At 65.1% G+C, this 56490-nt stretch carries 47 protein-coding genes and 1 pseudogene (2 of these 48 running past the window's edge); 24 read left to right on the top strand and 24 right to left on the bottom strand.

Annotated features, from left to right (window positions below):
- The 3 genes from ACSQ3P_RS06090 to ACSQ3P_RS06080 form a co-directional block, all read right to left on the bottom strand.
- Positions 1 to 1549, bottom strand: the 5' portion of a protein-coding gene (locus ACSQ3P_RS06090; protein ID WP_436164684.1) for an ABC transporter substrate-binding protein. It extends 92 nt beyond the left edge of the window; the window shows 1549 of its 1641 coding nt (coding positions 1-1549); it begins with the start codon at positions 1547 to 1549; its stop codon lies beyond the left edge, outside the window.
- Positions 1516 to 3120 (bottom strand): phosphoric/sulfuric ester hydrolase PehA, encoded by a 1605-nt coding sequence (gene pehA, locus ACSQ3P_RS06085; RefSeq protein WP_436164683.1) that lies wholly within the window; start codon positions 3118 to 3120, stop codon positions 1516 to 1518. The genes ACSQ3P_RS06090 and pehA overlap by 34 nt, the downstream gene beginning before the upstream one ends.
- Positions 3121 to 3762: 642 nt before the next feature.
- Positions 3763 to 4041 (bottom strand): acyl carrier protein, encoded by a 279-nt coding sequence (locus ACSQ3P_RS06080; protein ID WP_436164682.1) that lies wholly within the window; start codon positions 4039 to 4041, stop codon positions 3763 to 3765.
- A gap of 459 nt (positions 4042 to 4500) precedes the next feature.
- Between ACSQ3P_RS06080 and ACSQ3P_RS06075 the strand changes: the two are divergent.
- Positions 4501 to 4587 (top strand): annotated as a pseudogene (locus tag ACSQ3P_RS06075) (exodeoxyribonuclease III); the annotation flags it as partial.
- A gap of 84 nt (positions 4588 to 4671) precedes the next feature.
- Here the strand turns inward: ACSQ3P_RS06075 and msrA are convergent.
- Positions 4672 to 5190, bottom strand: coding sequence for a peptide-methionine (S)-S-oxide reductase MsrA (gene msrA / locus ACSQ3P_RS06070; RefSeq protein WP_436164681.1), 519 nt, complete (start codon positions 5188 to 5190; stop codon positions 4672 to 4674).
- A gap of 81 nt (positions 5191 to 5271) precedes the next feature.
- Between msrA and ACSQ3P_RS06065 the strand changes: the two genes are divergently transcribed.
- Positions 5272 to 5913, top strand: coding sequence for an alpha/beta hydrolase family protein (locus ACSQ3P_RS06065; protein WP_436164680.1), 642 nt, complete (start codon positions 5272 to 5274; stop codon positions 5911 to 5913).
- A 196-nt stretch (positions 5914 to 6109) separates the two neighbouring features.
- Here ACSQ3P_RS06065 and ACSQ3P_RS06060 read toward each other — a convergent pair whose 3' ends face one another.
- Positions 6110 to 9835, bottom strand: a complete 3726-nt coding sequence (locus ACSQ3P_RS06060) for a vitamin B12-dependent ribonucleotide reductase (RefSeq protein WP_436164679.1) — start codon at positions 9833 to 9835, stop codon at positions 6110 to 6112.
- 931 nt (positions 9836 to 10766) lie between these two features.
- Here ACSQ3P_RS06060 and ACSQ3P_RS06055 point away from each other — a divergent pair.
- Entirely contained in the window at positions 10767 to 11270 is a 504-nt protein-coding gene (locus ACSQ3P_RS06055; protein WP_436164678.1) for a hypothetical protein, read from the top strand.
- 70 nt (positions 11271 to 11340) lie between these two features.
- Positions 11341 to 11751, top strand: a complete 411-nt coding sequence (locus ACSQ3P_RS06050) for an NADH:ubiquinone oxidoreductase subunit NDUFA12 (protein WP_069691493.1) — start codon at positions 11341 to 11343, stop codon at positions 11749 to 11751.
- Between the two features lie 22 nt (positions 11752 to 11773).
- Here ACSQ3P_RS06050 and ACSQ3P_RS06045 read toward each other — a convergent pair whose 3' ends face one another.
- A complete protein-coding gene (locus tag ACSQ3P_RS06045; RefSeq protein ID WP_436164677.1) occupies positions 11774 to 12442 on the bottom strand; it encodes an isochorismatase family protein in 669 nt (222 codons plus the stop codon).
- 68 nt (positions 12443 to 12510) lie between these two features.
- Positions 12511 to 13854, bottom strand: a complete 1344-nt coding sequence (locus ACSQ3P_RS06040) for an Nramp family divalent metal transporter (protein ID WP_436164676.1) — start codon at positions 13852 to 13854, stop codon at positions 12511 to 12513.
- Positions 13855 to 14069: 215 nt separating this feature from the next.
- Here ACSQ3P_RS06040 and ACSQ3P_RS06035 point away from each other — a divergent pair, with 215 nt between their 5' ends.
- Entirely contained in the window at positions 14070 to 14690 is a 621-nt protein-coding gene (locus tag ACSQ3P_RS06035) for a DUF2155 domain-containing protein (RefSeq protein WP_436164675.1), read from the top strand.
- Positions 14691 to 14753: 63 nt separating this feature from the next.
- On the opposite strand, the gene aat is transcribed toward ACSQ3P_RS06035, so the two are convergent.
- The 5 genes from aat to ACSQ3P_RS06010 all read right to left on the bottom strand — a co-directional run bounded on the left by aat (position 14754) and on the right by ACSQ3P_RS06010 (position 19046).
- On the bottom strand, positions 14754 to 15434 hold the full coding sequence (gene aat / locus ACSQ3P_RS06030; protein WP_436164674.1) for a leucyl/phenylalanyl-tRNA--protein transferase: 681 nt from the start codon (positions 15432 to 15434) through the stop codon (positions 14754 to 14756).
- A 282-nt stretch (positions 15435 to 15716) separates the two neighbouring features.
- Complete coding sequence (accC, locus tag ACSQ3P_RS06025) at positions 15717 to 17078, bottom strand: acetyl-CoA carboxylase biotin carboxylase subunit (RefSeq protein WP_436164673.1); 1362 nt, start codon at positions 17076 to 17078, stop codon at positions 15717 to 15719.
- Between the two features lie 44 nt (positions 17079 to 17122).
- The gene (accB, locus tag ACSQ3P_RS06020) at positions 17123 to 17584 is read right to left on the bottom strand and encodes an acetyl-CoA carboxylase biotin carboxyl carrier protein (protein WP_436164672.1); all 462 of its coding nucleotides are present in this window, start codon (positions 17582 to 17584) and stop codon (positions 17123 to 17125) included.
- A 78-nt stretch (positions 17585 to 17662) separates the two neighbouring features.
- Positions 17663 to 18121 carry a type II 3-dehydroquinate dehydratase gene (aroQ, locus tag ACSQ3P_RS06015; RefSeq protein ID WP_069691500.1) on the bottom strand — a complete coding sequence of 153 codons (459 nt, stop codon included), beginning with the start codon at positions 18119 to 18121 and terminating at the stop codon, positions 17663 to 17665.
- A gap of 103 nt (positions 18122 to 18224) precedes the next feature.
- Entirely contained in the window at positions 18225 to 19046 is an 822-nt protein-coding gene (locus ACSQ3P_RS06010) for a DsbA family protein (RefSeq protein WP_436164671.1), read from the bottom strand.
- 159 nt (positions 19047 to 19205) lie between these two features.
- Between ACSQ3P_RS06010 and ACSQ3P_RS06005 the strand changes: the two genes are divergently transcribed.
- Both ACSQ3P_RS06005 and ACSQ3P_RS06000 read left to right on the top strand, forming a co-directional pair.
- Positions 19206 to 20396, top strand: a complete 1191-nt coding sequence (locus ACSQ3P_RS06005; RefSeq protein ID WP_436164670.1) for a pyridoxal phosphate-dependent aminotransferase — start codon at positions 19206 to 19208, stop codon at positions 20394 to 20396.
- Between the two features lie 89 nt (positions 20397 to 20485).
- Positions 20486 to 22777, top strand: a complete 2292-nt coding sequence (locus tag ACSQ3P_RS06000; RefSeq protein WP_436164669.1) for a mechanosensitive ion channel family protein — start codon at positions 20486 to 20488, stop codon at positions 22775 to 22777.
- 81 nt (positions 22778 to 22858) lie between these two features.
- Here ACSQ3P_RS06000 and ACSQ3P_RS05995 read toward each other — a convergent pair whose 3' ends face one another.
- Both ACSQ3P_RS05995 and ACSQ3P_RS05990 read right to left on the bottom strand, forming a co-directional pair.
- Positions 22859 to 23290, bottom strand: a complete 432-nt coding sequence (locus tag ACSQ3P_RS05995; protein WP_436164668.1) for a hypothetical protein — start codon at positions 23288 to 23290, stop codon at positions 22859 to 22861.
- Positions 23291 to 23351: 61 nt separating this feature from the next.
- Positions 23352 to 26150 (bottom strand): Rne/Rng family ribonuclease, encoded by a 2799-nt coding sequence (locus ACSQ3P_RS05990; RefSeq protein ID WP_436164667.1) that lies wholly within the window; start codon positions 26148 to 26150, stop codon positions 23352 to 23354.
- Between the two features lie 739 nt (positions 26151 to 26889).
- Here ACSQ3P_RS05990 and ACSQ3P_RS05985 point away from each other — a divergent pair.
- The 3 genes from ACSQ3P_RS05985 (at position 26890) to prfB (ending at position 32023) form a co-directional block, all read left to right on the top strand.
- Positions 26890 to 28110: an N-acetylmuramoyl-L-alanine amidase gene (locus ACSQ3P_RS05985; RefSeq protein ID WP_436164666.1), complete on the top strand. Its 1221-nt coding sequence runs from the start codon at positions 26890 to 26892 to the stop codon at positions 28108 to 28110.
- Between the two features lie 168 nt (positions 28111 to 28278).
- Positions 28279 to 30726, top strand: coding sequence for a penicillin-binding protein 1A (locus tag ACSQ3P_RS05980; protein ID WP_436164665.1), 2448 nt, complete (start codon positions 28279 to 28281; stop codon positions 30724 to 30726).
- 168 nt (positions 30727 to 30894) lie between these two features.
- A protein-coding gene (gene prfB, locus ACSQ3P_RS05975) for a peptide chain release factor 2 (protein WP_436164664.1) occupies positions 30895 to 32023 on the top strand; the annotation gives its coding sequence in 2 pieces (ribosomal slippage) (positions 30895 to 30963 and positions 30965 to 32023; 1128 coding nt in all).
- A gap of 157 nt (positions 32024 to 32180) precedes the next feature.
- Here the strand turns inward: prfB and ACSQ3P_RS05970 are convergent.
- Positions 32181 to 33527 (bottom strand): peptidoglycan DD-metalloendopeptidase family protein, encoded by a 1347-nt coding sequence (locus tag ACSQ3P_RS05970; protein ID WP_436164663.1) that lies wholly within the window; start codon positions 33525 to 33527, stop codon positions 32181 to 32183.
- Positions 33528 to 33631: 104 nt separating this feature from the next.
- The gene (locus tag ACSQ3P_RS05965; protein WP_436164662.1) at positions 33632 to 34096 is read right to left on the bottom strand and encodes a peroxiredoxin; all 465 of its coding nucleotides are present in this window, start codon (positions 34094 to 34096) and stop codon (positions 33632 to 33634) included.
- Between the two features lie 220 nt (positions 34097 to 34316).
- Between ACSQ3P_RS05965 and ACSQ3P_RS05960 the strand changes: the two genes are divergently transcribed.
- The gene (locus ACSQ3P_RS05960; RefSeq protein WP_436164661.1) at positions 34317 to 37781 is read left to right on the top strand and encodes a hypothetical protein; all 3465 of its coding nucleotides are present in this window, start codon (positions 34317 to 34319) and stop codon (positions 37779 to 37781) included.
- Positions 37782 to 37881: 100 nt separating this feature from the next.
- Here the strand turns inward: ACSQ3P_RS05960 and tyrS are convergent, their stop codons facing one another.
- Complete coding sequence (gene tyrS, locus ACSQ3P_RS05955; protein ID WP_436164660.1) at positions 37882 to 39126, bottom strand: tyrosine--tRNA ligase; 1245 nt, start codon at positions 39124 to 39126, stop codon at positions 37882 to 37884.
- Positions 39127 to 39332: 206 nt separating this feature from the next.
- On the bottom strand, positions 39333 to 40013 hold the full coding sequence (locus tag ACSQ3P_RS05950) for an alpha/beta hydrolase (protein ID WP_069691513.1): 681 nt from the start codon (positions 40011 to 40013) through the stop codon (positions 39333 to 39335).
- Positions 40014 to 40313: 300 nt separating this feature from the next.
- Between ACSQ3P_RS05950 and ACSQ3P_RS05945 the strand changes: the two genes are divergently transcribed.
- The 10 genes from ACSQ3P_RS05945 to ACSQ3P_RS05900 all read left to right on the top strand — a co-directional run bounded on the left by ACSQ3P_RS05945 (position 40314) and on the right by ACSQ3P_RS05900 (position 49379).
- Positions 40314 to 41519 carry a cysteine desulfurase family protein gene (locus ACSQ3P_RS05945; protein WP_436164659.1) on the top strand — a complete coding sequence of 402 codons (1206 nt, stop codon included), beginning with the start codon at positions 40314 to 40316 and terminating at the stop codon, positions 41517 to 41519.
- A gap of 57 nt (positions 41520 to 41576) precedes the next feature.
- Positions 41577 to 43049: a Fe-S cluster assembly protein SufB gene (sufB, locus tag ACSQ3P_RS05940; RefSeq protein WP_436164658.1), complete on the top strand. Its 1473-nt coding sequence runs from the start codon at positions 41577 to 41579 to the stop codon at positions 43047 to 43049.
- A 111-nt stretch (positions 43050 to 43160) separates the two neighbouring features.
- Complete coding sequence (gene sufC, locus ACSQ3P_RS05935; protein ID WP_310153677.1) at positions 43161 to 43913, top strand: Fe-S cluster assembly ATPase SufC; 753 nt, start codon at positions 43161 to 43163, stop codon at positions 43911 to 43913.
- Positions 43913 to 45262, top strand: coding sequence for a SufB/SufD family protein (locus ACSQ3P_RS05930; RefSeq protein WP_436164657.1), 1350 nt, complete (start codon positions 43913 to 43915; stop codon positions 45260 to 45262). The genes sufC and ACSQ3P_RS05930 overlap by 1 nt, the downstream gene beginning before the upstream one ends.
- Positions 45262 to 45465, top strand: coding sequence for a tautomerase family protein (locus ACSQ3P_RS05925; RefSeq protein ID WP_436164656.1), 204 nt, complete (start codon positions 45262 to 45264; stop codon positions 45463 to 45465). Before ACSQ3P_RS05930 ends, ACSQ3P_RS05925 begins: the two co-directional genes overlap by 1 nt.
- A gap of 1 nt (position 45466) precedes the next feature.
- Positions 45467 to 46705, top strand: a complete 1239-nt coding sequence (locus ACSQ3P_RS05920; RefSeq protein WP_436164655.1) for a cysteine desulfurase — start codon at positions 45467 to 45469, stop codon at positions 46703 to 46705.
- A gap of 28 nt (positions 46706 to 46733) precedes the next feature.
- Positions 46734 to 47114: an SUF system Fe-S cluster assembly protein gene (locus tag ACSQ3P_RS05915; RefSeq protein WP_436164654.1), complete on the top strand. Its 381-nt coding sequence runs from the start codon at positions 46734 to 46736 to the stop codon at positions 47112 to 47114.
- A gap of 25 nt (positions 47115 to 47139) precedes the next feature.
- Positions 47140 to 48027, top strand: a complete 888-nt coding sequence (locus ACSQ3P_RS05910; RefSeq protein ID WP_436164653.1) for a protein-L-isoaspartate O-methyltransferase family protein — start codon at positions 47140 to 47142, stop codon at positions 48025 to 48027.
- A 45-nt stretch (positions 48028 to 48072) separates the two neighbouring features.
- Positions 48073 to 48402 carry a hypothetical protein gene (locus tag ACSQ3P_RS05905; protein ID WP_436164652.1) on the top strand — a complete coding sequence of 110 codons (330 nt, stop codon included), beginning with the start codon at positions 48073 to 48075 and terminating at the stop codon, positions 48400 to 48402.
- 89 nt (positions 48403 to 48491) lie between these two features.
- Positions 48492 to 49379: a PhzF family phenazine biosynthesis protein gene (locus tag ACSQ3P_RS05900; protein ID WP_436164651.1), complete on the top strand. Its 888-nt coding sequence runs from the start codon at positions 48492 to 48494 to the stop codon at positions 49377 to 49379.
- Between the two features lie 43 nt (positions 49380 to 49422).
- Here the strand turns inward: ACSQ3P_RS05900 and ACSQ3P_RS05895 are convergent, their stop codons facing one another.
- The gene (locus ACSQ3P_RS05895) at positions 49423 to 49785 is read right to left on the bottom strand and encodes an MmcQ/YjbR family DNA-binding protein (RefSeq protein WP_436164650.1); all 363 of its coding nucleotides are present in this window, start codon (positions 49783 to 49785) and stop codon (positions 49423 to 49425) included.
- Positions 49786 to 49804: 19 nt separating this feature from the next.
- Entirely contained in the window at positions 49805 to 50878 is a 1074-nt protein-coding gene (locus ACSQ3P_RS05890; protein WP_436164649.1) for a malate/lactate/ureidoglycolate dehydrogenase, read from the bottom strand.
- Between the two features lie 184 nt (positions 50879 to 51062).
- On the opposite strand from ACSQ3P_RS05890, the gene ACSQ3P_RS05885 reads away from it, so the two are divergent.
- A complete protein-coding gene (locus tag ACSQ3P_RS05885) occupies positions 51063 to 51458 on the top strand; it encodes a HesB/IscA family protein (RefSeq protein ID WP_436164648.1) in 396 nt (131 codons plus the stop codon).
- Between the two features lie 10 nt (positions 51459 to 51468).
- The gene (locus tag ACSQ3P_RS05880) at positions 51469 to 51828 is read left to right on the top strand and encodes a TfoX/Sxy family protein (protein WP_436164647.1); all 360 of its coding nucleotides are present in this window, start codon (positions 51469 to 51471) and stop codon (positions 51826 to 51828) included.
- On the opposite strand, the gene ACSQ3P_RS05875 is transcribed toward ACSQ3P_RS05880, so the two are convergent.
- Entirely contained in the window at positions 51788 to 52846 is a 1059-nt protein-coding gene (locus ACSQ3P_RS05875) for a GGDEF domain-containing protein (RefSeq protein ID WP_436164646.1), read from the bottom strand. The two genes, ACSQ3P_RS05880 and ACSQ3P_RS05875, sit on opposite strands and share 41 nt — an antisense overlap.
- Positions 52847 to 53042: 196 nt before the next feature.
- A complete protein-coding gene (locus tag ACSQ3P_RS05870; RefSeq protein WP_436164645.1) occupies positions 53043 to 54608 on the bottom strand; it encodes a DEAD/DEAH box helicase in 1566 nt (521 codons plus the stop codon).
- A 225-nt stretch (positions 54609 to 54833) separates the two neighbouring features.
- Here ACSQ3P_RS05870 and ACSQ3P_RS05865 point away from each other — a divergent pair, with 225 nt between their 5' ends.
- On the top strand, positions 54834 to 55532 hold the full coding sequence (locus ACSQ3P_RS05865; protein WP_436164644.1) for an alpha/beta fold hydrolase: 699 nt from the start codon (positions 54834 to 54836) through the stop codon (positions 55530 to 55532).
- A gap of 106 nt (positions 55533 to 55638) precedes the next feature.
- Here the strand turns inward: ACSQ3P_RS05865 and ACSQ3P_RS05860 are convergent, their stop codons facing one another.
- Positions 55639 to 55899 carry a hypothetical protein gene (locus ACSQ3P_RS05860; RefSeq protein ID WP_436164643.1) on the bottom strand — a complete coding sequence of 87 codons (261 nt, stop codon included), beginning with the start codon at positions 55897 to 55899 and terminating at the stop codon, positions 55639 to 55641.
- 241 nt (positions 55900 to 56140) lie between these two features.
- A protein-coding gene (locus ACSQ3P_RS05855) for a LysR family transcriptional regulator (protein ID WP_436164642.1) crosses the window boundary here: on the bottom strand, positions 56141 to 56490 show its final stretch. 589 nt of this gene lie beyond the right edge of the window; only the last 350 of its 939 coding nucleotides appear in the window; the start codon falls outside the window, past its right edge; it ends in the stop codon at positions 56141 to 56143.

Genomic DNA, 56490 nt, shown 5'->3' with positions numbered 1-56490 from the left:
TCGCGTTCTGGTGCAGCACCGTATAGGCGGGATCCTCGCGCTCGGCGATTTCCAGCATGCGGCGGAAGGCGGCCTTGCGGCGGGCCCGGTCGGTCGATGTTTCCAGCTCGACCGAGAGCTTGTTCAGCTCGTCATTGGTCCATTCGCCGACCTGCTGCTGCTGGCCGTTGGGACCGTGCTGGCTGACGAGCGACGAGACGGGATCGTTGAAGGGCGCCGAGTTCGACCAGTCGCGCACGGCGCGCGTCGGGGTGCGCTCGAGGATCTGCTGCCAGTTTTCCTTGACCTGGATCTCGACGTTGAGCCCTGCCTCCTTCCACATCTCGACCAGGATCTGCGCGGTGGCGGTCTGGTTGGTGTAGTAGTTGTTGAGCAGCCGGTAGGGGATCGGATCGCCCTTGTAGCCCGACTGCTTCACCAGATCCTTGGCGACCTTGAGGTCGAAGGCCGGCACCGACCAGTCGGCGATGAACATGTCACCGTAATAGGGCCACTGTAGACCCTTCGGGATCGAGGTCCGGCCGGCCCAGAGCGAGTCGACGATGGCCTGCCGATCGATGGAATGCGTCATCGCGCGGCGCACCAGCGGGTTGACGAGTTGCGGATGGTTCTTGTCGAACACCGTCAGGCGGTGGTTCAGGATCGTGCCGCCCTGGACCTCGAAGGCCGGGTTCTTCTCGATCTGCGCAATCTGATCGGGCGGGATGTCGCAGGCGAACTGATACTGGCCCGACAGCAGCCCGTTGATGCGCGAGGCCGTCTCCGGCACCTCGACGAAGCGGATCGACTTCAGCGGCGGGCGGCCGCCCCAGTATTCATCATGGGCTTCGAGCAGCAGCGACACGTCGGGGCGATATTCGGCGACGCGGTAGGGGCCGGTGGTGACCGGCTTTGAGGCCCAGTCGCTATAGGTCTTGGCTTCCTCGAAGGCGCGGCGGTTCATGATCTCGCTGCCGAAACGCGAGATGCGGCCTTCCAGCGTTACGTCAGGCGTGCCGTTGACGAAGCGCACGGTGTATTTATCGACGACCTCGATGCCGAGCAGGGCCGGCCAGGCGCGGCGCGCCACGGCCGGGACTTCGGCAGGCAGTTCCTTGGAGGCGCGACCGCCGCCGACGGTGAAATCGGCCGAGATCGTCTTGCCGGCGCTCGGCTTGGTGTCGCCGAACATGCGCTCCTTGCCGAAGGAGAAGACGACGTCCTCGGCTGTCAGTTCATCGCCATTGTGGAACTTGACGCCCTGACGAAGCTTGAGCTCGACGGTCCTGTCGTCGATGCGCTTCCATTCGGTCGCGAGGCCGGGCACCGGCTCGAGATTGCCGGTCCAGTTCTTGCCGATCAGACTTTCCCAGATCGAGGAGAAGAAAATCCGCTCGCCGACATTGGACTGCTCGCGCAGCACGTCGAGCAGGTTTGTGTTCGAGATCTTCTGGACCGCGACGGTGATCGAGGGCCGGTTGTCGGCCTGCGCGATCGCGAAGCGCGACGGCAGGATGAGGGCTGAACCGCCGAGCGCTATTGCGCTGCGGCGCGTGAGGGAGCCGACCATGACTGGTCTCCTGTTTCGGTTGCGTTGGGGGCGCGCTCCTCGAGCCCGCGCGGGCTGGAGCGGAAATGGGTCAGCGTCCGGTCGGCATGGGTCAGCCGCCAGGACAGCGCCTTCTGGGCGTAGTCGCGCACGAGCGCCGCATAGCCTGCGTCTTCCGCCAGATTGACGAACTGGTTGGGGTCGCGCGCCAAGTCGAAGAACAGCGGCGGCAGCGCGGCGAAGTGGACGTATTTATAGTTCTCGTCCTGCACGACGCAGAGGCTGGACTCATCCATGCCGAGTCCGAGTACTTTCTCAGGCTGCGAGTAATGCACGTCGCGGAAATCGTATTCGTAATGCAGTTCGGTGCGCCAGTCGGGTGGGCGGACACCCTGGGTGAAGGGCATCACCGAGCGACCATCGCAGGCGCGGGGCGCCTCGCCGCCGAGCCAATCAAGGATCGTCGGCATCACATCGACGCTCTCGGTGAATGCCTCCTCGACCGTGCCGCGACGGCCTTCGGCTGCGGCTGGATCCTTGACGACGAGCGGAATGCGGAAGCTCTCGTCATGGAAGCCGATTTTGCCAAGCAGGTGATGGTCGCCGAGCTGCTCGCCATGATCTGAGGTGAAGACGACCAGCGTGTCGTCCCACTGTCCGGTCTCGTCGAGATAGGCGAAGACCTGACCGAGGCAGTCGTCGATCTCGCTTATCAGGCCGCAATAGGTTGCGCGCATCTGCCGGATCTCGGCCTCGTCGAGCGTGGCGCCCGAGCCTTCCGCGCCATGGAAGAACGAGCCGCGCCCGATCGCATCGACATAATATTTGACCAGCGGGTGCTGGGCGCCCTCGGCCTCGGGCGACTCGGCCCGGATCGGCGCGGGCATGTCCTGCGCCCGGTACATGTCGTGATAGGGCGCCGGCGCAACGAAGGGCGGGTGCGGCCGGTAATAGCCGAGATGCAGGAAGAACGGTTTGCCGGCGCGGCCCTTGAGATAGGTCAGTGCGCGCTCGGTGAAGAAGGACGAGTCGGAGAGTTCCTTGGGAATGCGCGCGGGTCGTTCGGTTGCACCCGGAACAGCGTCTTCGCCTTCGGGCAGCCAGATATCCTCGCGATTGGGCGGCAGCTCGAAACCGTTCTGGGCTACCCAGCCGAAATAGCCGTCCATGTTCGGCTCGAAAGCGCCCACGGAACGGAAGCCGTCCATCAGGTCGCCGAGCACGAGGAAGCGCGGATCCTGCTTCGCGGTCGAACGCGGATCGGGCGTCGTCGTGGTGTAGCCGATCAAGGCTGGATCGTAACCAATCTCGCGCAGGGCCTTGCCCAGGTTGAAATGGCGCTGGTCGAGCGGCACCGTGTTCTGCACGGCGCGATGATTCATCAGATAGAGGCCGGTCAGCAGGCTCGCGCGCGCCGGGCCGCAGGGCACGCAGGCCGTGACGTGGTTGGCGAAGGTGACGCCCTCGGCGCAAAGCCGGTCGAGATTGGGCGTCCGAAGAAATGGCGCCTGCCCACGCGCCCGCAGCAGATGCGGCACGAAATCGGCGCGCCATTGATCGACGACGATGAGCAGAACGTTGCGACGTTTCATTCAAGGCTCCTCCAATCCCATCTCGCTATGGGCTGCGGATGACGGTTGGATGAACCATCGGGCCGGTCGCCCTGTCACTCGACAGAGTGCGCCAGTCTCATTCGGCGCCTTCCGAGGCCGAGCGCCTGCAAAGGATGCGGATCGCGCTCGCGCCCGGCGTGCCCGAGCAGGTCAAGGCCGAATTCACGGCTCGCGCCAGGATCTGCCTGCTCGAAGGCTATGGTTCGACCGAGACCGCCCGGCAAGCCGGGCGTCGCGTATCACTATCGCGGCAACGCTATGCACAGGCAGGTGCATGCCACGCGATCGCGCAAGCTCATGAAGGGAGGTGTACTTCGCTCGAAACTGATCGACCGTCTGGCGCCCGACAGAAGCATACGGGCATCGGTTAAGTGGATTGACGGCGCGCTCTGTCGGCAGAATGCCATTCCGTACCAGGGCACGGACGACCTCGTCGGAGACGCTACGCGGTCAGCTTAGCGAGGAGGCACATGATCGATGGATCCATACCGGCGTCATCTCGAACGATGCCGTCAGCGCTCGAAGACGACAAAAATTCATCCGAGCATTGCGGTGAGGCATATTCGGAGGGAGAGCATTTTGTGAGCCGGCTTTGCGGGGGAATGCTGCCAAATCGGCCTTTTACTCGGCGGGTTTGGCCTTGGCATTGACCCGGACGATGATCAGATCAACAAGCTGACGAACTGTTTTGCAGGCTTGCATGTCGTTGTCGGGCATGTCGCAATCGAACTCCCGCTCGATCGCGTTCCCGATCAAGGTCAAATCATCGATCGACAGGCCTAGATCATTTTCCACGCTTGCTGCCGGGTCGAGCTTTTCCTGATGGACCAAGCCTTCGGCGGCAATGATCTCCAACAATCTCTCGATGAGCATGGCTTCGCTGCTTGTAAGATCAGACATGCCTTCTCCCGTCAGGCTTGCTTACGCCAGGATGTCACGTCGTCGACTGCCTTTTGAGAGGTCGCCCTGATGCTCCATCGGAAGCATCACAATTCCCACCCATCTAAATTTGCGATGCAGACGACTGGAAACACGCCACGGCGGGCTCGGTTCCACCGGCTGCCGACGCAGGGGCCAGACGTTCGCGGAAGAAGCCGTACAGGGCGTCGTCCACGCGACCAGCCAGAGGGATCGCGGGTTCCTTGAAATCTGGCGCCGTGAGCTGACGAAGAAACCGAGCGTCATCGTCAGCTGCGTCCGGATCGCCGCAAGAACGCATGGGTTCCAATCTCCGACAGGGTTTGGGAGGCCACGGTCAATCGCCGCAGGCGCGCAGCGCGCTCCAGGGAGCGCGCCCGAGAGACGCGGAAGCGTCGTGCCTCATCGCGGGATCGCGCAGGCTGAAAGCATTGGCCGCCCATGAAGATCGCGACTTTCGACGTCCATGGGATCAACGGCCTTCTCCCGGTGTTGCTGCGCTGGTTGGCAGAAGCCGAGCCAGACATCGGCCGCCGATCGACGGGCTGAACCATGTTCCAGAGCTAGTGCGAATGGCCGTGGCAAGCCGGACCGCGGCGATCCGCAGAGGCCTCATCCGGCGCGGCTGATGTCCTGGTGCATCGGCAGCTTCCAGTTCGGCCTCGGGAAATGGCAGGTGTAGCCGGCGGGATAGCGCTCCAGGTAGTCCTGATGCTCCGGTTCGGCCTCCCAGAAATCGCCGACCGGGGTCACTTCGGTCACGACCTTGCCGGGCCAAATCCCCGACGCGTTGACGTCGGCGATGGTCTCCTCGGCGACACGCTTCTGCTCGTCGCTCACATAAAAGATCGCCGAGCGGTAGCTCGCGCCGATATCGTTGCCCTGACGGTCGCGCGTCGTCGGGTCGTGAATCTGGAAAAAGAATTCGAGCAGGTCGCGGTAGCTCGTCCGGGCCGGGTCGAACACGATCTCGATCGCCTCCGCATGGTTGCCATGATTGCGGTACGTGGCATTGGGCACCTCGCCACCCGAATAGCCGACACGGGTGGAGATCACGCCGGGTCTGCGGCGGATCAGATCCTGCATGCCCCAGAAGCAACCGCCGGCAAGCACTGCGCGTTCCGTTGTCATGGCTCTGAACCTCCTGATTATAGGTTGGCCCGAATATAGGCATTGTCGAACAAGATATCAGGCAGGGAGCGCAGGAGGCGGATGGCGGTGAGGTTTCTCTTCGACGGTCCCGAACAGGCGAAACGAACGGTCCTGCTCGCGCACGGCGCTGGCGGGCCGATGGATTCGCCCTCGCTGACAGCGACGGCGAAGGCCTTGGCGGGATCGGGCCTTCGTGTGGCTCGCTTTGAGTTCAACTATATGGCGGGCCGACGAATGGTGTCGGGCCGCAAGCCCCCGCCGCGAGCGGAAAAGCTCAATCCAGAATACCTCGCCGCTATTGACGCGCTTGATGCAAAAAGTCCGCTCATCATCGGCGGCAAGTCGATGGGCGGCCGGGTCGCCAGCATGGTCGCAGACGGCCTCTTCGCCTCCGGCCGAGCCCACGGCCTGCTGTGCCTTGGTTATCCCTTTCATCCGCCGGCCAAGCCCGAGCAGTTGCGCACGGCGCACCTCGTCGACCTGAAAATCCCGACGCTGATTGTGCAGGGCACGCGCGACCAATTCGGCATGCGGGACGAGGTGTCCGCCTACACGCTGTCACCGGCCATCGAGATTTTGTGGCTTGAGGACGGCGACCACGATCTGAAGCCGCGGAAATCCGTTTCCGGCTTTTCTGCCACCGACCATCTGAAGACCATGGCTGAGGCGGTTTCGGCCTGGGCCGAGCGGATCACGAGCTAGGACGGGGCGATGAAAATCGCCACCTTCAACGTCAACGGGACCAACGGATGCCTCGCGGTGCACCTGATTCTTGATTTGCTGGAAACGAAGCGCCGCCCGGCTTGGTTGCCGGGCGGCGCAGGTCGGATTGCGGAACTTTTTCTACAATCGCGGCAACACTATGCCTCGATTTTCACGATCCTGCATGCGTGCGGTCTCACGAGCAACCCGTCGTCGAGCCGCAGGTGTTGCACTTCAAACACGTCCCATTTCGCACCAGCGTGAAGTTGCCGCATTCGCCGCAGCTGTCCCCGACATAGCCCTTCATGATCGCCTCAGCGCGGCGCTCGGATGCGCTGGGCTGGGCGGCGGGGGCCGAGAAGCCGAGCTTGGCCATGTCGGCCTCGCCGTAAGCTTCAGGCTCCTCCTTGAGCGCCGTCGGGCTCGTGGTGATCAGCGCGGTCACTGTGGCGCCGCCGCGCGCCACCGTCTCGGTGCCGGTAGCGAGGCCGCCGCCGCCCTGGATGGCGTGGAAGTTCATCGGCTTGCCGCGCCGAAAGCCGGTCGAGGCCAGCGGGCTCGTGGTGATAGGCGTGGCCGTGTCAGGCGCCTTGTCCTGCCCGACGCCGCCGCCGATCACGTCATGGCCGATCTCGCTCGGGTCGATATGGGCGAGGTCGTGTCGGCCGAGATAGGAGATCGCGAGCTCCCGGAAGACATAGTCGAGGATCGAGGTCGCGTTCTTGATCGACTGGTTTCCCTGCACGAAGCCCGAGGGCTCGAAGCGGGTGAAGGTGAACGCCTCGACATACTCCTCCAGCGGCACGCCGTATTGCAGGCCCAGTGACACCGCGATGGCGAAATTGTTCATCATCGCGCGGAAGGCGGCGCCCTCCTTGTGCATGTCGATGAAGATCTCGCCGAGGCGGCCATCGGCATATTCGCCGGTGTGGACATAGACCTTGTGGCCGCCGACGACCGCCTTCTGGATGTAGCCTGTGCGGCGCGAGGGCATCTTCTCGCGCTCGCGGACGACCTTCTCGATGATGCGCTCGACGATCTTTTCGGCGATCTGCGTTGTGCGGGCGGCCATCGGCTGCTGGTAATGCGCCTCGACGGCGTCCTCCTCATCGTCCTCGTCGGAGATCAGGGCGGAGTTCAGCGGCTGCGAGAGCTTTGAGCCGTCGCGGTAGAGGGCGTTGGCCTTCAGCGCCAGCTTCCAGGAGAGCATATAGGCGCTCTTGCAGTCCTCGACGGTGGCGTCGTTGGGCATGTTGATGGTCTTGGAGATCGCCCCCGAGATGAAGGGTTGGGCTGCAGCCATCATGCGGATATGGCTCTCGACCGAGAGATAGCGCTTGCCGATGCGCCCGCAGGGGTTGGCGCAGTCGAAGACGTTGTAGTGCTCGAGCTTGAGATGCGGCGCACCTTCCAGCGTCATCGCCCCGCAGACATGCACGTTGGCAGCCTCGATCTCGGCCTTGGAAAAGCCGAGGAAAGGCAGCAATTCGAAGGACATCTCGGCGAGTTTCTCAGCCGGCACCTTAAGCGTGTTGACGAGGAAATCCTCGCCCAGCGTCCATTTGTTGAAGACGAACTTGATGTCGAAGGCGGCTTTCAGGTCCTTCTCGATCGCGTCGATCTTGTCCTGGGTGAAGCCCTTGGCCTTGAGCGAGCCGTGGTTGATGCCGGGCGACTGCGCCAGCGTGCCATGGCCGACCGCATAGGCCTCGATCTCGGCGATCTCGCTCTCGCGGTAGCCGAGTGCGCGCAGAGCGTCGGGCACCGCGCCGTTGATGATCTTCCAGTAGCCGCCGCCGGCGAGCTTCTTGAACTTCACCAGGGCGAAATCGGGCTCGATGCCGGTGGTGTCGCAATCCATCACGAGGCCGATCGTGCCGGTCGGTGCGATCACGGTTGCCTGCGCATTGCGGTAGCCATGCTTCTCGCCGAGCGCGAGCGCATTGTCCCAGGCGATGCGGGCGCGTTCCGAGAGCAGGGCGCTGGAGCCGCCCAGGCGCGCCAGCGTGCCGTGGTCGAGCGGGACCGGCGTGACCTGCAGGCCTTCATAGCCCGAAGCCTGGCCATGGGCCGCGACGCGGTGGTTGCGGATGACGCGCAGCATATGCGCGGCGTTCTTCTTGTAGCCGGGGAAGGGGCCAAGCTCGCCCGCCATCTCGGCCGAGGTCGCATAGGAGACGCCGGTCATGACCGCGGTCAGCGCGCCGGCGAGCGCGCGGCCCTCGTCGGAATCATAGCCGAGGCCCATGGTCATCAAGAGGCCGCCGATATTGGCGTAGCCGAGGCCGAGCGTGCGGTATTCGTAGGAGAGCTCGGCGATTTCCTTGGAGGGGAACTGCGCCATCGTCACCGAGATCTCGAGGACGATCGTCCAGAGCCGGCAGAGATGCTCATAGGCTGCGACATCGAAGGCCTTGGCCTCGCGATCATAGAACTGCAGCAGGTTGGCCGAAGCCAGGTTGCAGGCCGTATCGTCGAGGAACATGTATTCCGAGCACGGATTGGACGCCCGGATCCGGCCGGAGGCCGCGCAGGTGTGCCAGTCGTTCATCGTGGTGTTGAAGTGCAGGCCGGGATCGGCCGAGGCCCAGGCGGCGTAGCCGATCTTCTCCCAGAGGTCGCGGGCCTTCAGCGTCTTGGTGATCTTGCCGGTGGTGCGGCCGGTCAGGTTCCAGTCGCCGTCGGTCTCCACGGCGCGCAGGAAGTCGTCAGTCAGCGAGACCGAGTTGTTCGAGTTCTGGCCGGAGACCGTGAGATAGGCTTCCGAATCCCAGTCGGTGTCGTAGATATCGAACTGGATGTCTGTGTAGCCCTGCTTGGCGAACTGCATCACCCGCTTGATGTAGTTGTCGGGCACCATCGCCTTGCGGGCGAGCTTGATCTCGCGCTTCAGCGCCGGGTTCTTCTCGGGGTCGAAGCAGGAATCGCCATCGCCTTCGCAGTTCACGCAGGCCTTCATCACGGCCTTCATGTGCTTCTGGACGACCTTGGAGCCGGTGACGAGGGCGGCGACCTTCTGCTCCTCGCGCACCTTCCAGTCGATATAGGTCTCGATATCGGGGTGGTCGACATCGACCACGACCATCTTGGCGGCGCGTCGCGTCGTGCCGCCCGACTTGATCGCGCCCGCAGCCCGGTCGCCGATCTTGAGGAAGGACATCAGGCCCGAGGAGCGGCCGCCGCCGGCGAGTTTCTCGCCTTCGCCGCGCAGCAGGGAGAAGTTGGAACCGGTGCCGGAGCCGTATTTGAACAGGCGTGCCTCGCGGACCCAGAGATCCATGATGCCGCCCTCATTGACGAGGTCGTCCTGCACACCCTGAATGAAGCAGGCATGGGGCTGCGGGTGCTCGTAGCTCGACTTCGACTTCACCAGCTTGCCGGTCTTGAAGTCGACGTAGAAATGGCCCTGGCTCGGGCCGTCGATACCATAGGACCAATGCAGGCCGGTGTTGAACCATTGCGGCGAGTTCGGCGCGACGCGCTGGGTCGCGAGCATGAAGCGCAGTTCGTCATGGAAAGCCTGCGCGTCCTCCTCGGAGGAGAAATAACCGCCCTTCCAGCCCCAATAGGTCCAGCAGCCGGCGAGCCGGTCGAAGACCTGCTTGGATGAGATCTCGGAAACGAAGCGCTCGGCTTCAGGGAGCTTGGCGAGCGCGGCTTCATCGGGCACGGAGCGCCAGAGGAAGGAGGGGACGTCGTTTTCCTCGACCTTCTTCAGGGCCGCCGGAACGCCGGCCTTGCGGAAGTATTTCTGCGCGAGCACGTCGCTGGCGACCTGCGACCAAGCCTCGGGCACCTCGATGCCCTCCAGCCGGAACACGATCGAGCCATCGGGATTGCGGATCTCGCTGACGGCAGAGCGGAACGGAATCGCCGCGTAAGGCGATTGGCCGGCGGAGGTGTAGCGGCGCTCGATGCGCATGATCTCGTATCCCCATGCAATGCCGCGGGCTTCCTGAGCCCCGCGCGGCCGGTTGATCACCGGCTCCTGATGTCAGCCCAACTCGGTTTGTGCCCCGTGGACGTCGCGGCGGCTATGCTCCGCCTTCTCTCGTCCGGTTGCGGCCAGAACAGTCCGCAAACAATCGCTCGCCGCCGCCGTTGCCGGCATGCCACGTGATGATCGCCTCGACCCTTCCGGAAACTCTTTTGCGGGTGTCGATGGCGTTTCCGCCGGCCGTCACGCGACTGTCAAAATTTAGTCCCGAATGGGTCGCCACGTCAAGGATTAGTGCGCATCAAACCCTGTGGACACGACATCTGGTAGGTAGGTGTGAGTTATGGGGATAAGTTTCAAGGCCCACGCTAAGCCTTGGGAATCGCGGGACGAATCCTCTCCGCAGCGCCAGCTTGCCACAGTCGCGCGCCGAAGAAACGCATCAAATGCGCGCTATCATGGTTAACCTAGGGTTAGTGGGGCGATCTTTCGGCCATGGACGAAAGCGGTATCTGCGGAGGCGCGATCAAGTGCTTGAATCCATGCGGGCTTCGCCAAAGCCGGGCGCTATGGGACCGATCTCGAATCAAGGCCGAATCGTGGCGCCGATATTCGCGGTCGCATGAATCCTCGCCGTAGCATGAATCATCGAGGGCGACGGTTTCTCCGAGCGAGTGGCCAAGCCTCAAGCCCATCGGTTGGTCACCGCGGGCTTTCGGCTGTCCGTTTAGCGGCCAGTTAAGGTGAAAAGGCTATGCGTCTCACCGCCAGAGCCGGATGATTTCACATGGGATCACTGTGTGATCCCATGTGAAATCTGAATCCGTCTCTCATCCCGGGAGTGAGAGCAGGATCAATGCGAAAAACCGGTGCCCACTTTTTCGCATCCTGCTCGAGAGTGGTTCGGGAGAAGCCGATGCGACGCCTCGCCTTTGTTCTGCCGGTCCTGGCGTTGCCTGGATTCTTGGCGCTGCCTGGATGTACAGATCAGGAACCGCTGTCGCCGGCTTTCGCCGGCGAGTGGTCGTCGGCCAAGAAGGGCTGCGGCGGCCCTCGCATCGTCATCAATAAAACCGGTATCTCCGCGAGCGGCATGCCGATCAACGGGATGACCTTCACGAGTTCCAGCGTCTCGGGTTCGACCGCCCATGTCGTCATGGAGGTGAGTTCGGCAGCCCGATTTATGGCCCAGGCTCCCAAGCCCACAAGCAAGCCTAATGACCTGAACCCGGAGAATCTGGAGGTCGTTGCGACGCTCATCGCCTCGAGCACCCGGGTTCATCCCACCAACGTGATTTTCCGCCATAAGGGCACGCGGCAGCTTCAGGCCGCGCATGAGGATGTGCTGGCCGTCATGACGCTGATCCGCTGCAAGGAGCGGTCGACCAATGACAGATGGTCGGGCGGCCCACGCGCGTAGAGGTCTGGACAGCGCCGTTCCATCTCTCCATAAGTCGCCCAGGCAAACCGACCGCGAGGGGCGCACTTTCATGAAGCCTTTGCTGCTGCAGATCTTCACCTGGTGGAACGGCCAGACCATCGGCACGCGCTTCCACACCTGGCGCTTCGGCGAGCGGGTCGGCGCCGACGAGTTCGGCAATGTCTATTACCGCACCAAGGGCGGGGTGAAGGACAAGGCGCTCGGCATCCAGCGTCGCTGGGTCGTCTATAACGGCGAAGCCGAAGCCTCCAAGATCCCGCCGGGCTGGAATGGCTGGCTGCATCACACCGTCGATGTCGCGCCCTCCGAGGAGCGCTACGAGCCACGCGAGTGGCAAGAGCCGCATCAGCAGAACTGGACCGGCACGGCGCTGGCCTATCGTCCGCAGGGTTCGACGCTGGCCGGGGGCCACCGCCCGCCGGCGACCGGCGACTACGAGGCCTGGACGCCGGGGCGCTGAGGCGCCGGCCGGGCAGGGCGCTTCATGCCGTGGCAGCGATCAATTCCAAAACCTGCGCTGTCGGCCTGACATCACCGAAGCAGCGATAGATCGTCGTCAGCGAGGCCTCGTGCAGGCCGTGGGCGTGGCCGACATTCGCGTCCGAGACCATGACGACGCGATAGCCCAGTTCGACGGCGTCGCGCGCCGAGGATTCGCAGCAGATATTCGTGACCGTCCCGGCGATCAGCAGCGTGTCGAGCTTGCGCCGCTGCAATTGCGCGTGCAGGTCGCAGCGTCCCGGGAAGAAGGCGCTGTAGCCCTGTTTCATGGCGTGGATGTCGCCGGGCTGCGGCGTGAGTTCGTGCCAGAGGCGCGAGCGCGGGTCGTCGGGCCGGGCGCCGTCTTGGAAATGCCGCAGGCGCTGCGGGCCATGGATCGCCGCCAGGACAGGGCTCTCCGGCGGCATCGGCGCTGCGGTGACCCATGCCACCGTGCCGCCGCGGCCGCGCAGCGCTGCCGCCATCCGGTTGATCGGGCTGACGATCTCGCGGCAGGCTTCGTCATTCTCGACCGAGGCGCGCATCAGGTCGATGACGACGAGCGCGGTCAGCGCCGGGTTCAGGCTCTCGAAGGCATGGAGACGCCCGCGCCGGGACACGACCTTGGCGACGACGGCCTCGTCGATGCCGCTTGGATGGCGCAATGTCATCTGTCGTCCCGCGCGATCAGCCTCTAGCGGAAGAGAGCCGATTCGCGGTCGCCAGAGCAATCGTCGCGTCAGCCGCCGATGACGAAATCGAACAGCAGCTTGATGTTGAGCGCCGCGATCACGATCGCGATCAGCCAAGCGAAGATGGCGAGCCAGCGCGGAGCGACGAGCGCGCCCATCTTCGCCTTGTCTGCGGTGAACATCACCAGCGGGAAGACAGCGAAGGAGAGTTGCAGGCTGAGTACGACCTGGGTCAGGATCAGGAGCCGCGCCGTGCCGCTGTCGCCATACCAGATGGTCACGGCGGCGGCAGGCACGATGGCGATGGCGCGCGTGATCAGGCGACGCAACCAGGGCGCCAGCTTGATCTTGAGGAACCCCTCCATGACGATCTGGCCGGCCAGCGTCGCGGTCACCGTCGAATTGATGCCGCAGCAGAGCAGGGCGATGCCGAACAGGGTTGGTGCGATCGCCAGCCCCAGCAGCGGGCCGATCAGCTTATGCGCCTCGCCGAGCTCTGCGACATCGGTCTGGCCGGTCTTGTTGAAGGTCGCCGCCGCCAGGATCAGGATCGAGGCATTGATCAAGAGCGCGAAGGTCAGCGCCACCGTCGAATCGATCGTGGCGTATTTCAACGCCTGGCGCTTCTCGGGCAGGCTCTCGCCATAGGCGCGGGTCTGCACGATGCCCGAATGCAGATAGAGATTATGCGGCATCACCGTCGCACCCAGGATGCCGAGCGCGAGATAGAGCATTTCGGGATTGGTGACGATCTGCGTCGTCGGCGCGAAGCCCCTGATCACCGCCCCCCAATCGGGATCGGCCAGCGCGATCTGGATCGCAAAGCAGATAGCGATGACGCCAAGCAGGGTGATGATCAACGCCTCGACCCAGCGGAAGCCGAGCCGCTGCAGATACAGGATCAGGAAGACGTCGAGCGCCGTGATCAGCACGCCGATCTCGAGCGGGATGCCGAAGATCAGGTTGAGTCCGATCGCGGTGCCGATCACCTCTGCGATATCGGTCGCGATAATCGCGGTCTCGGCGAGAAACCAGAGTGTGAGCGCCACCGGCTTCGGGAAGGAGTCGCGGCAGGCCTGGGCGAGATCGCGGCCCGAACCGATGGCAAGCCGCGCGCAGAGCGCCTGCAGCACGACTGCCATGATGTTCGACAGCAGCGCGACGATGAGCAGGGTGTAGCCGAATTTGGAGCCGCCGGCGATCGAAGTCGCCCAATTGCCCGGATCCATGTAGCCGACGGCGACGAGATAGCCCGGGCCGACGAAGGCGACCGCGCGTCGCCAGCCTGGCTTGGAGGCTTGAACGTCGACCGAGCGATGCACGTCGGTGAGCGAGGCCTCGCCGCGATCCTGGCGCCAACCGGCGGGGGGCTTCCTGACGAAGGCGTCCATTGCGCATCACCTGCTCTTGCGAATTATTTGCAAGATACATTTCTGCAAATTATTCGCAACAAGGAAAATCACGCTGTCGTGTGATGGGAACGCCCGGCGTCCATGACTATGAGGCATGGCTGGCGCGGAGACCGCAATCGCCCTTTTTCCGCTCGCTTTGCCATGGTAAGCCGCCAGCGCGCGGAGACCTCGCGCGACAGAGAATCGTTTTGAGCATGCCGTCCCGCAGCCTTTCCGTTCTGGCCCTTGCTACGCTTGTTTCGTTTGCGCTGGGTGGGCCCGCTGCGGCCGATCGCATCCGCAATCCGACTGCGGTCTTCGCCGGGCTGGACAAGATCACAGGGCGGATCATCTCCTTCGAGGTGGCGGTCGACGAGACGGTGCAGTTTGGCGCTTTGCAGATCACGCCGCGCGTCTGCTGGACGCGCCCGCCGACGGAAGCGCCGCAGACGACCTCCTTCACCGAGGTCGACGAGGTGACTTTCAACAACGAATACCGGCGCATCTTCACCGGCTGGATGTATGCGGCGAGCCCCGGCCTGCACGGCGTCGAGCATGCGATCTACGATGTCTGGCTGACCGACTGCAAAGGCGGAACGGAACTCGTCGTCGATCCCAAGGAGCCGGAGGCCCCGGTCCCCGAAGAACCGCGCCGGCCGCGCACCGGCCCGGCCCGCGACGTCAATCAGGCGCCGAACGCGCCGGCACCGGGCGGACGCATTGATGTGCAGCCGCCCCAGGGCGTGCCGGTCGCGCCGCGCCAGGCGCCGAGCCAGCGCTTCTTCCCCACCAACCCCACCGGTCCCAGAGATCCGGCTACTGGCGGCAATCGCTGAGACCGTTCGGCCTGTTCTGGCTCAAGGGTTGAGATCGAGCCGGCCTTCCCGAGAGGCGAGGCCTCAGCCTGGAGTGAGTTCGACCAGCGCCTGCCGCCCATCGGTGTTCGCGCCCCTGGGCCAGGACCACCAATTGCCGGGTTTCGCGACGGCTCGCTCCAGCAGCCCCTGATAGGCTGAGCGCGGGACCTCTTGGGTGCCGAACTGGGCGAGATGCGAGGTCTGGAACTGTGCGTCGAGCAGGCTGTAGCCGCCGCGCCTGAGCCGTGCGACGAGATGGACGAGGGCGACCTTCGAGGCGTCGGTCTCGCGGTGGAACATGCTTTCGCCGAAGAAGGCGCCGCCAAGCGAGAGGCCGTAGAGGCCGCCGACGAGTCTGTTCTCACGCCAGCATTCGACCGTGTGGACATGGCCGAGGCGGAACAATTCACCGAAGATCTCGCGGATGCGGCCATTGATCCAGGTCTCGGGCCGGTCGGGCTTGGGCTCGGCGCAGGCCGCGATGACATGGTCGAAGGCGCTGTCGACCCTGATCTCGAACCGGTCGGAGCGGACGGTGCGGGCTAGGCGCGACGACAGATGGAAGGCGGCAAGCGGGATGACGCCGCGAATCTCGGGCTCGACCCAGAACAGATTAGGGTCGTCGGCGCTCTCCGCCATCGGGAAGATGCCGGCAGTATAGGCACGCAGCATGATCTCAGGCGTGATCAGCGGCGAGCGGACGGGCACGGAGCGGGCCTTCATGGCGTGATGGGAGCGCGGGCCGCGCGGGGAGTCAAATCGGTCTCCGCGCTCCTCAGGCTTCATCCTGAGGAGCAGCAATAGGCTAGAGCGTTTTCGAGCGAAGTGGATACCGGTTCGCGTGAAGAAAACGCGTCAAAACAAAGAGCTAGAGCAATTGAACGATCCAACTCGAGCGGAAATTGCTCTAGGTGTCGAAGGGGCTCCAGATGTTTCCGGAGCCTTCCGAAGCATCCGTCGGGACGCCGCTGCGCGGCGCCTCAGGATGAGGGGGAGAACGATATCTTACGTGCCGTCTTCGCCCATCCCGCCGGCTGCGAGGAATTTCTCCAGCCAGTGGATGTTGTAGTCGCCGTTCAGGATGTCGGGGTTGCGTACCAGCGTGCGGAACAGCGGCAGCGTGGTGTCGACGCCATCGACGACGAATTCGTCGAGGGAGCGGCGCAGGCGCATCAGGCATTCGGCCCGGTTGCGGCCATGGACGATCAGCTTGCCGACCAGCGAATCGTAATGCGGCGGGATCGTGTAGCCCTGATAGGCGGCAGAATCGACCCGCACACCGAGGCCGCCCGGCGTATGAAACGACGCGATTTTGCCCGGCGAAGGCCGGAAGGTCGCGGGATGCTCGGCATTGACCCGGCATTCGATGGCGTGGCCCTCGATCACCACATCCTTCTGCATGATCGAGAGCGGGGCGCCGGCCGCGATCCGGATCTGCTCGTTGACGAGGTCGATGCCGGTGATCATCTCGGTGACGGGATGCTCGACCTGGATGCGCGTGTTCATCTCGATGAAATAGAACTCGCCATCCTCGTAGAGGAACTCGATCGTGCCGGCGCCGAGATAGCCGAGCTTGGCCATCGCATTCGCGCAGACCATGCCGATCTTGTCGCGTTCGCCGGCGTTCAGTGCGGGCGAGGGGCCTTCCTCCCAGACCTTCTGGTGGCGGCGCTGCAGTGAGCAGTCGCGCTCGCCGAGATGGATGGCGTGGCCCTTGCCGTCGCCGAGCACCTGGATCTCGATATGGCGCGGCTTCTCCAGGTATTTCTCGATATAGACGGCATCGTCGCCGAAATTGGCCTTTGCCTCGGTGCGGGCGGTCGAGAGCGCTACCGACATGTCGTCGGCATTGCGCACGACCTTCATGCCCTTGCCGCCGCCGCCGGACGCCGCCTTGATGATGACGGGGAAGCCGATCTCGGCTGCGATCCGCAAGGCTTCGTCATCGTCGGTGACGCCGCCCTCCGAACCCGGCACGCAGGGGATGCCGAGCGCCTTGGCTGTGCGCTTGGCCTCGATCTTGTCGCCCATGCTGCGGATATGCTCGGCCTTGGGACCGATGAAGGTGATGTTGTGCCGGTCCAGGATCTCGGCGAAGCGGGCGTTCTCGGAGAGGAAGCCGTAACCGGGATGGACGGCATCCGCGCCGGTGATCTCGCAAGCCGCGATCAAGGCGGGAATGTTGAGATAGCTCTCGCGCGCCGAGGGCGGGCCGATGCAGACGCTCTCGTCGGCGAGGCGCACATGCATGGCGTTGGCGTCGGCCGTGGAGTGCACCGCCACCGTGGCGATACCCAATTCCTTGGCGGCGCGCAGCACGCGCAGCGCGATCTCACCCCGGTTGGCGATCAGGATCTTGTCGAACATCTTGAAGCCCAAATCGGATCGGCCATCCTCGCTCGGGGCCCGGCTCACTCGATCACCAGCAGCGGTTCGCCATACTCGACCGGCTGTCCGTCCTCGACCAGGATCGCGACGACCTTGCCGGCGCGGGGGGCGACGATGTCGTTGAAGGTCTTCATCGCCTCGACCAGGAGGACGCGCTCGCCCGCCTTCACGACGCTGCCGACCTCGACGAAGGGCTTGGCCTCGGGCGAGGCGCGGCGATAGGCCGTGCCGACCATCGGCGAGGCGACCGCGCCGGGATGGGCAGCGGACGGTTTGCCCTCGACCGGAGCAGCGGCGATGGGCGCCGCGGCGGCGACCGGCAGGGGCGCTGCGGAAGCGGGAACCTGCACGGTTGCCGTGATGGTCCGGGCCACGCGGACGCGCAGATCGCCCTTTTCGACTTCGATCTCGGTCAGATCGGTCTCGTTCAGAAGCTGCGCGAGTTCGCGCACCAGTTCGGGGTCGATCGGGCTCTTGGTCGCCATGGCGGTGTCACCGTCTTTGTCGTCTTGGCAGCGGAGCGCTCAGCGCGCTCACGCCATCCTGTGGAAGATACTGGCGGTTCAGGCCGCCGGTTTCGCGAGCCGCTTCTGCAGAAGCGGCACGATCGCGTCGAAAGCAAGATCATAGCTGGCGACGCCGAAGCCGCAGATCACGCCGACGCAGACCGGCGCCATGTAGGAATGGTGCCGGAACTCCTCGCGGGCATGGACATTGGAGACATGCACCTCGATGGCGAGCGCCTCGGTGCCCTTGATCGCGTCGCGCAATGCGACCGAGGTGTGGGTATAGGCGCCGGCATTGATGACGATACCCGCGCCGGCCAGGCCTGCCTGCTGGATAAAGCTGACGAGCTCGCCCTCGTAATTGGTCTGGCGGAAGGTCAATTCGACACCGGCCGCGAGCGCCTTGGCCTTGAGCCTCTCCTCGACGCCGGCCAGCGTCACCGCGCCGTAGGTGGCGGGTTCGCGGGTGCCGAGCAGATTGAGATTGGGACCGTTGAGGACGTGGACGGCGACCATGGTGCGCGGTGATTCCAGCGCCGCATGAAAGCGGCAGACGCCGCCCTCATAAACGCTGCGGACCGGCAGGGGAAGGGCGAAACCCGACCAAAGTCGGCAGGCCTCAGCCGCTGCAGGTCGCCTTGCCACATTTGCGGACGGCGTCGATCTTGGCTTTCAGCGCCGCCTGGCCGACTGCGCCGAAGACGACCTCGTCGCCCAGGATGAAGGCGGGCGTGCCGGTCAGGCCCAGGCGATCGCCCAGGGCAACGGTGTCCTCGATCACGGCCTTGGTCGCCGAGGCGTCCATATCCTTCTTCAGGCGCTCGATATCCGCGCCGGCATCCTTGGCGACCTCGAGAGCCTTGGCGCCGTTGACGCGCCCCTTGGTCGCCATCAATTTGTTGTGGAACTCGAAGTATTTCGCGCCCTGGAGCTGATTCATGGCGGCGACCGCGACGCGGCTGGCCTCGACCGAATCCGGTCCGAGGATCGGGAAATCCTTGATCACGACCTTGAGCTTCGGGTCTTCCTTGACAAGCGCACGGACATCCTCCAGCGCCCTTTTGCAGAAGCCGCAATTGTAATCCATGAACTCGACGATGGTGACGTCGCCCTGTGGGTTGCCGACGATCACCGAAGTCGCGGGATCGACGAGGCGGGCCTTCTCGGCCGTGACCGCGCTGCGCTGCGCCTCGGCCTGGGCAACCGTGTTGCGGCGTTCGATCTCGATCAGCGCTTCCTGGACCAGTTCGGGGTTCTGCTGCAGCGTCTCGCGGATCAGATCGACCACGGCCTTGCGCTGCTCGGGGGTGAGGGCGGAGCTTTGCGCGCGAGCCGGCGCCATCGTCAGGCTGCCGGCAACCAGGAGCGCGGAGAGCGCGAGGCCGGCGCGGCGCAGCACCGCGAGGTCAAGCCGCAGCAGGAAGGGAAGCGCGATCATCATCGTCCTTTCGGGCAGGCCGGCTCTGGCCGGCAGGGCATCTCGCCCCATCATGGTTTCGGAAAACCTTCAAAATTGCTTCTGGGCTCTTGCCGGGATTGCGTCAAATCACAGCTGTGACAGCGGTTGCGGGATAAGGGCGGCTCGGTTACGGCAACGGGCATGACCCAGCCAGCTCCTTCCGGCCTCCTCATGCCCGCGCTCGCCGCGCGGGCCGAGCGTGTTTCGCCCTTCATCGTCATGGATGTGATGAACCAGGCCGCTGCCATCGAGCGGAATGGCGGTTCGGTGGTGCATATGGAGGTCGGGCAGCCTTCCGCACCGACACCGGCCAGCATCCGCGCGGCAGCCGGCCGCGCGCTGGAGCATGGTCGCATCGGCTATACCCAGGCGCTCGGCACGGATTCGCTGAGGGAACGCATCGCGCGGCATTATCGGGATGCTTATGGCGTCGGCGTGGCGGCGCAACGCGTTGTGGTCACGACCGGCTCCTCCGGCGGCTTCATCCTGGCGTTCCTGGCCTGTTTCCAGCCCGGTGCGCGTGTCGCCATCACTGCGCCGGGCTATCCGGCCTATCGCAACATCCTGATCGCGCTGGGGCTGGAGCCGGTCGCGATCGAGGTCGGGCCCGAGACCCGCTTCGCGCTGACGCCGGAGCTGATCGCCAGGGCGCATGCCCAGGCTCCGCTCGCCGGCGTGCTGACGATGAGCCCCGCCAATCCGACCGGCGTGGTGATGGCGCCCGACGCCATAGCCGCCGTGGCGGCGGAGTGCCGCAAGCTCGGCCTCTGGTACATCTCCGACGAGATCTATCACGGATTGACCTATGAGGCGCCTGCGACGACGGCGCTCGCCGCCGATCCCGACGCCATCATCGTCAACTCCTTCTCGAAATATTACTGCATGACCGGCTGGCGCGTCGGCTGGCTCGTGGTGCCCGAGCGGCTGGTGCGCACGATCGAGCGGCTGCAGCAGAATTTGTCGATCTCGGTGCCTTATCTCAGCCAGGTCGCGGGCGAGGCGGCCTTTGAGGCGACCGAAGAGTGCGAGGCGATCAAGGCCGGCTACGCGGCAAACCGCGCCTATCTGCTGAAGGCCCTGCCGGAGATCGGGCTGGGTGACTTCCTGCCTGTCGACGGGGCCTTCTACATCTATCTCGACATCGGCCGATATTCGAACGATTCCATGGCCTTCTGCCGCGATGTTCTGAACCATGCCGGCGTCGCGATCACGCCTGGGCTCGATTTCGACGAAAGCCGTGGAGCCCGTACGGTGCGGCTCTCCTTCGCCGGCTCGCTGACGGAATGCGAGCAGGCAGTCGAACGGATCGGGGCCTGGCTGAAGCGCGGCTGAGCGCAAAACGGGCAGAGGCAGCCCAGCGCTTGCCAAGAGCGGGGATTCCCGTCCAATTCGCGCTGTCCTTGGTGTTGGGAGCGGGTTCGATGCGACATCGCTTTGCGTCTTCGCGCGTACCGGTCGCGCCCTGCGCCCTGGCGCTGCTCTTGTTCCTGGTCGCCATGCTGGGCTTCGCTCCCATGGGCTTCGCCCAGGCTCAAGGCGACGCGCAGGCTCAAGGCAACGCGAATGTCACGCTGACCCTGCGCGGCGACGAGACGCCGGAGACGGTGCGCAAGCTGGTCGACGCCTTGTCGGTCGGCGGCCGCAAGGTCGAGATCAGGATCGCCGGCAAGGACCAGCCCGTCCAGGCCGCACCAGCGGCAGCCACGAACAACGCTGCCACACCGCCGGCAAGCACCAGCCCGGATCAGGGCGAAACACCCATCGAGGCGTTCTGGGATCATTTCGTCGACGGGTTGACCCAAGGGCTGAGCGCGGTCCCGCGCTTGGCTGCGCTGCCGGACGCCTGGCGGAGTGCCTGGGCGCAGAACCGCAACGGTGTGAGCGAGCTTCCGGCCGGCTGGGGGATCATCGCTGGCCTGGCGCTCGCAATCGCCGCGGCAGGGCTGTTCCGTTTCGCGACCGCGGGTTGGTTCGCGCGTCGGCTGTGGCCCAAAGGGCCTGAGTTCACGCCGCGCCTGATCGCATCGTCCTGGGGACTGTTCCAGGATCTGATGACGCTCACGGTCGGCCTGGCGGCGTTGCATGCCGCGCGCATGCTCTGGTTGCCCGAACCCGATCTTGCCGCGACGACCTTGCGTGTCATCGCCAACGGCGTCGTGATCGGGGCGGGACATCTGATCCTCGGGCGCTTCCTGCTGTCTCCCGGCGTACCGGAGCGGCGGATCATGCCGCTGCCGCGGGCCAACCGGCATTTCCGCCTGCTCGCCTTCTTCGGCATCGCCTCGCCGATCCTGCTGACGACTGCGGTCGCAGGCCAGCACGCAGCTGGCCCCGGCCTGGTCGCGGGGCTGTTCGCACTGGTCGGCATTGCCGTGACGCTGTTCAAGGCGTGGTGGTTCATCGATGCGCGACACGATCTCGGAGCGCTCATCCTCGGATCATCGCATGAGCCGAGGCTGGGCCGGCGGGTGATCGCGGTCGGGGCCGGTTGGCTCTATGCCGCCTCGGCCGTGGCGATCTGGATGGTCGGCAACGCGGCAGCCATGATGGAGGGCGGGGCACGCTGGACCGAAGCTGCCGGATTGACGCAGCTCATCATCGTGCTGGTGCCGATCCTGGCGGTCGGCATCACCAGCCTGATGGCCTGCCGGCAAGCGCATGCCGCCGCCCTGGGCGAGCGTGCGCCGCTTACGCTCGCGCTCGGCCATGCAGCGCGGGCGGCCGCCGGGGGCGTGATCTGGGCCGGCGGCTTCTATCTGCTGGCGCGGCTCTGGGGCGGCTTCCTCCTTGGCGGGAGCTCGACGGAGTTCTCCGCCTTCTCGCAGCGGGCGGCTGGCGTCGCCATGCTCGCCTTTGCGGGCTGGGTCGCGCTCGTCTTCCTGCGGGCCTTCTTCGACGCCTATGCGCCCAAGCGCGGCGCGGCCGGCCCCGTCGACGAGGACGCCACGCATGAAGAGAGCATCCCTTCGCGCCTCGCGACCGTTCTGCCGGTTCTGCGCGGGGTCGTGCTGGGCGCGGTCGTCGGCCTGACCGGGCTTGTCGTGCTGTCGCGACTCGGCGTCGATATCGGCCCCTTGCTCGCCGGCTTCGGCATTCTGGGGCTCGCCATCTCCTTCGGCTCGCAGGCGCTGGTGCGCGACATCGTCTCCGGCTTCTTCTTCATGATCGAGGATGCTTTCCGCGTCGGCGAATATGTCGATACCGGGCGGCTCAAGGGCACGGTCGAGAAGATATCGCTGCGCTCGATGCAGTTGCGCCACCAGAGCGGGCAGATTCACACGGTGCCCTTCGGCCAGATTCCCTCCCTCACCAATGCCAGCCGCGACTGGGCGACGCTGAAGTTCAATGTCAGGCTCGATCACTCCGCGGATATCGAAAAGGCGCGTAAGGCGATCAAGAAGACCGGCCTGGCCTTGCTCGAAGATCCGGAATTCGCACCGCATTTCATCGCGCCGCTCAAGATGCAAGGCGTCGCCGACATCACCGACAGCGCCATCGTCATCCGGTTGAAATTCACCGCCAAGCCGAACCAGGCATCGTCACTCCAGCGCGAGGCGTTGAAACGGGTCTATCGCGCGCTCAACGAGGCGGGGGTGCCCTTCGCCTCGAACGCCGTGACGGTGCGCGGCGGGGAGGCGGGTTCACATGCAGGAGCGGCGGCGGCGATCAGCGCCGTGCCGCCACCGAGTCCGCTCGCGCCGGCCGCGGGATGATTTGCGCGTCGCCGGCGCAAGTGAGGGTCAGGTTGAGCCGCACTCGCATTCAAAACGGTGTGTGCTGAGCGGCCGAGCGTTTCACCAAGGCCGCCCTTTCCAAAACAGACTCACAAAAACATCGCCAAGCTCAAAAAGGCCGATCGGTCCATTGGGGACCGCTCCGGAAAACAGCAGTCCGAAGCCGATTGCAGTCAGGACCACGCCCGCCACTACGCCGATGCGTGCCGATGAAACGAACGCCGCATTTTCCGCCCGGCGACTCACTCGATCGGTGTGAGGCTGCTCGCGTTCGCCACGCACCTGTCTGGCATAGAAGTCCGGGTTCGATTGCGCGCCGACGGGCCCGTTGCCTTCAAGCTCGACCCTGACAGCGACGAACAACACGAGAAGGCCGAGGATTCCGACGCCAAGCCCTCCGAGCGCTTGCCATCCCATCCAGGCCAAGCCGAGAAGTGCCGCGATGCAGATCGCGGTCAGCACCTGTCTTTCGCGATTGCGGGGCAGCGGCATCGCAAGCATCTCGTCCCATGGAAAAGGCCGCTGCGGTGTCCCGCAGCGGCCTTTTGTGTGTTCAGTTCCTGCCGGCCAGCTTGTTCCACCAGCCGCCGCGCTTGGGGCGGTCCGGGTCGGGCGGGGTCAGGACCACCGCGACCGGCTCCTCGATTACGCGAGGAACGGGGACGGGCTCTGGTTCCGGAACAGGCGCAGCTGCGACCGGCGCTGCGACGGGCTCAGCCGGCGGGGTCACGGCGACGACCGGCGCCGCTTCACCATCTTCCGTGATCGGCACGACCTTCTTGCGGGCGCGGCTGCGCTTGGGCTTCTCGGCCGGGGCGGCTTCAGCCTCGACCGTGACGGCCTCGGTCACAACCTCGGGAGCGTCCACGACCTTGGCGGCCTCGACCGGAGCCTCGGCCTCGGCCGGAGTCTCGGCGTCAGCCTTGGGCTTGCGTCCGCCGCGGCGGCCACGGCGCGGCTTGGCGTCCGCCTCGGCGTCCGGCTCCGCAGCCGCTTCAGTCACGACCGCCTCGGGAGCCGCAGCGACGGTCTCGGTCTCCTGCGATTCGGCGGCGTTCTCATCGCCGTCCTCGTCGTCGTCCTGACCATCCTCGTCGCCCTCGGCATCTGTGCCGCCGTCGAGACGCACGCCATTGGCGTCACGCTCGCCGCCACGCCGCCGCCGGCGACGACGCCTGCGCTTGCGACCGCCTTCGCCGCGCGCTTCGCCTTCGCCACGGTCCGGCTTGTCGTCATTGGCGGCTGCGGCCGTCGTGGCCTCGCCGGCTTCGACGCCTTCGTCTTCGGCGCCGAGCGCCTCGGCTTCGGCCGCGGCGTCGAGTGCGTCATCGTCGATATCGGCGGGGATCGCCTCGGCCTTGAAGGAGGTCGGAACGATGCGACCTTCATTGCCAACGAACTCGCCGCGCTCGACCTCGAAATAGCGCGTGCCGAGCAGGGTTGCGTCGACCGTGATGCTGATTGCGATGGCGAAGCGGGTTTCCAGATCGGTGAGATGGGCGCGCTTCTGATTCAGCACATAGAGCGCGACCTCCGGCCGGGTACGGACGGTGAGGTTATGCGAGGCGCTCTTGATCAGGTTTTCTTCGAGCGCGCGCAGGATCTGCAGCGAGACGGAGGCCGCAGAGCGCATCATGCCGGCGCCGGCGCAATGCGGGCAGGGCACGGACGAGCTCTCGAGCACGCCGGTGCGAATGCGCTGGCGTGACATTTCGAGCAGGCCGAAGGCCGAGATGCGGCCGACCTGGATGCGGGCGCGGTCGTCCTTGAGGCAATCCTTCAGCTTCTTCTCGACGGCACGATTGTTGCGGTTCTCCTCCATGTCGATGAAATCGATCACGATGAGGCCGGCCAGGTCGCGCAGGCGGAGCTGGCGGGAGATCTCCTCCGCCGCTTCGAGATTGGTCTTGAGGGCGGTGTCCTCGATATTGTGCTCGCGGGTCGAACGCCCGGAGTTGATGTCGATGGCGACCAGCGCCTCGGTCTGGTTGATGACGATGTAGCCGCCGGATTTCAGCGTAACATTGTTGGAGAACATCGCGTCGAGCTGGCTCTCGACGCCGAAGCCGGCGAAGAGCGGCGTCTGCTCGCGATAGGCCTTCACGCTCTTGGCATGGCTCGGCATGAGCATGCGCATGAAGTCCTTGGCCTCGCGATAGGCCTCCTCGCCGGCGACGTGAACCTCGTCGATGTCCTTGTTGTAGAGGTCGCGGATCGAGCGCTTGACGAGGTTGCCCTCCTCATAGACCAGCGCCGGCGCGACCGAGGCGAGCGTCAATTCGCGCACGCTCTCCCACATCCGCATCAGATATTCATAGTCGCGCTTGATCTCGACCTTGGTGCGCGAGGCGCCGGCGGTGCGCAGGATGATGCCCATCCCCTCCGGAACCTCGAGCTCGGAGGCGACTTCCTTCAGGCGCTTGCGATCCTCGGCATTGGTGATCTTGCGCGAGATGCCACCGCCCTTGCCGGTATTGGGCATGAGCACCGAGTAGCGGCCGGCGAGCGAGAGATAGGTGGTGAGCGCCGCGCCCTTGTTGCCGCGCTCTTCCTTGACGACCTGGACCAGGATGATCTGGCGGCGCTTGATCACCTCCTGGATCTTGTACTGGCGGCGATGATGGCGCTGGGGCCGCTCGGAGATGTCGTCGAGCGCGTCGCCGCCACCGAGCTGCTCGGGCTCCTCATGCTCGCCGTCTTCGTGAGCCTGCTCTTCGCCGTCCTCTTCGTCTTCGGCCGGCTTGCGGGCCTCTTCGCCTTCCGGCTCGGCCTGGTCCGTGGCGGCGGTCTCGACCGTTTCCGTCTCGTAGGTCAGCGACGGCGCATTCTCGATGGCGTCCTCGGTCGCGGATTCGGTGATGGAGGGTGCGAATTCCTCGCCGAAGGCAGGTCCGCCTTCGTTGACCATCGCTGCGCCCTTGCCGTCCGCCTCGATCTCGGAGGTGACGGTCTCATCATGGGACGCCTTCTTGGCGCGCCCGTCGCGATCGCCCCGGCGGCCACGGTCGCGGCGACCGCCGCCGCGCTTTTCACGCTTCTCCTCGTCGCGCTCTTCCTCACGGTCGGCGCGCGCCTCTTCGGCGATCAGCGCCTGACGGTCGGCGACCGGAATCTGGTAGTAATCCGGGTGGATTTCGGAGAAGGCAAGGAAGCCGTGGCGGTTGCCGCCATACTCGACGAAGGCAGCCTGGAGCGAGGGCTCCACGCGCGTCACCTTCGCCAGGTAGATGTTGCCCCGCAGCGGTTTGCGGCTGGCGGACTCGAAATCAAATTCCTCGACGCGGGATCCGCGAACCACCACGACCCGGGTCTCCTCCGGGTGGGTGGCGTCGATGAGCATCTTGTTGGCCATATGAATTTTCCATGGGCGCGGCCGCCATCAAAACCCGCCGGGCTGCGGATGAGAATCCGCTGCCGCGGGCAGGGGCGCCGCGCGAAGACCGGCGAACGCCGGCATGTTGCAGGAGCAAAAGCCGGCGCAAGCCGGCGTCTGGGACGGGGAAGTGTTCGATCGAGACAGAATAGCGGCTCGGGAAACCCGGCCGGGCAAACGCCCCGGCACAGTCCCGCAGGTATGGACGAATCACCGATGAAAAATGCGGCGTCGTATGCCCCGACATCTGTCCTGACCTGCGACGCACTCGCCTAAAGACGAAGCACGCCGCGTTTGCACGCTCGCGAGACCTAGCCAGGCGCCGAACTTTCGTGGCTGACGCCGGCCGTCCGCGGACGATCCGTTGGCGGTTGCGCTGCTGCGGCCGAACCCGGAAGGGTCGGCCGCCTTAAACCTGACCCCGGACGCCGACGGATCCTCGGACCCGGATGCGCACCATGGGCGGCTTCGCAATGCAACCGTCCCCATTACAGACAGGTGACAGTGATTTGCAAGTCACATCATCCAGCCATCGTAACAGTGAGGCGGGTAAGCATGGTTCACGCTCGACGACGGGCATGGTAACGCCCTGTTAAGGCCCCGCGCCCTTATGGTTAAGCGTCGGTGACGCAGACACGGATCAATTACCCCTTTGCTCCGCTTTCGCAGCCCAGCTTTCCGCAGCCTTCGCGCCGGCCTTGTCCGTCGCGGCGCGAGCTTGCTTTCGCGCGTGCTTCTCGGCTCCTGGCTTGCCGTTGTCTGCGTAAGCGCCGGCGACGCCAATCCCGGACCCGCCAACGACTTTCCGGTCGCGACCGACGCCAGGATCGAACAGGCTGGAGAGATCATACGCCTGACCGTGGCGCTTTCGCGGCCTGTTTCCGTCAGCACATCGGTCATGGCCTCGCCCGACCGGGTTATCGTCGATTTGCCGTCCGTGAATTTCCAGATGCAGCCCGCGACCGGGCGTAATGGCGCGGGCTTCGTCAGCGCCTTCCGTTTCGGCCTGTTCACGGCCGAACGCTCGCGCATCATCATCGACCTGGCGCAGCCCGCTCTCGTCGCACGCGCCGAGATGCGCAACCGACGCGGCGGCTTCGGCGAGCTCGTGATCGAGCTGAAGCGCTCCTCACGGGTGGAGTTCCAGGCGGCAGCGAATGAGGCCTCGAAAAACCGCCCCGAGGCGGCCATGTCGCCGGTCGAGATCGTCAAGCCTGCCGGAGATACGCGCCAGGTCGTGGTCATCGACCCGGGCCACGGCGGCATCGACCCCGGCACGGTGGTGGCCTCGATTGCGGAAAAGACGGTCGTGCTGGCTTTCGGCATGACGCTGAAGGAGAGCTTGGAGGCGTCGGGGCGCTATCGCATCCTGATGACCCGTGACGAAGATCGCTTCGTGCCGCTGGGCGAACGGGTGAAGATCGCGCGGGAGGCGGGGGCAGATCTGTTCATCTCGATCCATGCGGATTCGCTGACGCAGGCGCAGGATGTGCGCGGCGCCACGGTTTATACGGGCTCCGAGCGCGCGACCGATGCCGAAGCGGCCCGGCTGGCGGCCAAGGAAAACCAGGCCGACACGGTCGCGGGCCTCGATTCGAGCGAGGATACCCAGGACGTCGCCGGCATCCTGATGGATCTGGCCAAGCGCGAGACGCGGACATTTTCCTCGGTATTCGCGCGCAATCTCGTCGCGACGCTGGGCGGCTCGGTGAAGATGCACAAGGTGCCGCTCCGCTCGGCGGGGTTCCGTGTGCTGAGTGCGCCTGATGTTCCTTCCGTGCTGATCGAGCTCGGATACATGTCGAGCCCGAAGGATGCGGAATTGCTCAATTCGGCGGCCTGGCGGACGCAGGCCGTGGCGGCGGTGCATGCCGCGGTCGACGGGTATTTCGCGCAGGCCCGCCCGCCTGCCGGCAAGGCTGCAGAGAACCGGCGCTGAGCCAGGAGGCTTTCGCTGAGCCAAGAGGCTATGGCTAAGCCAGGCGGCTTTGGCGTAAAATTGTGGTCCTGAGGCCACGGTTCCGCCATCTCTGTTATGCTATAGAATTGATTCACGCTGCCCGTTTTTCGGGCCGGCTAGCCATGACAGTGAGGGCCAGGGCCTCCTATGCGGTTTGTTCTGCGACTCTTCGGGTGGCTTTTTGCCGCCGGCACGATCGTCTTCGTGATTGGCGCCGTGGGCGCGGCCGGCCTCGTCTGGCATTACTCGAAGGATCTTCCCGATTCGGCCCAGCTCAGGAACTATGAGCCGCCGGTGATGACGCGCGTCCATGCCGGCGACGGCAGCCTGATCGCGGAATTTGCGCGCGAGCGCCGGCTCTATATGCCGATCCAGGCCGTGCCCAAGCTCGTCATCCAGGCCTATCTCTCGGCCGAGGACAAGAATTTCTACAAGCATGTCGGCGTCGATCCCGAAGGGCTCGTGCGCGCCGCGATCACCAACTTCCGCAGCCGTGGCTCGAATCGCAGGCCGCAGGGCGCCTCCACCATCACCCAGCAGGTCGCGAAGAACTTCCTCGTCGGCTCCGAGCAGAACTACGAGCGCAAGATTCGCGAGGCGCTCGTCGCGCTGCGCATCGAGGCGACCTATTCGAAGGACAAGATCCTCGAACTCTATCTCAACGAGATCTATCTCGGCGCGCCGGCTCCGGGGCAAGGCAGCTATGGCATCGGCGCGGCGGCGCTGAACTATTTCGGCAAGTCGGTGCATGAACTGAACCTGCAGGAGGTGGCGTATCTGGCCGCCTTGCCCAAGGCGCCGACCGACCTGCACCCCTTCCGCAATCGCGAGCGCGCGATCGAGCGGCGCAACTATGTGATCGATCGTATGGTCGAGAACGGCTACGTCACGCGCGAAGCCGGCGACACCGCCAAGAAGCAGCCGCTCGGCGTCAATCCGCGCACGGTTTCGCCCAACAACATCGCCGCCGGTTATTTCGCCGAAGAAATTCGCCGCGAATTGCAGGATCGCTATGGCGAGAAGAAGCTGCTCGAAGGCGGCCTCTCCGTGCGCTCGACCGTCGACCCGAAGATGCAGTTGATGGCGCGCAAGGCGCTGGTCGACGGGCTGGTGCGCTTCGACGAGGCGCGCGGCTGGCGCGGCGCGATCCAGAAGATCGACCTGAGCGCTCGCGACTGGGGCCTGGCGATCGGCGAGCTGAAAGTGCTTGGCGATGTCGCGCCCTGGCGTCTCGGTGTCGTCTTGGATGTCACCGGCGACACGGCTCGCATCGGCCTCCACCCGCTCAACGAGACCTCGGGGGCGCTGCGCAACGAACGGACGACCGTGACTCTCGGCGCGGACGGCATCAAATGGACGCGGCGTGCCCGCGTGTCGCAGGCCGTGTCGGTCGGCGATGTCGTTTATGTCGAGCCCCTCGACAACCGGCCGGGCCAGGTCCGCCTGCGGCAATTGCCCGAGGTCAACGGCGCCATCACCGTAATGGATCCGTTCTCCGGCCGCGTGCTCGCCATGGTCGGCGGCTTCTCGCATGACCAGTCGGAGTTCAACCGCGCGACGCAGGCGTTGCGCCAGCCTGGCTCCTCGTTCAAGCCCTTCGTCTACGCCACCGCGCTCGACAACGGCTATACGCCGTCGAGCATCGTGCTCGACGGCCCCATCGAGATCGACCAGGGCGGCGGGCTCGGCATGTGGCGGCCGGAAAACTACGACGGCAAGTCGACCGGGCCTCACACCCTTCGCTATGGCATCCAGTTCTCCAAGAACCTGATGACCGTCAGGCTCGCCAAGGATGTCGGCATGCCGCTGATCGCGGAATATGCCCGCCGTTTCGGTGTCTATGACGACATGCTGCCGGTGCTCTCGATGGCGCTGGGCGCCGGTGAGACCACGGTGATGCGGATGACCGCGGGCTACGCCATGCTCGTCAATGGCGGCAAGCGCATCCGTCCGACCTTGATCGACCGCATCCAGGACCGTTGGGGCGCGACCATCTTCCGGCACGACCAGCGCGTCTGCGAGGGCTGCGACGCCGACAAGTGGAACAATCAGCGTGAACCGCGGCTCGTCGACAACCGCGACCAGGTTCTCGATCCTCTGACCGCCTATCAGATGGTCTCGATCCTCGAAGGCGTGGTCAATGCGGGTACGGCGACGGTCGTGAAGTCCGTCGGCAAGCCGCTCGGCGGCAAGACCGGCACGACCAACGAGGCCAAGGACGTCTGGTTCGTCGGTTTCTCGCCGGACCTCGCCGTCGGCGTCTATATGGGCTTCGACAAGCCGAAATCGCTCGGCACCTCGGCGACCGCCGGCCAGTACGCCGCGCCGATCTTCCGCGATTTCATGATGTCGGCGCTCAAGGACAAGCCGGCGACGCCGTTCCGCGTGCCTGCCGGCATCAAGCTGATCCGGGTCGATCCCAAGACCGGCATGCGCACCGGCGGCGAGGGCGGCATCCTGGAGGCATTCAAGCCCGGTACCGCGCCGCCCGACAGCTACTCCGTCATCGGGGCCGCCGGCGACGGCTCGACCCCGCTCAGCGTCTCACCCGGCGGCGGGCGCTCGGTCGGCTCCGGGACCGGCGGATTGTACTGACCCAGACACGTCATTCTCGGGCGAAGCCAAGCGCAAGCCCGGGAATTTCGTGCGGGAGGTGGGTCGGCCGGAGGCCGACCATGACACCCTGGGCGTTTACAGCTGGCGTTTTCACCCCTATCTCAGCGCTTCACTTCAAGAAGCTTCAGCGAAAGTTCTGACACGCCCATGCGTCCTGAAATCCAGACCCAGCTCGACAACGCCAAGCAGTCGATTGGACTGCTGAGGAGGCATCTTTGACTGGGATCAAGCACAACGCCGTCTCGCCGAACTGAACGCCCTCTCGGAGGGGCCCGATTTCTGGAACGATGCCGACGCAGCGCAGAAGCTGATGCGCGAGCGCACCTCGCTCGAGGAGCAGATCAACGGCATCGTCAAGCTCGAACGTGATCTCGACGACGCGCTGACGCTGATCGAGCTTGGCGAGATGGAGGAGGATGAAGCCTCCATCACCGAGGGCGAGGGTGCGATCAAGGCCGTCGAAGTCGAGGCGGCGCGCCGGCAGGTCGAGACGCTGCTGTCGGGCGAAGCCGACATGCTCGACACCTATCTCGAGATCCATCCCGGCGCGGGCGGCACCGAAAGCCAGGACTGGGCCGAGATGCTGCTGCGGATGTATCGGCGCTGGGGCGAGCGGCGCAAGCTCAAGGTCGAGACGCTGGAATACCAAGACGGCGACACCGCGGGCATCAAATCGGCGACCCTGCAGTTCAAGGGGCACAACGCCTATGGCTGGCTGAAGACAGAATCGGGCGTGCACCGGCTCGTGCGTATCTCGCCGTTTGATTCCAATGCGAGGCGCCAGACCTCCTTCGCCTCAGTCTGGGTCTATCCTGTTGTCGACGACCGCATCGTCATCGACATCAACGAATCCGATTGCCGGATTGACACCTACCGGGCGCAGGGCGCGGGCGGCCAGCACATCAATACGACCGATTCGGCTGTCCGCATCACCCATATCCCATCAGGCATCGCGGTCTCGTGCCAGCAGGAGCGATCGCAGCACAAGAACAAGGCCAAGGCCTGGGACATGCTCCGCGCGCGCCTCTATGAGGTCGAGCTGAAGAAGCGCGAAGACAAGGCCAATGCCGAGCAGGCCTCGAAGACCGATATCGGCTGGGGCCACCAGATCCGCTCCTATGTGCTGCAGCCCTATCAGCTGGTGAAGGATCTGCGCACCGGGGTGAGTTCGACAGCCCCGAGCGACGTGCTCGACGGCGCGCTCGACCCCTTCCTGGAAGCCTCGCTGGCGCAGCGGGTCTATGGCACCGAGGTCGAGGTCGAAGACATCGACTAGAGCAACTTCCGATCCAGGCGGATCGTTCAATTGCCTAGGTCGTTGTCTTAAAGCGTTTTCTTCACGCGAGCCGGTATCCACTTCGCCCCAATAAGCAAAATGGCCGGCCCGGCAGGGTCGGCCATTTTGTTTTCGTCTGGCTTCAGCTCGATAAATCCTAAAGCGTCGCCCGCCCGGCGAGCTTGGCTCCAGCGCGCAGGAAGCGGGTCGGGTCCATCGGCTCTTCGTTGATTCGGGTCTCGTAATGCAGATGCGGGCCTGTCGAACGGCCGGTGGTGCCGACGCGGCCGATCACTGTGCCCGTCGTCACGACCTGGCCGACTGAGGCCAGGATCGCCGACATATGAGCATAGCGCGTGCTGACACCATTGCTGTGCTCGATCTCGACCATATTGCCGTAGCCGCCGTTATATTCGGCGACGATGACCTTGCCCGGTGCGGTGGCGCGGATCGGCGAACCAGCCTCGGCGCGGAAATCGACGCCGGTATGCATCGCCGGGCCGCGCGTGAACGGGTCGACGCGATAGCCGTAATTCGAGGTGAAATCAGCATCGCCTGCCATGGGGCGAGCAAGCGGCAATTGTTCGGTGAGGCCGCGCAGGCGGAAAACCGCGGCGATACGTGGCTGCAGCGCATCCAGCGTCGCCTCGAACGGCCCCTTGGACGGGTCGACCTTGAAGGGCACGAAGGGGCCGCCGGTGCCACCCGCCACGGGGCCGACCGGGTTCATCTTGTCGGTGTCGATGCCGATTTCAGCGAGCGCGCCGCGCATGCGCTTCTGCGAATCGGCCAGGCTCTCATCCATGTCCTTCAGCGCGGCAAGCTGCGCGCCTGCAGTTGTCGTGATGGCGCGGTCCAGCCGTGTCAGGGCCGCCGCGACCCGCTGGGCAGGGGGCTGGGGCTCGGATTCGTCGGCTCCCGACAACCAGGGAGCGGCCTTGCCGGCATCGACCCTGTTGGCGTCCGCCTTGCCGGTCTCGGCGCCGCGCAGGCTTGGGGTGTCCGGCGCCGGCATCGGCTTGGCCGGAATGATCGGCGCGAAGCTGGTGATGCCGGAGGCGCGAATCGGCTCCTCCGGCTTGAGTATCCGGGGCCGCAGCGGGGCCTTGATGCTTGAGGTGATGCCGCCGGTCTGGAGCGTGTCGGCGAGCGCGGTGACGAGCGCCTGGCGCGATTCGACTTCGGCCTGCCGGGTCGCGAGCTCGTCGACGCGGGCCTCGACGCCGTCCTGGTCGAGAAGCGCGCGGCTGGCCAGGCGGTCGATATCCGCCCGCAGGGCGGTGATCCGGTCCTCATAGGCGTATTGGCGGGTGGTTTCGCGCGTGATCAATCGCGCCGCCAGGTCGTCCTTGCTGAGAATGTACCAGCCGGCGGCACCGCTGCAGGCCGTGGTGACGGTCAGCCAGGCAAGGCCGGCAAACACCGTCGCGCGGCGCATCGTGTAGGTCTTGTGGGTGAAGAGCCCGGTGACCGGAAGGGCGGGGGCGGAGAAGGACTGTGTCATACGCGGGACCGGATGTTACGCTGCCGATCCCGCCATTAGGGTTGGTTAAGGTTAATCTTTCGCAAATTGCCTTGTTTTTCGAAGGCGCGCCCGTCGGTTCCGCGTCATAGCGCCTGGGCGGCGGCGAGGACTTCGTCGGCATGGCCGGCGACCTTCACCTTGGGCCAGATGCGGGCGATCTTGCCATCCTGGTCGATCAGGAAGGTCGTGCGCTCGACGCCCATATAGGTGCGGCCATACATGCTCTTCTCGACCCAGATGCCATAGGCCTGCAGCGCGGTCAGCGTTTCGTCGGCGGCAAGCGCAAAATCGAGGCCGTGCTTCTTCTTGAACTTGTCGTGGCTCTTCACCGGATCGGGCGAAATGCCGACAATCTCCGTACCGGCGTCAGTGAAAGCCTTGCGCAGGCCGTTGAATGCAATCGCCTCCAGGGTGCAGCCCGGTGTATCGTCCTTGGGATAAGCGTAGAGGACGACCTTTCGTCCCTTGAGGCCAGCGAGCGAAAGGGTGCCGCCGCCATCCCGCGCGAGCGTGAAATCGGGGGCCTTGTCGCCTTGCTTCAATGCCATGTTTCGCCTTCCTTTCGTCGCCTTCGGTCTGCAAGAGCAGCGCTCCGCCACTTGGCTTCAATATGGCGCGCGCAGGCGCAGCCGCTAGTATGTTTTTGATCGTATCGATGCCGATTCGGGCGCGACACCGAAACATCCTCCGGAATGGGGCGTTGACGTCCGAGTGCTGACGGCCGACCCCCGTGAAAACGCCTTTTCCGAACGCAGGACGACGCAGGCATTGCAAGAGCAGCACGCGAACGGGAGCGCCCCGCCGGCGGAGGCAATCGCCGCCGCGCAGGAGGCCTGCGACATCGCGGCTGTGAAGAAGCGGGCGAAGGCCGGGTTGGTCACGATCGCGGTCGCAGTCATCGTAGCCGTTCTGACCCTGGCGGGCGCCGCCGTGACCCTTCTGGTCACGGGCCTGATCCCGCTGTCGGGCCTCGAGGGGCGCATCGCCGGCGCGATCGAGGAGAGGCTCGGCGCGGGCTGGACAGTCGAGGCGGCGGCTGCGGAACTCGGCCGCATCGACGGCCACTCGCAGCTGCGCGTCAGGCAGGTTTCGTTTCGTCATACCAGCGGCGCGGTCATCCGCGCGCCGGAGGCCGTGCTCGGCTACGAGCCGCTTCCCTTGCTGCTGGGGGAGATCAAGCTGGTCTCGGTCGATCTGCGCGGCGTGAATGTCCGCCTCGGCGTCGACAAGAACGGGGCGCTGATCGTCAATGCCGATTCGGCTCCCGCAGAGGCACAGCCGGCCTCGACGCTGCCCGATACTGGCCAGTGGAACGCCTTCACCGGGATCATGGGAGCGGTCGCGACGCTGGCGCAGGGCGAGGGTTTGCTCGGCGCGCTGCAGACGGCGGGCATGCATGGCGCCCGCCTGTCTCTGATCGACCCTGACGGGCGCCAACGCGCCGGTTTCGAGGATGTCGAGATCAGCCTGTCACGCACGGGCGAGCGGACGACGCGCCTGAGCGCGAAGGGCCGCACCGGGCAGCGCTGGAAGGAGCTCGCGATCGATCTGTCGAGCGAGGCCGACGGTACGCAGCGCGCCGATATCGACATCGTCCGCTTCGAGCCCGCCGAGGTCGTGGCGCTCGCCTTCGGTAGCGGCGGGATCACCATCGAGGGTCTGCCGCTGAAGGGCCGCGCGACGCTGACGCAGAAGCCGAACGGCCAGAAGGCGATCACGGCCCGGCTCGACGTGCTGCCGGGCACCATCCAGTTTCCGGGCGGGCCATTGGCACCGATCGCTGTCGAATCGGGCCATATCGAGGTCGCGAGCGAGAATGATTTCTCCGTGCTCCAGCTGTCGATGGGCGAGTTGAACGCCGGTGCCACCCGGCTCAAGGGCGCTGGCACGCTGCGCGAGGAGAATGGCGCCTGGAGGCTAAATCTGGACGCCGCCGGCCAGATTCCCGGGGTCGATCAGGAGCCGCCTGTCGCCATCGACAGCCTGAAGGCCAACCTGCTGCTCGATCCGCGCTCGAACGAGGTGCGGATCGACGCCATGGCGGTGAGGGGCCCCGCGATCACGGCCGATATGACGGGGCTGGTGCAGAAGACCGGCGAATCGCCGACGCAACGCTTCTCGATCAAGGCGACGGATTCCGATGTCCGGGCCGTGCTGGCGCTGTGGCCGCGCTGGACCTCGCCCGATGTCCATACCGCGTTGTCCCGGCAGTTCGTGGCTGGCCGGGTCGGTCATCTCGCAGTCGACCTCGATTTGCCGGCCGAGGATCACGTCCGCTTGCTGCGGGGGGCCGGCATACCCGATGGCGCGCTCAGCGTTGCCGTCGAGGCTAGCCAGGTGCGCTATCTGCCCGGGCCGGGGCTGCCGCCGCTGATCGACGGCGTCGTCTCAGGCAAGACGACAGGGCGAACGGTGCAGCTTCAGATCGCGAGGGCTGCGGCTGACCTAGGCAGCGGCAGGCAACTCATGCTGAGCGAGGGCAGCTTCAGCATAGCCGAGACCTGGGTGCAGCGAGCGCCGGCGCGCGTGGCGTTCCGCTCGACGGGGCCGATGGAGGCGCTGATGGCGCTGTTCACCTTCCCGGCCCTGAAGGATTTCTCATCGGGACCGCTCGACCCTGCCGCGATCAAGGGCATGACCGACCTCAAGACCGTCATCAACTTGCCATTGGCCGACGACCCCAAGCCCAGCGAGATCGTGGTGCAGAGCGTCGGCACGCTGTCCAATATTTCATCTGATGTGATGCTCGGCAGCGAAAAGCTCGAAGGCGGCAATCTGAGCTGGAACTTCGACAAGGCCGGCTTGCTGATAAAGGGAGAGGCTCGCATCAGCGGCGATCGCGGGCAGATCGAGGTTCGACAGGACAATCACGGCAAGGGCGAGGCGACCTTGTCCCTGCTGCTCGACAGTGCGGCGCGACAGCGGCGCGGGCTGGGACCGGAGAGCGGTATCGGCGGGCCAATTCAGGTCAAGGTGGCGAAGGCGCTGGGCAAGGGCATCGACACGCTACCGCGCGTCGAGATCGACCTGACCAAGGCGACGCTCGATGGCGTCATTCCCGGCCTCAACAAGGCGGCAGGCCGGGCAGGGCGCGTGAGCTTCAGCTATGCTGCCGACGCCAATGGCCCCGACCTCGAGGATTTCGTGCTGGACGCGGCGCCGGCGCTGATCAAGGGCCGGATCGAACTGAACAAGCAGAACGGTTTCGAGAGCGCGACACTGTCCCAGCTCAAGATCTCGCCGGGCGACAACCTCAAGGTCGATGCCAAGCGCGACGGCAATGTGACCAAGCTCGTCATTCGCGGCGCGGTGGCGGATGTGCGCCCCTTCATCCGCGACCTGCAGAGCACGTCGGGGCCAACTGCGCGCGGCGACAAGAACGCGGCCAAGGGCGGCGATATCGATATCGACCTCGACGTCCCGATCCTGACAGGATTCAACAACGAGGCGATCAGCAATGCTTCGCTCAAATTGTCGAAGCGCGGCGGCGAGATGCGCGCATTCGCCTTCCAGGGCCGGATCGGCCGGGCCGACGTCACGGCCAAGCAGGGGCGACAAGGCGATACGCCGGGCGCGATCGTCATCCAGTCCGAGAATGGTGGCGCGCTGTTGCGTTTCGCCGACCTCTATCGGCGGGCCTATGGCGGCGACTTGATCCTGAGCATGGGGCCGAGCGACACGCGCCAGAGCGGCGAATTGCTGTTCCGCGACTTCATCGTGCGTGACGAGCCGGCTCTGCGTCGGGTCGTCGGCGAGCAGCCCGGCGCGGCTCCAGCCGGGGATCGAACGGGTGGCGCGGGTCCGGCGCCGGCTCCACTGCGGATCGACGTCAGCGAGGTCGCCTTCACCAAACTGAGGGCCGTCTTCAGCCGCTCGGCCAGCCGGTTCGATGTGTCCGACATGGTGATCTGGGGGCAGCAGCTCGGCTTCACCCTGCAGGGCAATGTCGATTATGGCCGGGATCGGGTCGATATCGCTGGCACTTTCGTGCCGGGCTATGCCCTCAACAATGCCTTCGCCCAGGTGCCTGTCGTCGGCGCATTGCTCGGCGGCGGCAGCCAGTATGGCGGGCTGTTTGCGGTGAACTTCCGGATATCGGGCGCCGCAAGCGCTCCGACCATGACGATCAACCCGCTCTCGGCGCTCGCGCCCGGCATCCTGCGCCGCTTCGTCGATCCGCTCGGCGGCTCGCCGATCCAGCAGCCGCAGGCCGCACCGGCGCCGGGGCGCTGAGGCCACAACGCCGGTGCGGGCATGACCCGCTCCGACGTTCTCGTGTCTGGTGTTGCGGCGGCCTCTTCGGAAATCAGCGCCCGCTCTTCTGCCCGATCTGTTACTGCGCCCGCAGCAGGACGTGCTTCTTCCTGCCGAAGGACAGCTTGATCACCCCTTCGCCCGAGAGCTCCGAGAGCGTCAGCGTTGCACGTTCGTCCGTAACGGCGGCGTCATTGACCCGAAGGCCGCCCGCCTTGACCTGCCGTCGCGCCTCGCCAGTCGAGGGCACGAGGCCGGCTTTGACAAAGGCGGTCAGCACGCCGAGACCGGTCTCAAGCTCGGACCTTGCCACGGCGACGCTGGGAAGATCGTCTGCAAGCGCCCCATCCTCGAAGGTCTTGCGCGCAGTCTCGGACGCCGCATCGGCAGCTTCCCGACCATGCAGCATGGCTGTCACCTCGGTCGCGAGGATCTTCTTGGCCTCGTTGATCTCGGCACCGCCCAGCGCCGCAAGCCGGGCGATCTCGGCCATCGACATCGTGGTGTAGAGCTTTAGGAAACGCTCGACATCGGCATCCTCGGTGTTGCGCCAGAACTGCCAGAAATCATAGGCGCCCATGAGTTCGGCATTGAGCCAGACGGCGCCCGAGGCCGTCTTGCCCATCTTGCCGCCGGACGATGTCGTCAGCAGCGGCGAGGTCAGGGCATAGAGCTGGACATTGCTCATGCGATGCCCGAGGTCGATGCCGTTGACGATGTTGCCCCACTGGTCGGAGCCCCCCATCTGCAGGATGCAGCCCGTGCGCTTGTTCAGCTCGACGAAGTCATAGGCCTGCAGAATCATGTAGTTGAATTCGAGGAAGGACAGCGATTGCTCGCGCTCCAGCCTTGTCTTGACGCTATCGAAGGACAGCATGCGGTTGACCGAAAAGTGCCGGCCGACATCGCGCAGGAATTCGAGATAGTTCAGCCCGAGCAACCAGTCGGCGTTGTTCATCATGGTCGCCGGGCCACTGAAATCGAGATAGTTGGCGAAGACGCGCTTGATGCCGGTGAGGTTGCGCTCGATGTCCTCGACCGTCAGCAGCTTGCGTGACTCCTCCTTGAAGGAGGGGTCTCCGACCATCGAGGTGCCGCCACCCATCAGCGCGATCGGCTTGTGACCGGTCGCCTGCATCCAGTGCAGCATCATGATCTGGATCAGCGAGCCCGCATGCAGCGAGGTCGCGGTGGCATCGAAACCGATATAGGCGCTGATCGGCCCTTTGAGCGCAGCAGCGTCCAGGCCCTCGGGATCCGAGATCTGGTGGACGTAGCCGCGCTCGGAGAGCACATGGAGAAGGTCTGATTTGAAGCTGGTCATGGCGTGATCAATCGGCTGGCTGGTTCGTTTGGCATGGCTCGCGACCGTCTCGTGACAGGCGAGCCATCATTGCCCGATCGAGGCCGCCCGTCATGGTCGGGCTTGGTCCTGACCATCCACGTCTTCATGCGTCGAGAGCGGCATTCAAGACGTGGATGCTTGCCACAAGGGCGAGCATGACGGCGAGGGGCGGTAGGAGCTGAGGATTACTCCTGCTCCTGCGCCTCGCGCTCTTCCTTCGGGATTTCGGGGCCGACATTGCGGTCGAGATAGGCGCTGACCTGCTCCATCAGTTGGTCGACACGGCCGTCGAAGAAGTGGTTGGCGCCCTCGACCACCGCATGTTCGATCAGGATACCCTTCTGGGTCTTCACCTTCTCGATCACCGCCATGACCTCCTTGACCGGCGCGACGCGGTCTTCCGAGCCATGCACGAACAGGCCGGAGGAGGGGCAGGGCGCCAGGAAGGAGAAGTCGTAGCGGTTGGCCATCGCCGCGATCGACATGAAGCCCTCGATCTCCGGGCGGCGCATCAGGAGTTGCATGCCGATCCAGGCGCCGAAGGAGACGCCGGTGATCCAGCAGCTCTTGGCCTCGGGATTCAGCGCCTGCATCCAGTCGAGCGCGGCGGCAGCGTCCGATAATTCGCCGGCGCCATGGTCGAAATGGCCCTGGCTGCGGCCGACGCCGCGGAAATTGAAGCGCAGCGCCGAAAAGCCCCGGTTCACGAAAGTGTAGAACAGGTTGTAGACGATCTGGTTGTTCATCGTCCCGCCGAACTGCGGGTGCGGATGCAGGATGATCGCGAGCGGCGCGCCGCGCTTCTTGGCGGGCTGGTAACGGCCCTCGATCCGGCCGGCCGGTCCGTTGAAAATCACCTCTGGCATTGTCGTCTCGCCTTTTGTTGGGCCAAGGCCGCGCGCGCCGGGCAAAACAGCGCGCAAATGCCGCCGAAAATGCCCGGTCGCCCTTGACGACCCCGCCGCTCGCGCCCTACATCAAGCGCTTAGAATAGTTCTAACAGCCGTGAACAATACGGGAACCGACGGGTAGCGCATCATTTCAGCGCAGCCGTCGTCCCAGCCACGGCCGGTTCGGACGGGCGGCTATAGCACGGCGCATGGGTGCAATTTCAAGCATTTCGTGCCGACCGTCTTCCGCGAGGCAGGATCGGAGCCAGTGAGATCGTGACAGGAGCGACCCGCGCCTATCTCGACCACAATGCGACCACGCCGGTGCGGCCGGAAGTGGCGCAGGCGATGGCGTGCGCGCTGATGCTGCCCGGAAACCCGTCATCGGTCCATCATGAGGGCAGGGCGGCCCGCGCCGCGATTGAGCAGGCGCGGGCGCAGGTCGCCGCGCTGGTCGGAGCGAAGGCCGCCAATGTCGTCTTCACCAGCGGCGGTACCGAGGCCAATGCGACCGTGCTGTCGCCTGGATTGATGGATTGCAGCGGCGGGCGCGACTGCGTGAGGACGCCGGCTTCGCTGCTGCTCCATGGCGCGACCGAGCATACCTGCATTCGCGACGGGCATCGGTTCCCGGCCAGCGCGGCCGAGGCGATCCCTGTCGATGCGGACGGGCTGGCCGACAAGAATTGGCTCGCCGAGCGGCTGGAACGGCTCGGCGCGGAGCAGCCGGGCGCGCGAGCGCTGGTCTCGCTGCATCTCGCCAATAATGAGACCGGCGTGCTTCAGCCGATTGCCGGGATTGCGGCCATCGCCAGGCATTTCGGGGCGCTGATGCATTGCGACGCGGTCCAGGCCGCCGGCAAGATCGCCATCGATATCAATATGTTGGGCGTCGATGTTCTGACGCTGTCCGCCCATAAGCTCGGCGGACCGAAGGGCGTGGGTGCGATCGTCTTCCGCACCGGGGCGCTGGAGCTTGCCGACAAGCCCATGCGCGGTGGTGGGCAGGAGCGCGGCTGGCGCGCCGGCACCGAAAATGTCGCCGGCATTGTCGGCTTTGGGATGGCGGCGGAGATTGCAGCCAAGGCCATCGTGGCGGAGACCGGTCGGCTTTCCGCCTTGCGCGACAAGCTGGAGGCTGGGCTGCTGGCCCTCGCGCCCGATACCCTGATTTTCGGCCGCTCTGCGCCGCGCCTGCCCAACACCAGCGCCTTCGCTACGCCCGGAATTCGGGCTGAGACGGCGCTGATCATGCTCGACCTGAATGGCGTCGCGCTGTCTTCCGGCTCGGCCTGCTCGTCGGGCAAGGTCAAGCGCTCGCATGTGCTGGACGCCATGGGCGTCGACCCTGCCATGAGCGCAGGGGCCTTGCGGGCGAGCCTCGGATGGACCACCTGCGAGGCACAGATCGATCAGTTTTTGGCGGCCTATGCGAAAGCACTGGTCGCGACCAAGGGCCGGGAGGTTCAGGCGGCCGCCTGAATGTCCCGATAGATGACCAAACCGGCGGGCCTTGAACCCGCGACTGGAGAGTAGGCAATGGCAGCGGTCCAAGAGACCATTGATCAGGTCAAGTCGATCGACGTGACCGAATACAAATACGGTTTCATCACCGAGATCGAGGTGGACAAGCCCGCCAAGGGCCTGACCGAGGACACGGTACGCTATATCTCGGCGCGCAAGAACGAGCCGGAATGGATGCTGGAATGGCGGCTCGACGCCTTCCGCCGCTGGAAGACGATGACCGAGCCGGCCTGGTCGCGCGTGCAGTACCCGCCGATCGACTATCAGGACATCTACTATTACGCCGCGCCGAAGAAGGGCGCCGATCCGAAGTCGCTCGATGAGGTCGATCCGGCGATCCTAGAGACCTACAAAAAACTCGGCATCCCGCTGCGCGAGCAGGAAATTCTGGCCGGCGTTGCGCCGGAGAACCGGGTTGCGGTCGATGCCGTGTTCGACTCGATTTCGGTCGTCACCACCTTCAAGAAAGAGCTGGCCGAGGCCGGCGTGATCTTCTGCTCGATCTCGGACGCGATCCAGGAGCATCCCGAGCTGGTGCGGAAATACCTCGCCACCGTCGTGCCGGTGACCGACAATTATTTCGCGACGCTGAACTGCGCCGTCTTCACCGACGGCTCCTTCGTCTACATCCCCAAGGGCGTGCGCTGCCCGATGGAATTGTCGACCTATTTCCGGATCAACGAGCAGAACACCGGCCAGTTCGAGCGCACGCTGATCATTGCCGATGAGGGCTCCTATGTGAGCTATCTCGAAGGCTGCACCGCGCCCAAGCGCGACGAGAACCAGCTTCATGCGGCGGTCGTCGAATTGATCGCGCTCGACGATGCCGAGATCAAATACTCGACCGTGCAGAACTGGTATCCGGGCGATTCCGAGGGCAAGGGTGGCATCTACAACTTCGTCACCAAGCGCGGCGACTGCCGCGGCAAGAACTCGAAGATCTCCTGGACGCAGGTCGAGACCGGTTCGGCGATCACCTGGAAATACCCGTCCTGCATCCTGCGTGGCGACGGCTCGCGCGGCGAATTCTACTCGATTGCCGTGTCGAACGGCGCGCAGCAGGTCGATTCCGGCACCAAGATGATCCATCTCGGCAAGAACACGACCTCGAAGATCATTGCCAAGGGCATCGCGGCGGGCAAATCCGACTCGACCTATCGCGGCATGGTCTCGGCCCACCGCAAGGCGACGGGCGCGCGCAACTTCACCAATTGCGACTCGCTGCTGATCGGCGACCAGTGCGGCGCGCACACCATCCCCTATATCGAGGCCAAGACCGCGACCGCGATCTTCGAGCATGAGGCGACGACCTCGAAGATCGGCGAGGACCAGCTGTTCTATTGCCAGCAGCGCGGCCTCTCCGAGGAGGAGGCGGTGGCGCTAATCGTCAACGGCTTCGTCAAGGAGGTGCTGCAGCAACTCCCGATGGAGTTCGCCGTCGAGGCGCAAAAGCTGATCACGATCTCGCTCGAAGGCTCCGTCGGCTGATGCCGTCATGGTCGGGCTTGTCCCGACCATCCCGTCTTTCTTTTTCACGTTCAAGTCGTGGATGCTCGGCACAGGGCCGAGCATGACGCGGCGGAAATCCGGACCGAAACAATGCTCGAAATTCGCAATCTCGTCGTCAAGATCGCAGACGAAGACAAGCAGATCATCAATGGCCTCAACCTCACCGTCAATGACGGCGAGGTCGCCGCGATCATGGGGCCCAACGGCTCCGGCAAATCGACGCTCTCCTATGTCATCGCCGGCAAGGAGGACTATGAGGTCCTCGACGGCGAGATCCTGCTGAACGGCGAGAACGTGCTGGAGATGGAGGCCGATGCGCGCGCCGCCGCCGGCATCTTCCTCGCCTTCCAGTATCCGCTGGAGATCCCCGGTGTCGCCACCATGACGTTCCTGAAGGCTGCGATGAACGCGCAGCGCAAAGCGCGCGGCGAGGCCGAATTGCTGACGCCCGACTTCATCAAGCGCGTCAACAGCGCGGCCGATGCGCTCAGCATCGACAAGGCCATGCTGCGCCGGCCGCTCAATGTCGGTTTCTCCGGCGGCGAGAAGAAGCGCATGGAAATCCTGCAGATGGCGCTGCTCTCGCCCTCGATGTGCATCCTCGACGAGACCGATTCCGGCCTCGACATCGACGCGCTGCGCATCGTCGCCGAGGGCGTGAACGCGCTCCGCGACAAGAGCCGCGGCTTCCTCGTCATCACCCATTATCAGCGCCTGCTCGAGCATATCGTGCCCGACACGGTGCATGTCATGTCGAAGGGCCGCATCGTGAAGACCGGCGGCAAGGAACTGGCGCTGGAGCTCGAGAAGAGCGGCTATGCGGCCTATGCGGAGGCGGCGTGATGGCCATCGTCACCCCGCTGAAGACGGCGGCCGAGCAGGCGCTGTCGCAGCAATTCGCCAATGTGAAGGCTGAGTTGCCCGGCACGCTGCCCGTGCGCAAGCTGCGCGAGGATGCCTTCGCCGGCTTCGAGGCCAAGGGCCTGCCGCATCGCCGGCTCGAATCCTGGCGCTATACCGATCTGCGCGGTCTGCTGCGCGAGGCGAAGCCGCTGGCGACCGCTGCCAGTGTCACGCCGGCGATCACCGCCCGGCTCGCGGCGCTGCAGTTCGACGGCGTCCGGCTCGTGCTGGTCGATGGCGCTTTCGCGCCCGAACTCTCGACCCTTGAAGGCCTGCCCGAAGGTGTGAGCGTTCAGCCGCTGACCGAAGCGCTGGTCTCGACCCGCGAGGATCTGGCCCGCATCCTGTCGGGGCCGAGCATCGCCGATAGCGATACCGGCCTGATGCTCAATACCGCGCTGATGCGCGACGGCGTCTTCGTCGAGATCACCGAAGGCACGGAGCTTGCCGCGCCGATCGCGATCGTCTCGCTGGCTTCCGGTGAGGAGGAGACTGCGATCTTCCACCGCTCGGTCGTGCTCGCGGCCAAGGGGGTCAAGGCGACGATCGTCGAGGTCAGCGAAAGCACTGGGCCCAAGGCGTCCCAGATCAACTGCGCGATCGTTTTCGAGACCGGCGACGAGAGCGATGTGCAGCATCTGCGCCTCGTCACGCGCCAGGTTCCCGAGACCGTCCAGGTGCAGAGCCTGCTTGCGACAGTCGGCGCTCACGCCAAGTTCGAGAGCTTTGCGCTGGTCTGCAAGGCGGCCACGCTGCGCCAGCAATATTTCGTGAAATATGCCGGCGAACATAGCGAGATCGGTCTGCGGGGCGTCAATCTGCTTGGCGGAGCCGAGCATTCCGACGTCACTTTGGTGATGGACCATGCGGTACCTCACGGCGTCAGCCGCGAGCTGTTCAAGAACATCATCGGCGGCGAGGCCACCGGTGTTTTCCAGGGCAAGGTCATCGTGCGCCCCCATGCGCAGAAGACCGATGGCGGCATGAAGAGCAACACGCTGCTGCTGAACGACGGCGCCTCGATGTTCAACAAGCCGGAGCTCGAAATCTTCGCCGACGACGTGGTCTGCGGCCATGGCGCGACGGTCGCGCAGATGGATGGCGAACAGCTCTTCTACCTGATGGCGCGCGGCCTGCCGCGGCCGCAGGCCGAGGCGCTGGTGCTGCAGGCCTTCGCCGGAGAGGCGGTCGAGTTCGTGGCAGATGAGGGCCTGCGCGCCTTAGTCATGGCCGAGATCCAAGCCTGGCTTTCCCTGCGCGAAGCCTCCTCGGTGGTGAGCACGGTCTGATGCCCTACATCAATCTCCAGATCACCAAGGGCACGACCCGCGAGCAGAAAGCGGAGATCGTCAAGGAGTTCACCGACACGCTGGTGCGCGTGCTCGGCAAGAATCCGGCGAACACGCATATCGTGATCCAGGAGATCGAGCGCGAGAACTGGGGCCATGCCGGCGCCCTCGTCGACAAGCCGCGCGAGCCGGGAAAGGCGTGACATGAACGCGATGGCGAAACCTTACGACGTCGAGGCGGTCCGCAAGGATTTCACCATCCTGTCGCGAGAAGTCTACGGCAAGCCATTGGTCTATCTCGACAATGCAGCCTCGGCGCAGAAGCCCGAGGTCGTGATCGAGGCGATGACGAAGCTGATGCGCGAGGACTACGCCAACGTCCATCGCGGCCTGCACTACCTCGCCAACGCCTCGACCGAAGCCTATGAGGCGGCCCGCGAGAGCGTCCGGCGCTTCCTCAACGCAGCGCATCTGGAGGAGATCATCTTCACGCGCTCCTCCACGGGCTCGCTGAACACGGTCGCATCGTCGCTCGGGCGCTATCTGAAGATCCAGGAGGGTGACGAGATCATCCTCTCGATCCTGGAGCACCATTCCAACATCGTGCCCTGGCACTATTGGCGCGAGCGGCAAGGCGCCGTGATCAAATGGGCTCCGGTCGACGAGGACGGCAATTTCCTCGTCGAGGAGTTCGAGAAGCTGATCACACCGCGCACCAAGGTGGTCTCGCTGACGCATATGTCGAACGCGATCGGCACGATCGTGCCGATCGCGGAGGTCGCGGCGATCTGCCGGGCCTACAAGATCCCGCTGGTCGTCGACGGCAGCCAGGGTGCGGTGCATCTGCCTGTCGATGTGCAGGCGCTGGGCTGCGATTTCTACTGCTTCACCGGGCACAAGACCTATGGGCCGACGGGCTCCGGCGTGCTCTGGGGCAAGCGTGAATGGCTGGAGAAGCTGCCGCCCTATGAAGGTGGTGGCGAGATGATCGTCACCGTCAGCGAGGACGCGATCACCTATAACGATCCGCCGCACCGCTTTGAATCCGGCACGCCGGCGATCATCGAGGCGGTCGGGCTGGGCGCGGCGCTCGATTACATGATGGCGCTCGGCCGCGAGAACATCGCGGCGCATGAGGCAAGCCTCAACGACTACGCCATGAAGCGGCTCGGCGAGATGAACTCGATCCGCATCTTCGGCAAGGCCCAGCAGAAGGGCGCGATCGTCGCCTTCGAAATGAAGGGCGCCCATGCCCATGACGTTGCGACCGTGATCGACCGGGCCGGTGTCGCGGTTCGGGCCGGCACCCATTGCGCCATGCCGCTTCTGGCCCGATATGGAGTGACATCGACCTGTCGCGCTTCATTCGGGCTCTACAACACGCTCGAGGAAGTCGATAAACTGGTCGAAGCCCTGCGGAAGGCCGAAACGCTGTTTGCGTGACGGCCGCTCGCCTGAACTGGAATGAGCGATGACCGATACCGCCGAGGAACTGAAGCCGAATGCGCCGACCGTGGGCGCGAGCTCCGGTCTGCCGCCCGAGGAGATCGATCGGCTCACCGACGACATCGTCGCCGCGCTGAAGACGGTCTACGATCCCGAAATCCCGTCCGACATCTACGAACTCGGCCTGATCTATCGCGTCGATATCGCCGATGATCGCCAGGTCGCGATCGACATGACGCTGACCGCGCCGGGCTGCCCCGTCGCCGGCGAGATGCCGGGCTGGGTCGAGAACGCCGTCAGCGCCGTGCCGGGCGTCTCGGGTGTGACCGTCAACATGACCTTCGATCCGCCCTGGGACCAGTCACGCATGTCCGACGAGGCGAGAGTCGCGCTCGATATGTGGTGAGCACGGGTTTCGAGGGCCGCTCGGCATGCGCTTCAATGAAGAGCAGTTGGCGGTCGTTAGACGGGCCTATGCGCGGCAGATTCTGGCCCGTACCGGCGTTGCCGGCAATCAGAGCTTGGAAGACGCTTTCGCTACGACTCCGCGCGAGCGTTTTGTCGGAGAGCCGCCGTGGCAGCTTTCGCAAGGCCGCAGGCGCTATGCTGCCCTCGCTTCCGATGACCCCACTGTTCTCTATCAGGATGTGCTGATCGCCCTCGCGCCGGAGCGTGGCATCAACAATGGCAGCCCCTCGCTGCACGCGCTCTGGCTGAATGCGCTCAATCCGCGCGAGGGCGAGCGCGTCGTCCATATCGGGGCAGGAACCGGCTACTACAGCGCAATTCTGGCTCGGCTTGTCGGCCCCCGCGGCCATGTCGTTGCCGTCGAGTTCGCCCCCGCGCTTGCCGAGCGGGCTGCAGAGAACCTGGCTGATATGAAGCACGTCACCGTCGTTCAAGGCGACGGGGCTGAATGGCCGCGCGAGCCCGCCGATTGCATCTATGTCAATTTCGCCGTCGTGCGGCCGGCCGAAGCTTGGCTCGACCAGCTCGCGCAGGACGGCCGGCTGATCTTTCCGCTTGGCTTGCCTGCTGGCTGGGGCGGAAAGCGCAGTCGACGTGCATTGCAGGGAGCAAGCTTCCTGGTCGAACGCCGTGCGGGCAGGTTCACCGCGTCCTGGCTGGGCGAGCCCTCCTTCGTGAGCGCCGAGGGGTTGCTCGCGGGTTCGGAAGGGGAGCGGGCGGCGCTGGCGGCGGCATTCGAGAGCGATGGTGCGACATCGGTGCGCAGCCTAGGCCGAGGCGAAGACACGCCTGTCGAACGCTGTTGGCTGCGCGGCGAGGGCTGGTGTCTGAGCTATGACGAGGCTGGGTAGATAGGGGCGCTGGACGCTCTCCCGCTGCACGCGCATGATGCGGTCATGCGCATGACGAAGTGGGATTACGTCGTTTTTCCGATCCTGGCGGCGCTGCTGCTTGGCGTGGTCTATGCAGCCTTGCGCCTTGTCGGGTTCTTCGGTCTCGGTGTTCTGGGCCTGGTTATCGGCTTCATCGCGGTGCGTATGGACCTTGAGCGCGACGGGCCGAGCAGCGGGCTCGCCGAGCAGTTCAAGACCCGGCAGCACATGTCTCGCGCGGAGCGCGCCGGCTTGCAGGCGGAACAGAGCTTCCGGTTGAAGCCGCTTTTCGTGGCGCAGATCGTCGCGACCGGCTTCATCATTCTCGGTTTCGGGCTCCATTTCCTGCTCTGATCGATGGCATTCGCTTTGTTCATTTCTGCGAGCCACGAAACGATGGCATCTGAAGCCGGGGCGTGATCCTGCCCCCGCCGGAGCCAGCCATGCGCAAATACGCCTATGAGACCGTCGACGTCTTCACCGAGACCCGTTTCGGCGGGAACCAGCTCGCCGTCTTCACCGATGCGCGCGGTCTCTCGGACGCCGAGATGCAGTCGCTTGCGGCGGAGATGAACTATAGCGAGACGACCTTCGTCCTGCCGCCGAGCGATGCGGCCAACGACGCCCGCGTGCGCATCTTCACGCGCAAGCATGAGATGCCGTTCGCCGGCCATCCCAATGTCGGCACGGCCTTTGTCCTGGCCCGCCATGGCCGCGATAGGGACGGCGTACTGCGCTTCGAGGAGCTGGCTGGACTGGTCGAGGTCAGGGTCGCCAGCAATGCGCAAGGCGAGGTCCAGGGCGCCACCATCGCCGCGCCTCAGGCTCTCTCCACGGGGATCGAGCTGCCGGTTGCGGGCATCGCGGCTTGTGCCGGTCTCCAGCCCGCCGATATCGTGGTCGCCAACCATCGCCCTGTCCACGCTTCGGTCGGCGTGTACTTCGTCCTTGCCGAGGTCGCGGCGGAGGCATTGTCGAAGGCGCAGCCCGACATCGCGGCCTTCCGCGCCTTGCGGGAAGCCACGCCCGCGCTCGAGGGCCGGCTCTCACTGTTCATCTATGCCCGCGACGGCGCCGCGATCCGGGCGCGGATGTTTGCGCCGCTCAGCGATACCTGGGAAGATCCCGCCACCGGCAGCGCCAGCGCCACCACAGCCGCGCTCCTCCTATCCCTTCAGGGCGGCGAGATGGCGGAGTTCACGCTGACGCAGGGCGTCGAGATGGGGCGGCCGAGCCTGCTCAAGCTCAAGGCCTGGCGCGCGCCCGACGGTATCCGCGCCACGGTCGGCGGTTCCTGCGTGCCGGTGCTGCGTGGCGAAGCGCTGCTCTAAGGGGTCTCGTTTGGTCCGGAATCGCGGCGGGATACCGCGGGGTTCAAGCCTTGAGGCCCAGCTCCGCGCGGACGCGTTTGCTCAGCTTGTTGGCGATCAGCCGGTGGCTCTCGCGCAGATAGTCCAGCAAGACCTCATCGGGCATGCCCTCATCCGTCTGACGCTGGATCCAGCTCATGCCGCGTGAGGCGAGATAGGGGGCAGGCCGCAGGCCCGGCTGCTCCTTCAGGATGTCGTAGCTCGCCCAAGAGCATTTGAAGGTCACGGCGAAGGCCTCGTCCGCGCTCTCCCTGGCGATGGCGAAGACCTTGCCGCCGACCTTCCAGACATGGGCGTCGCCCCATTGCACGACATGGCTCGTGGCGGGGAGGGTGGCGCAGAAGGCGTCATATTCGGCGAGCGTCATCGTCGGTGCGCCGCCCCGTTCAGTAGCTCTCGGCGTCGATGCCGAAGCGCTTAGCCGCCGCGCCAATCTGCGACCAGGTCTCGTCGTCGAGCGGAATGCCGGCCTCGGCCCGTTCGATCCGCGTCGCACGCTCCTTGTCGCCTGGTGCGAGGACGGGATTGGCCTCGTCCTGTGGTTTGGCAGCACGCACGAAAGCGAGATAGCTCCCGATCCGGCTCTTGCGGAGCGAGGCGTCCGGCTCCAGCCGGGCAGGGTCGATCAGCACGCCGAAGAGCGAGTTGATGATCCAGCTCTTCTGCGGCTTCTCGTCGATGCGGGCGGCGCCCATCAACCCGGCCGAGAGCAGTTCCGCGATCAGTGAGAGGCCTGCACCCTTATGGTCGCCGAAAGGCAGGAGCGCGCCCAGCGGCAGATCCGGGATGGCGTGCTGGAAGACGTGCTTGGGGTCGGTGGTCGGCCGGCCCTCGCCGTCGATGATGTAGCCCGGCGGCACCGGGACGCCCTTGTTCAGCGCGACGCGGGCCTTGCCATGGGCCATGCGGCTGGTGGCAAAATCGAGGATGATCGGATCGCTCTCCGGCACCGGAATGCCGATTGCGTGCGGGTTGGTGCCGAAGCGCGCTTCCTTGGCCGCGAAGGGGGCGACGATCGGTGCGCGCCCGGCGACGTTGACCCAGAACAGCGAGATCAATCCAGCCTCGGCGGCGATCTCGGCATAATGGCCGATGCGGCCGATATGGTGGGAATCGAGCAGGTTCAGGATCGCGACACCGCCGGCCTTCGCCATGGCGCCGGCCTGCTCGACTGCGTTGCGGGCGGCAGGCTGGCCGAGCGCGACCTGCGCATCGACGATCAGGAAGGGAGCGGCGTCGAGCCGGACATGGGGCCTGGATTGCGGCTTCAGATTGCCGTCGGCCAGCGACTGGAAATAGAGCGGAATCATGCCGACGCCATGGCTGTCATGGCCGCTCAGATTGGCGAGGACGAGATGGTCGGCGGTCTCGCGCGCCTCCGCTTCCGTCCAGCCGGCCTTGGTGACCATATCGCGAACGAGGGCGCGGAGCGCTTCGGGGCGGTGCGTGCGGTAGGTCATCGTCTGTCGTCTTCGTCCCTTTTTCGAGGCGGTCACAGTGCATGAGCGAGCGCTCCACGCAATGCGCGCAGTGAAAGGACGGCCGTGCACTCCGGCATCTCGACGTTGCGCTCACCAATCCTTATGTTGTGGATTGCAATCTTGCTTCATCAGGCCTTGAACCTGATCGAGGAGGGACACTCTGATGTTTTCGATTCCCGGCCTGAAGGTCGTTTCGCTGACAGACGCCGCCGCCTCGCGCATTCGCGAGATCATGGCGCAATCGGCGCTCGACAATCCCGACGCTCCGGCGCTCGGCTTGCGGGTCGGCGTCAAGAAGGGCGGCTGTGCCGGCATGGAGTACACCTTCGAGGTGGCGCGCGAGACGGCCAAGGGCGACGAGATCGTCTCCGAAAAGGATGCGACCGTGATCGTCGACGCCAAGGCCGTGCTGTTCCTGCTCGGCACTGAACTCGACTTCAAGACCGATCGCTTCTCCTCGACCTTCGTATTCAACAACCCGAACCAGGTCTCGGCCTGCGGCTGCGGCGAATCGGTCGAGATCAAGCCGCGCGCCGAGAGCGCGCTCGCGGCGCACTGAGCCCGCCGCGATGGATGCCGAAGGCATCCGCGAACTCTTTGCGGGTATTCTGCCGGTACGGGTGCGCAGGCTGTTCGGCGGTCTCGGCGTCTATGATGGCGAGATGATCTTCGCTCTGGTCTTCAAGGGCGACATCTATCTCAAAACCTCACCCGCGACGCTGGAGCGCTTCGTTGCCGCCGGCTGCCGGCCTTTTACCTATGAAGCGCGCAGCCGGGAGCGCGCGCTCGGCTATTGGAGCCTGCCGGATACCGCGCTGGATGATCCCGATACGTTGAGAATCTGGACAGATCTGGCGCGCGAGGCGGCGCGGCAGAAGGCTTCCCGCCTCAAGCCACGCGGCTCAAGGCTTCGACCGCCTCTTCCGTGACCGTGCGGTTGCGGCCGTCGCGCTTGGCCTGCATCAGGGCCTGGTCGGCGCGGTCGACCAGCGAGCCGGCGGTGTCGCCGCGACGATAGCCTGCAACGCCGAGCGAGATGGTGATGCGGCCAAGATTCTCGTTGGTCGAGCGCTTCACCAATTCGCGCGTCAGCAGGGCCTGGCGCACGGTCTCGGCGCCGAATTTGCCGGCGACAAGATCGGACTCCGGCAGGATGATCGCGAATTCCTCGCCGCCGAAGCGGGTGATCACCGCTTTTTCCTTGAACTTGTCCTTCATGGTGCGGGCGACGAGGCGCAACACCTGGTCGCCGGTGAGATGGCCATGGGCGTCGTTGAACTTCTTGAAATAGTCGATATCGGCCATGACCAGCGCAAAGGGCTCGCGGCGCAAAGTCGCCTGATCGATCGATTTCTGCAGCATTTCCTCGAAATGGCGGCGGTTGGCGAGGCCGGTCAGCGGATCGGTCAGAGCCTCGGCGCGGGTCATCTCCAGCGCCTCACGGAGATTACGGATCTCGTTGGAGCTGTTGCGGAGCTGGGCTTCGAGCTGGGTCTTGCGGGTGACCTCCTCGCGTGTCGACAGCACGAGCGCCTCGACCCATTCGCGCAGCCTCTGCCGGTCCGCCGCCGGCGGCACGTCCTCGGACATGGCGGAGAGGCGGCCATGATAGCGCTCGCTGGACACCAGCGTCTTGTCGACCAGCGACATCAGCCCGTCGATCTCGCTCAGGACCTGGAGGCTCGTGCGCTCTGCCTGTTTGGCAAGCCGGTCATTGCCGATGAAGCGATCATAGAGATTGTCGATATCGGCGACGCCGACCTTGCCCTCGCTGCCAGCGAGGATCGCGTTCATCGCCATGCTCACGGCCGGCATCTCGCCGCTGAGATGGGCGTACCAGACCTCGAAAGCGCGCGGATACCCCGGGGAACCGTGCTCGCGCATCGCCGCGACGACCTGATCGGCCAGATCACAGGATTGTGCCGAAATCTGCGCGTGGTCGCTCATTGCCGATAGCCCGGACATGAAGCCGGTTCATGGCTTTCGACCATGACAGCCTCGATTACACATCGAAGCGGGACATCCTGTCCGTCACAACGGCGGCATGCGCCCGTTCATGGCCACTGCGCTAGCGGCAGCCATTCAGGAAACATGACGCCTCTGAGTTAATGCGAGGTTATGACCTAAGGTCAGATCCTAGAATTCAGCCGACCTTGACGGGACGCATCAGGAAGGCCGGCACATGATCGCCGAGCCCCTTGACCTTCGGACCATCATCGTCGTCGCGCCGACGCGGCTCGGCGGTGCGCTCAGGCCTGGCGGCGCGCGGCTCGGGACCGCGCTCCGGCTTGGCTGAACGCGATTCCGATGCTCGCTCCGGCTTGGCAGCCTGAGGAGCGGGGCTCTCGCCACGGATCTTGGTCTTCGTTGGCCCGTCAGCCTCGGGACGGCGGCGGCGCGGCGCTGCCTCGTCGTCGGAGGCGGGGCGTTCCACCCGGATCGGGCGCGGCGTCGTCTCGGGCTCGGCGCGGGGGCCACGCTCGGGGCGGCCACGGCCACCGCCGCGCACTGGGCGGCGATCATCGCCACGTCCGCCACGACCACCATGGCGCTCCTCGCGCGGAGCGCCGGGCGGCAAGGTATCGACACCGCCGCCTTCCCAGGCGATTGGCTGACCCATCAGCTTCTCGATCGCCGTGACGAGCTTTTCGTCATGGCGCGTCACGATGGTGAAGGAGGCACCCTCGCGGCCGGCGCGGCCGGTGCGGCCGATGCGGTGGACGTAATCCTCGGCATGGGTCGGTACGTCATAGTTGAAGACATGGCTGACCGCGGGAATGTCGAGCCCGCGGGCGGCGACGTCGCTGGCGACCAGGATCGGGTTCTCGCCGATGCGGAAGGATTCCAGCGCCGCCATGCGGGCGTACTGGTCCATGTCGCCATGGAGAGAGACGGCCGGGAAACCGTGCTTCTGCAAGGATTTATGCAGCGTTGCTACATCGCGCTTGCGGTTGCAGAACACGATCGCGTTCTGCAGATCCTTGGCTTCCTTGATCAGCTTGCGCAGAGTTTCGCGCTTCTCGAAATCCTGCCCGTTCGAGGCGATCAGGCGTTGCGTGATCGTGGTGGCCGCGGTTGCAGGACGCGAGGCCTCGATGCGCACTGGATTGTGCAGGAACTGCTCGCTGATGCGCGTGATCTCGGGCGGCATCGTCGCGGTGAAGAACAAGGTCTGCCGCGTGAAGGGAACGAGCTTGCAGACCCGTTCGATGTCGGGGATGAACCCCATGTCGAGCATACGGTCGGCCTCGTCGATGACGAGGAGCTCGACGCCAGTGAGCAGCAGCTTGCCGCGCTCGACATGATCGAGCAGGCGGCCGGGCGTCGCAATCAGCACGTCGACGCCGCGGGTGATCTTGGCGTCCTGGTCGCCGAAGGAGACGCCGCCGATCAGCAGCGCGACGGAGAGCTTCTGGTTGACGCCGTAGCGGGAGAAGTTCTCCTCGACCTGGGCGGCGAGCTCGCGCGTCGGTTCCAGGATCAGGGTGCGCGGCATCCGGGCCCGGGCACGGCCGGTTTCCAGAATGGTCAGCATCGGCAGGGTGAAGGCCGCAGTCTTGCCCGTGCCGGTCTGGGCGATGCCGAGAACGTCGCGGCGGGCGAGGACGTGGGGGATGGCCTGGGCTTGGATCGGGGTCGGCGTGGTGTAGCCTGCAGTCGTGACCGCGGTCAGAACCTTTTCACTCAGGCCGAGTTCGGCAAATGACATCGAATGTTGCGCTTCTTCAGGGTCGGTTACTCGAGGCGGGATGACCTATCAACCGCGACGGTGGCGCGACATCTCTTTCCAGCGCGCCTTCGGACTTCCGTGCAATGCAGAAAAAGTGCGGCGAAGTCAATAAACTAGAGAGCGATGTCCATAAATGCGACACGGCTTTGGGTCGACATCGCGCTTTGAATTTGGAACGAGGCCATCACGGATATGATCGACGCCATGCAGGAACCGCTTGTTCTGATCCCGGGGCTGAGCTGCGACGCCTCTCTCTATGCCCCGCAATGGCCGGCTCTGGCCGCCGGCGGCAGGCCGATCCTCGTTGCCGAGCATGCGCAGGACGAAACTCTGGGCGCCATCGCGCGACGGCTGCTCGCTGCGGCCCCGCCGCGCTTCGCGCTCTGCGGCCTGTCCATGGGCGGTTATATCGCTTTCGAAGTGATGCGGCAGGCGCCGGGGCGCGTCACGCGCTTGGCGCTTCTCGACACCAGCGCCAAGCCGGCGACGGCGGAGACGAACACACCGCGCGAACAGATGATCGCCCTGGCGCAGAAAGGGGCCTTCGACAATGTCACGACCTTGCTCTGGCAGCGCTTGGTCGCGCCGGCGCGCCTTGTCGACGAGCCTTTGCGGTTGCTCGTCAGGCGGATGGCGGACGAGGTCGGCGCGCAAGGTTTTATCCGGCAGCAGCGCGCGATCATGACGCGGCCCGACTCGCGTCTCGGACTGGCGGCGATTGGCGTGCCGACGCTCGCATTGGTCGGCGAGGAGGATTTGATCACGCCACCGAGCGAGGCCCAGGAGATCGCGGCCGGGATCGGCGCCAATGCCAGGCTGGTGGTGGTGCCGGGCTGCGGTCACCTTTCGACGCTTGAGGCGCCGGATGCCGTAACCGGCGAGCTGCTGGCCTGGCTGGGCTAAAGCGCTTTCACGCGAACCGGACACAGGCCCGCGTGAAGAAAACGCGTCAAAACAAAGGCCTATGGCAATTTAACGATCCAATCAGATCGGAAATTGTTCCAAAGGCTCAGCGCGGGACCACGCAAGGGTCGAGACGGGTCTGGTTCGCCGTCTTTTGAAGCGAGCCCGTGATCATCGGATCGACCGGCTTGCCTTTCGAAGCGGCGGAGGCGACCTGCGTCAGCCGTTCGGTGTCGAGCTTGGCGGTCTGGCTCGAGACGAAATTCACCGCGACAATCGACAGGAAGCCGATCACGGCCGCGGCCTTGGCGACGTCGGCGACCATAGTGCCGCGGTCGTTCTTCCAGAAGAGTTCGATCAGCCGCATCTGGCCTGCTCCGCCCATTCGAGCGCCAAGGCACCCCTCGCCATGACCTTGCGCCATCAGCGGTAAAAAGACGGTTAGCAAATCCTTGCCGCGATCCGGCGTTATTTATGAAATCGTTAGAGCCGGATGACTTCAGATGGGATCATAACGTGGTCCCATCTGAAGTCTGAATCCGTCTCTCATCTAAGAGTGAGAGCAGGATCAAGGCGAAAAACCGGTTCCCACTTTTTCGCATCCTGCTCTATGGAAGCCGCGCGCTGTCGAGGTCCGGAGCAGGCTGGCCATTAAGTCTGGCGCGGTTGTTGCGAAACAGCTCCCGCAAAGCGCCCAACACGGCGAGGACGGCAGGCCGCTGCCGCGAGACCTCATGCGAGACCAGGAATATCTCGTCGGCCGTCCTGTCCGGCGGCGGCTGCAGCCGGATGAGAGTTTCATCGGCATCGCCCATGAAACAAGGGACCATGGAGACCGCGCCGGCCGAACGGACGCTTTCATAGCGCGCCGCTGAATCGCCGACGCGCGCCGCAACAGGGCGGCCCGCAGCCCATTCGAGGATGTGCTCCTCGATCCGCGACGACACGTCCCGGCTGA

It is taken from the genome of Allobosea sp. LjRoot9, assembly GCF_964252745.1.
Lineage (GTDB): Bacteria > Pseudomonadota > Alphaproteobacteria > Rhizobiales > Beijerinckiaceae > Allobosea.
Note: the sequence above shows the minus strand (reverse complement) of the source record. Positions and strands in the feature narration are given on the sequence as shown.

What these genes read in the sequence shown, in the direction of transcription:
- ACSQ3P_RS06000 (WP_436164669.1), top strand. Translation starts at nt 20,486, where the DNA reads ATGCGACATCGCTTTGCGTCTTCGCGCGTACCGGTCGCGCCCTGCGCC.
- ACSQ3P_RS05950 (WP_069691513.1), bottom strand. Translation starts at nt 40,013, where the DNA reads ATGCCAGAGGTGATTTTCAACGGACCGGCCGGCCGGATCGAGGGCCGT.
- ACSQ3P_RS05970 (WP_436164663.1), bottom strand. Translation starts at nt 33,527, where the DNA reads ATGACACAGTCCTTCTCCGCCCCCGCCCTTCCGGTCACCGGGCTCTTC.
- ACSQ3P_RS05895 (WP_436164650.1), bottom strand. Translation starts at nt 49,785, where the DNA reads ATGACGCTCGCCGAATATGACGCCTTCTGCGCCACCCTCCCCGCCACG.
- ACSQ3P_RS05905 (WP_436164652.1), top strand. Translation starts at nt 48,073, where the DNA reads ATGCGCATGACGAAGTGGGATTACGTCGTTTTTCCGATCCTGGCGGCG.
- ACSQ3P_RS06060 (WP_436164679.1), bottom strand. Translation starts at nt 9,835, where the DNA reads ATGCGCATCGAGCGCCGCTACACCTCCGCCGGCCAATCGCCTTACGCG.
- ACSQ3P_RS06045 (WP_436164677.1), bottom strand. Translation starts at nt 12,442, where the DNA reads ATGACATTGCGCCATCCAAGCGGCATCGACGAGGCCGTCGTCGCCAAG.
- ACSQ3P_RS05925 (WP_436164656.1), top strand. Translation starts at nt 45,262, where the DNA reads ATGCCCTACATCAATCTCCAGATCACCAAGGGCACGACCCGCGAGCAG.
- ACSQ3P_RS06065 (WP_436164680.1), top strand. Translation starts at nt 5,272, where the DNA reads ATGGCGGTGAGGTTTCTCTTCGACGGTCCCGAACAGGCGAAACGAACG.
- ACSQ3P_RS05870 (WP_436164645.1), bottom strand. Translation starts at nt 54,608, where the DNA reads ATGTCATTTGCCGAACTCGGCCTGAGTGAAAAGGTTCTGACCGCGGTC.
- accC (WP_436164673.1), bottom strand. Translation starts at nt 17,078, where the DNA reads ATGTTCGACAAGATCCTGATCGCCAACCGGGGTGAGATCGCGCTGCGC.
- aat (WP_436164674.1), bottom strand. Translation starts at nt 15,434, where the DNA reads ATGAAGGCCCGCTCCGTGCCCGTCCGCTCGCCGCTGATCACGCCTGAG.
- ACSQ3P_RS05880 (WP_436164647.1), top strand. Translation starts at nt 51,469, where the DNA reads ATGGATGCCGAAGGCATCCGCGAACTCTTTGCGGGTATTCTGCCGGTA.
- sufC (WP_310153677.1), top strand. Translation starts at nt 43,161, where the DNA reads ATGCTCGAAATTCGCAATCTCGTCGTCAAGATCGCAGACGAAGACAAG.
- aroQ (WP_069691500.1), bottom strand. Translation starts at nt 18,121, where the DNA reads ATGGTCGCCGTCCACGTCCTCAACGGTCCCAATCTCAATCTGCTCGGC.
- ACSQ3P_RS06040 (WP_436164676.1), bottom strand. Translation starts at nt 13,854, where the DNA reads ATGGACGCCTTCGTCAGGAAGCCCCCCGCCGGTTGGCGCCAGGATCGC.
- ACSQ3P_RS05965 (WP_436164662.1), bottom strand. Translation starts at nt 34,096, where the DNA reads ATGGCATTGAAGCAAGGCGACAAGGCCCCCGATTTCACGCTCGCGCGG.
- ACSQ3P_RS05980 (WP_436164665.1), top strand. Translation starts at nt 28,279, where the DNA reads ATGCGGTTTGTTCTGCGACTCTTCGGGTGGCTTTTTGCCGCCGGCACG.
- pehA (WP_436164683.1), bottom strand. Translation starts at nt 3,120, where the DNA reads ATGAAACGTCGCAACGTTCTGCTCATCGTCGTCGATCAATGGCGCGCC.
- ACSQ3P_RS05995 (WP_436164668.1), bottom strand. Translation starts at nt 23,290, where the DNA reads ATGCCGCTGCCCCGCAATCGCGAAAGACAGGTGCTGACCGCGATCTGC.
- ACSQ3P_RS05885 (WP_436164648.1), top strand. Translation starts at nt 51,063, where the DNA reads ATGTTTTCGATTCCCGGCCTGAAGGTCGTTTCGCTGACAGACGCCGCC.
- ACSQ3P_RS06005 (WP_436164670.1), top strand. Translation starts at nt 19,206, where the DNA reads ATGACCCAGCCAGCTCCTTCCGGCCTCCTCATGCCCGCGCTCGCCGCG.
- ACSQ3P_RS05890 (WP_436164649.1), bottom strand. Translation starts at nt 50,878, where the DNA reads ATGACCTACCGCACGCACCGCCCCGAAGCGCTCCGCGCCCTCGTTCGC.
- ACSQ3P_RS05910 (WP_436164653.1), top strand. Translation starts at nt 47,140, where the DNA reads ATGCGCTTCAATGAAGAGCAGTTGGCGGTCGTTAGACGGGCCTATGCG.
- ACSQ3P_RS05875 (WP_436164646.1), bottom strand. Translation starts at nt 52,846, where the DNA reads ATGAGCGACCACGCGCAGATTTCGGCACAATCCTGTGATCTGGCCGAT.
- ACSQ3P_RS05900 (WP_436164651.1), top strand. Translation starts at nt 48,492, where the DNA reads ATGCGCAAATACGCCTATGAGACCGTCGACGTCTTCACCGAGACCCGT.
- tyrS (WP_436164660.1), bottom strand. Translation starts at nt 39,126, where the DNA reads ATGACCAGCTTCAAATCAGACCTTCTCCATGTGCTCTCCGAGCGCGGC.
- msrA (WP_436164681.1), bottom strand. Translation starts at nt 5,190, where the DNA reads ATGACAACGGAACGCGCAGTGCTTGCCGGCGGTTGCTTCTGGGGCATG.
- ACSQ3P_RS05920 (WP_436164655.1), top strand. Translation starts at nt 45,467, where the DNA reads ATGAACGCGATGGCGAAACCTTACGACGTCGAGGCGGTCCGCAAGGAT.
- ACSQ3P_RS06050 (WP_069691493.1), top strand. Translation starts at nt 11,341, where the DNA reads ATGAAGCCTTTGCTGCTGCAGATCTTCACCTGGTGGAACGGCCAGACC.
- ACSQ3P_RS05865 (WP_436164644.1), top strand. Translation starts at nt 54,834, where the DNA reads ATGCAGGAACCGCTTGTTCTGATCCCGGGGCTGAGCTGCGACGCCTCT.
- ACSQ3P_RS06080 (WP_436164682.1), bottom strand. Translation starts at nt 4,041, where the DNA reads ATGTCTGATCTTACAAGCAGCGAAGCCATGCTCATCGAGAGATTGTTG.
- ACSQ3P_RS06055 (WP_436164678.1), top strand. Translation starts at nt 10,767, where the DNA reads ATGCGACGCCTCGCCTTTGTTCTGCCGGTCCTGGCGTTGCCTGGATTC.
- ACSQ3P_RS05990 (WP_436164667.1), bottom strand. Translation starts at nt 26,150, where the DNA reads ATGGCCAACAAGATGCTCATCGACGCCACCCACCCGGAGGAGACCCGG.
- ACSQ3P_RS05930 (WP_436164657.1), top strand. Translation starts at nt 43,913, where the DNA reads ATGGCCATCGTCACCCCGCTGAAGACGGCGGCCGAGCAGGCGCTGTCG.
- ACSQ3P_RS05915 (WP_436164654.1), top strand. Translation starts at nt 46,734, where the DNA reads ATGACCGATACCGCCGAGGAACTGAAGCCGAATGCGCCGACCGTGGGC.
- ACSQ3P_RS06035 (WP_436164675.1), top strand. Translation starts at nt 14,070, where the DNA reads ATGCCGTCCCGCAGCCTTTCCGTTCTGGCCCTTGCTACGCTTGTTTCG.
- ACSQ3P_RS05860 (WP_436164643.1), bottom strand. Translation starts at nt 55,899, where the DNA reads ATGCGGCTGATCGAACTCTTCTGGAAGAACGACCGCGGCACTATGGTC.
- accB (WP_436164672.1), bottom strand. Translation starts at nt 17,584, where the DNA reads ATGGCGACCAAGAGCCCGATCGACCCCGAACTGGTGCGCGAACTCGCG.
- ACSQ3P_RS06010 (WP_436164671.1), bottom strand. Translation starts at nt 19,046, where the DNA reads ATGATGATCGCGCTTCCCTTCCTGCTGCGGCTTGACCTCGCGGTGCTG.
- sufB (WP_436164658.1), top strand. Translation starts at nt 41,577, where the DNA reads ATGGCAGCGGTCCAAGAGACCATTGATCAGGTCAAGTCGATCGACGTG.